This is a genomic window from Clostridium sp. HGF2, assembly GCF_964240115.1.
GTDB lineage: Bacteria > Bacillota_I > Bacilli_A > Erysipelotrichales > Erysipelotrichaceae > Clostridium_AQ > Clostridium_AQ innocuum.
Genome location: NZ_CAXSSO010000005.1, coordinates 173,015 through 230,685, shown reverse-complemented (window position 1 = coordinate 230,685; position 57,671 = coordinate 173,015). Strand labels below are relative to the sequence as shown.

The following is a 57,671-nucleotide window of genomic DNA, read 5'->3' as shown; positions in this document are numbered from 1 at the left end:
AGACGGTTTGCCATCCCCATGCTGCTGATAAAGGGTATTTTATGTTTCAGGCAGTATGTGATTAAGGAAAGCTTACTGCTCATGGTATCAATTGCGTCGATAACGAAATCCACCGGTTTATCAAAGAGGACTGCATTTTCCTCTTCCTTATAAAATATATCCTTGCAGATGATTGTACAGTCCCTGCGGTAGCTTTCCATTCGTTCCTTCATAACCTCTGTTTTTGATCGACCGATGGTAGCATAGACGGCATGTATCTGACGGTTCAGATTGCTGGGTGCAACGGTATCACCATCAACAAGAATCAGGGTTCCGACTCCACTTCTTGCCAGTGCCTCCGCAGCATAGGAGCCAACACCTCCGACACCTACAACCATGACGGTGGAACGCTTTAATATTTCCAGATTGTTTTCTCCAATCAGAAGCTCCATTCTCTGTAAAGGTGTTTCCATCTCAGTTCTCCATCCATGCTTTTACATCTTCTAAAATTTTTTCGCGATAGTTCTCATCTTCAACATCATACCAGTGCACCTGCATCTGATTGCGGAACCATGTATACTGGCGTTTCGCAAAATTACGTGAATTTTTCTTAATACGTTCCACACAGGTGGCAACTGATTCCCTGTCCTCTATGTAAGCTTTCCATTCCTTATAGCCGATTCCCTGAAAGCTTTGCAGACTCCAGACATCCTCCTGCAGGGTATGGAGCTGTTCAATTTCCTGCAGCAGTCCCTGCTCCATCATGGTATCGACTCTTGCATTGATTCTCTCATACAGCCGCGAACGATCCATTGTAAGACCTATGATATAGGCATCGTAAACAGGACGGTGTTCCTGTGACTCAACGATTTCACTTTTTTTCTCTCCGGTATGTGCCATCGCAAGAGCACGAACGATTCTCTGCCTGTTATGCGGATGCAGATTCTCACAGGCTTTTGGATCAATGACTGACAGCATTCCCCATATTTCATCCGTACTTCGCTCTGCCAGAAAATTCATAAACTCCTTATCCTGCGGCTGATCGACAAACTGATAATCATACAGACAGGACTTTATATATAGCCCTGTTCCTCCACATATGATGGGAAGATGCCCATGTTTGGTGATTTCCGCTATGTATTCTCTGGCCTTCTCCTGAAAAATTTTAACATTGTATTCCTCTGTAAAGGAACAGAAATCAATCAGATAATGCGGTACCTCCTGCATTTCCTCCTTTGTTATTTTTGCTGTTCCGATACTCATTTCTTTATAAACCTGCATGGAATCTCCGCTGATAACCTCTCCATGACAGGCTTTTGCCAGCTCCACACTAAGGCTTGTTTTTCCTACGCCTGTGGGACCTGCAATCACCAGTACTTTTTCCATAATTAACTCCGTTCTCTCACAAGATATCCTCAGTATTCACAGTATCCGTTCTCACTGTAGCCAGAGGTATGCCATTTCAAAAGGCAGCGACTACAAGCAGCTATATGCTTGCAGGCTGTTTCCTCCTGCTGCTTATCCACGTTCAAATTCATGGATCAATGCCTTATCCTCCATACAGATCATTGTCGGTCTTCCATGCGGGCAATGAAACGGCTGCTCACAATGTGCTAAATCCTCTATGACACGCTTCATTTCATCCAGTGTAAGACTGCGGTTAAAGCGTATGGAGCTGTGACATGCCATGGTAGCTATTGCATGCTTCCGCAGCTTATCCAGACTGATTTCCTTATCCTTTTCCCATATATCAATCATATCGCAGAGAAAAGCCTCTTCTTCAACATCCTTCATCCACAGCGGCAGCTGACGGCACACAAAGGTATGATCTCCAAAGACCTCAAGATGAATGCCGAGCTGTTCCAGCAAAGCGTTCAAATCATCTGCCTGCGAAACAGCAGAAATCGTAGATTCTATTGTTATAGGCAGCAGCAGCGGCTGGGTATCATTGTTTCCGTCAAGAATCTGCTTTCTGATTATTTCATAATGATAGCGCTCCTGTGCTGCATGCTGATCAATTATGTACAGACCCTTTTCACCCTCTGCCAAGATATAGCAGCTGTGGAACTGACCAATCACACGAAGCTGTGGGAGACTCGGATTCAAAGGCTGTGGCTGTTCCACCTCTGCCTTTTTCTCATAGACAAGCTCCTCGGACTGACTGATTTCCTTGTATGCAACAGCTGCATCCGAAGAAATGTCTGGTTCTATAGCTTGTGTGTGTGCCTCAGACCCGGTGTCGGCAGCGGGCAGCATTTCTGTTTTGTCAGTGTCCTCATGCTGAACCTTAACATCTGCTTCCTCTGTCACCGCCTTTACCGATGTTGAATCCTCAGACTCGTAGGATGCTGTTTCTTCCCGGATTTCAGGAAGAATTTCCTTAGTCTTAGGCTGTATCGAAGCAGCTGATTCTTTTCTCCGGTTTTTATCTGCTTCGATTTTTCTACGCAGCTCTTTCATATCCAGAGAGGGCTTTTCATTCTTTTCCGGATGTATAAAGCTGTCGTTTACTTCCTCATGCAGTCTTGAAATGCTATCATCACGTTCATACGTAAACTGCAGCTCCTGCTCTTCCACCTTCTCTTTTACGGTTTCCTTTGTAATATTAACTCGTGGAACCTCAAGCTGTTCCTGCAGTGCTTTGCGAATGGTCTCATAGAGGAGCTTTTCCAGCTGCTTTTCCTTGGACAGACGAATTTCCCATTTGGACGGATGTACATTGACATCCACCAGCTGTGCATCCATCAGTAAATCAATGACAACGATAGGATATCTGTCCTTCGGCATATAAGGTGAGTATGCATCCAGTATTGCCTTCTGCAAATGGTAATTACGTATCATACGGCCATTGATGTACAGCAGCATATAATATTTTGTTGCACGGTTAAACTGCGGCTGCATGATATAGCCTTTTATCTTATAATCCTGATCACTTCCATCCAGCGAAATCGCACTCTTCGCACTGTCTCTTCCATAAATCTGCATAAGTACTTCCAAAAGATTACCGCTGCCCTTGGTTTTAAAAACCGTTCTTCCATCATGAGACAGGCAGAATCCGATTTCCGGATGGGAAAGGGCAAACTTCTGAACTACATCCGAAATAAGAGAAAATTCATACTGCGGACTTTTCAGATGCTTGAAGCGTGCCGGTGTTTTCTGAAACAGATTCTGAATTTCTATCATGGTTCCCTTCGGAGTCCCACATGGTCTGGCACTGATCAGCTTGCCGTAGTTGATCTCCACCTCTGTAGAGCTTGTGCCGTCATTTGTTCGCAGCAGTACATGAGAAACAGATGCGATGGAAGGCAGTGCCTCCCCGCGAAATCCCATTGTATGTATATTCCAGAGATCATTAACCTCTTTCAGCTTGCTTGTGGCATGCCGCTCAAATGCCAGCGTGGCATCCTCAGGATCCATACCGTCACCATCATCTATAATCGTAATGGTCGCAATACCACCCTGTGATATTTGTATTTCTATATTTGATGCGTGTGCATCGATACAGTTTTCAACCAGTTCCTTTACAATACCCTGCGGACGTTCCACGACCTCTCCAGCCGCAATCATATTGCTGAGATGTTCGTCCAGTCGATTGATTCTACCCATAAGTACACCTTCTTTCTTATAAAACAGAAAACCTGTAATCCGGGATTACAGAGTTCTCTTCTATGACATTTTTTCCTTCAGCTCATACAGAAACTGCATGGCTTCCATCGGTGTCATTTTATTTACATCTACCTGTTTAACCTGATTGATGATTTGCATGTGCTGCGGATTCTCTTTTTCTATGACGAGTGGTGGCTTCACCTCTTTTACCATATTCGGCTGCAGCTCCAGATTGTCCAGAATCTGCTTGGCACGCTCCAGCACGGAGGAAGGAAGATGTGCAAGACGTGCAACATTGATTCCATAGGATTTATCTGCTTTGCCGTCAAGCACGCGGTATAAAAATGTAACCTTATCATCCTCTTCATGTACATCCACATGCACATTGCGGATACCTGCATTCTTTTCTGCCATTTCTGTCAGCTCATGGTAATGGGTAGAGAATAGCGTTTTCGCTTTGATATTTCGCATTATATATTCAATCATAGCCTGCGCCAGTGCCATACCGTCATATGTGGAGGTACCGCGCCCGATCTCATCAAATAAAATGAGTGAATTTGCTGTGGCATTCTGTAATGCATTGTTCGCTTCGATCATCTCCACCATAAAGGTTGACTGTCCCGACATGATATCATCACTTGCGCCGATCCGTGTGAATATCTGATCAAAGATTGGCATTTCCGCTTTCTTTGCAGGGACAAAGCAACCTATCTGGGCCATGATGACAAGAAGAACGGTCTGTCGCATATAGGTGGATTTACCACCCATGTTCGGTCCGGTAATCATCAGAATGTCATTGTCCTCACCCATCTCCAGATCATTGGAAACATAACGTGTTGTTTTCATCATTCGATCCAGAATTGGATGTCTTGCTTCCTTCATGTGAATGGAATGACCGGTATGAAACTGTGGCCGTGTATATCCGTTTTCACTGGAAATCTCTGCAAGGGCATATAATGCATCAATCGTGGCCAATGCATGTGAAAGATCATGCAGCTTAGGCAGATATACCTTGATTTGATTCAGAAGGTGATTGAATAGCTCTGCTTCCAGACGGATACTTCTTTCCTGCGCATGTACAATCGCGTCCTCTTTATCCTTCAGCTCCTGCGTGATAAAGCGTTCTGCGTTGGTCAGTGTCTGCTTTCTGACATAACCAAATTCATCCTTTATAGAATCAAGATTGGTTTTTGTAACCTCAATATAATATCCGAATACACGGTTGTATCCGATTTTCAAAGACTTTACACCGGTTCTTTCCCGCTCCTTGTTTTCAAGCTCAAGAATCCAGTTCTTCCCGTTTTTACCGATTTCGCGCACCTGATCGAGCTCTTCATTATAGCCCTCCACGAACACACCGCCATCCTTTAATGTCAAAGGAGGATTATCGATGATGGCACCCTCAATCATATCGTACAGCTCCCGGCATGGATCGATACTCTGAAATTCCTCATAGGCACTGCAGTCATGAAATAATTCAAAAATCTGCGGTGTATGCTCCAGCGTTTTGATCAGTCGCAGGATATCCCGCGGGTTTGCAGAACCATAGGCCACTCTGGCACTCAGTCTCTCCATATCATAGACAAAGCCCAGATGCTCACGCAGTTCATCCTTCGTAATGAAGTTATCATTCAAATATTCAACAGCATCCAGACGCCGGTTAATCATCGCTGTATCAACCAGCGGGTATTCAATCCATTTTTTTAATAACCGAGAGCCCATGGAGCTGCGACATTTATCAAGAAAGCTCCATAATGTCTGTGAGCGTGAATTGCTGCGCAGACTGGAGGTCAGCTCCAGATTCTGCTTTGTCGAAAAATCCATCTGAAGAAAATCATTTTCATACACCATTTCAACAGCATTCAGATGAGCCATATTTCGCTTCTGTGTTTCATCCAGATAATTGGTGAGAACGCCAAAGGCAGTTTCCACACGGTCATCTTCAATTCCATTCAGCAAATGACGGTATTCTTCCTTTAATGCGTTATCATTATGATAGGAAACGGTAATCGTCTGCATTTCTTCTATCATCTTCACGATTTTCTTATCAAACTTCTCCTGTATTACAATTTCTCGTACATTGTTACCCAGCAGAACCTTCTGTATCGCCATAACATGCTTATCAATCAGCTGGGCACGCAGCTCTCCAGTTGTCATTTCACAGAGTATGACGGCAAGACCGAATTGAAAGTCATGCAGAGAAGCAATATAGACAGTTGTTTTCTCATCACTTACTTCATCCATGATGGTTCCAGGTGTAACGATTTTGATGACATCCCGCTTCACCAGTCCCTTTGCCAGTGCCGGATCCTCCAACTGCTCAACAATTGCGACTTTATATCCTTTTTGAATCAGTCGCTGTATATATCCCTTTGCGGCATGATGTGGAATTCCACACATCGGTACCCGTTCTTCAACACCGGCATTTCTTCCTGTCAGAACCAGATCAAGCTCACTGGATGCCGTCTTTGCATCCTCGAAAAACATTTCATAAAAATCACCGAGACGATAGAATATGATTGCATCCTCATGCTGTTCTTTTAATTCCAGATAATGCTTCATCATCGGTGTATAGGTAGCTTTTTTAGTCATTTTATCAACTCCACTCACTGCTTATTATTATAACATGACCATTGGGTATAATCCTATATGCTTTTGTTTTTTCATACAATCATCCTAACCTGCAGTGTATGCTTATTCTCATTTCTTAATAGAAATTCAGAAAATAATTGACCATGCTGCAACATAAGAAATATAAACCGTGTTATAATAAGTACAACCTTGTTTCGAAAAGGTTTTTGTCTGGAGTGGTGCAAATGAAAATAGGATTATCCAGGGCAAAGAGTCCGGATAAGTTCGATTTTGTTTTAGTTACATATTTGATTTTAATGATTGGCATGAGTCTTCTATCCATCTATTCCGCTTTTGGTATTATCGGTCAGGCAGCCGGTATAGACTATATGATGAAGCAGGCAATGTGGTTTATTATCGGATCAATCGCGATCGGTGTGATTATGTATCTCGGTAATGATTCTATGCTGCAGTTCGCAAAAATAGGATACTGGTTTCTTATGGTTTGTCTTGTGGTGCTGCTGATTGGTAAGGTATACAATATGTTGACCGGAGGCAGTCTGCTGGGAATGATCATCACAACAAACGGTGCCACATCCTGGTTTAAGCTGGGGCCGTTCGGTTCTTTTCAGCCCAGTGAGTTTATGAAAATCGTTTTGATTTTAATAACTGCCGGTGTGATTGATGAGCATAACAATAACAAATTAACAGAGTCCTATGAAATGGATTTCTCTTTGTTTATGAATGTAGCGAAATGGGCAGTTCCCCCTATCCTTCTGATTCTTGCTCAGCCAGATACCGGAGTGGTATTGATTATCGCTATTTCACTGGTGGCGATGATCGTATGTTCCGGTATAAAAAAACAATGGTTTGTCATCATAGGTATCCTGATTGTCATTGTGCTGGTATTATTCTTCTATATGTATTACTATCATTTCAATGTTCTGAATGAGCTGATTGGTGGTGAAGGAGGATATCGTCTGAAACGAATAACAGCATGGCTGAATCCGGAAACAGATATCAATGGAGAGGGGCATCAGCTGTATATGGCCTTGCTTGCTCTTGGCTCGGCCGGCCTTACAGGTCATGGTATGGGAATCGAGCTGGTATCCATACCGGAAGCACAGACCGACTTTATCTTTGCTGTTATCGGACAAAGCTGGGGCTTGATCGGAACATTATTCATAGTGGTTCTGTGTCTTGGGCTTGATATTCATTTATGCCGTATTGCCAGCATGTCAAAGAATATGTTTGAAAAGTATTTCATTCTGGGTATTCTGGGGATGCTGCTGTATCAACAGATACAAAATATCGGGATGATAATCGGTTTATTGCCGATTACCGGAATCACGCTTCCTATGATATCGTATGGCGGTTCATCATTACTGTCATATCTGATTGCATTTGGAATCATTATGAATGCCAGTGCAAAAGCAAAAAAGCTCTCTGATTATGTATATGAATAAGCCAATCATAAGTTTTGTGATTGGTTTTATTTTGCTTGCTTTTTTTATAACGGATGAAATGCGCATGCTACTTCAATTTATTGATATTTGATACATTTCTCAAAAGTAAATAATGGTTGATACAGGAAAAAACGGATAAAAAAACAGATTCCACGCGTATCTGTTTTTTTACTTTTCATGATGCGATAATCTTCGTTCTCTCTGCAGCTGAATAGACTAATGAAGCAGCTTATGACTAAATCATATCCCTTCTTCAAAACTATCTGTCAGTATAAATTCTTTAATCTTCTCAAATAACTGTAATGACGATAACGTGCGAATCTAACCTTCCGATCAGACATCTCGCAATAGATTTCTTTGGTGGCTTCCAACGGCACATTCAAATGATCATAGCAGAGTATTGCTGTATCAAAGGTTTCACTTTTCATTGTTACATGACGGTTCTCCATCATGATATACGGATTTCCGAGGGAGCGGTGCTTGGAGTGCTGAATAGCTGTTATTTCCGCCAGCTGCATAAGAGATAATCCACAGTCTATAACTGCTCCTCCCAGAGATCGATTATATGCAGTGGATCCTGCCTGAGTGGATAGACAGATTCCGGAGCCTCTGCAGGTTTCAAAAAACTCACCGTCTACATATATATCCATGATTTGAGATTTCACAATATTCTCAACACGCATCTCATTTAATGCATAATAAGGGTTTGGATTATTATCCAGCTTTATTTTCAATAAACCGGATTCAAATATCACAGGCTCCTTTTCCAATACATCATGCAGGCATTCCTCCAGTTCCTCTTCCGTATAGTCCGTGAAAAAGCCAAGGGTTCCTGTATGAATGCCAAGGAAGTTTACTTCGCTGATTCGATGCAGATACTGATGCACGCCATACAGCAGTGTACCGTCTCCTCCCACACAGATAACAAGCTGTGGTTCTGCTTTGTCATAAATCCAGCCAGAAGACTGCAGACGCTCTTTGATTTTCTCCTCTACTGCATGTGATTTTGCATCTTTTTTCGCAACTACTGAATATTTCATCACAAATCACTTCCTTTTGTTATGGTACTATTGTATCATATCCTATAAGGTGATGAAAGATGAATAAACATGTTGAAAAAGAATATAAAATGCTTGTGAACAAGGAACAGTTTGATAAGCTGTGTGGTTTGTATGAAAATCTGAATTTTATAACCCAGACCAATACCTATTATGATACGGTAAACGGGGACATTCAGAAAAAGAAGGGTGCAATGCGTATACGGGAGCGAAATGGAAGGTTTCTGTTTACATTAAAGATGCGGCAGGAGAATCTTGATGGGCTGTGCGAGTGTGAGTGTGAAGTATCTGAAAACAGTGTTCATGCTCTGCAATCAGAGGAAATTGTTCAGCTATTGCATGAGTATCAAATTGAAGCTGCAATCATTCCGTTAACTACTCTGGTGACAAAAAGAGCTGTTGTAGAAACAGAGAATGCTGAACTATGCTTTGATATCAGCACCTATGGAAATCATACAGATTATGAAATTGAATATGAATATAAGCAGCCACATGACGGGCTCTCTGTTTTTCAGAAGCTTCTTTCTCATGTGCAGCTTGTTTATGAAAAAAACTGCACATCTAAGATTCAGCGTGCTTTGCAGGCAGTGGAGAAATGATCTACTTCGTCTTCTGGAACGTGATTTCATTTTGTATGATGGGAATTGATAAATGGAAAGCCATCCATAAGCGTTATCGAATACCTGAGCGATTTCTGTTACTGTATGCATTCCTTGGAGGAGCTTTTGGTATTGGTCTTGGAATGATTGCTTTCCGACACAAAATAAGGAAAACAAAATTCATTCTTATGGTCCCTTTCTTTTGTATTCTTCAGGTAATAGCTATAAGGCTAGTCCTCTTCGACTAGCCTTTCTTCATATTCTATCTTTAAATAGCTGAGAGCAAGTCTCCAATTACTGTGGATCTTTTGGTTAAACAATAGTTTGATGGAAATCTGATCAGCATATTCACTTTGATTTATATATACTTTAAATAGCTGATAATGACCAATGCTATACTGCATTTTACTTTCAGCATCTATAAAGTTTAAGAGGCATGGAAGTAGAATCATTATTTTTCCATCGCATTTTGTCCAATACTCTGTTTTACTGTTTCTAATTGACTGTATATTTGCATCCTGAAGTTTTTGTATATAATGACGTATTTTTGATTCTTCATATTCTGAATAGAAGCTAGTCTCTATACGTCTGCTCAGGTTCTCCAGTATTTGAAGTACAGCATCCTCCTGCATATTCTTTTCCTTTGTAATAACAGTACTGTTCACCCACATATCCGTACCAATAGAGGATGCCAGATGCAGTAGTCTTCCTGTATTTTGTATATCCTCTTTATCTATATAGAAAAAGCTTTCTATATTATTGGAAATTTTCATACCGATTTCACTTAGGTAAATCGGATATTGAAAATAGATAACATTTTCTAATTCCATGCAGGAAAGTAGCTCTGGTACTTCCTCCTGTTTTGTAATTTTGCAGATTGCCTGCTTTAATGATTCCTTATCCGGATAGCCACTCAGAGTTTTATATACATTCCACATTTGTGTAAACCCCATGTTTTGTTGCTTTCGAAGATGACCATATCCAAGTATTCCCTTTTCTCTTTTTTTCCCACGCTCTGTCCCCTTTGTCAAGAAAAACAGCATGTCTCCCTTTTTAAAATCAGTAATACTTTTGATACTTGGCTTCCAGAAATTGATAACAGAGTTACCATGAAGTCTATGGTACTCCATCATATTTTTATCAGTAATATAAGCAATTGAGCCCATATGATCACCTTCTTCCTATATATCCATTTTACCATGATAGCGCTTGCAGTAAAATGAAAATATTTCTTTTTTATATATAAGGTGATGGTGATTTAGGATTTATACAATTAGTTCATATAGAGATGATGCTTTTTCTGTGTATCGCCTATTTTGCTGTTGCTGTAGGAGGTTGTTCCCTTTTTCATATTCTTGATTTAAACGCTATTTAAACATCTATACATTTGAAAGCATGGTATTCCTGTCCTTCCTCATTTACTATATACTTCTTACATTTTATAATACAGTAAAGAAAAGAACCAACATTATGGTTCCATTTTCTTTCTTCCTTCAATTGCTTTAATCAAGGTTAATTCATCCGCATAGTCCAAATGTCCGCCCATTGGAAGACCATGTGCAATCCTTGTTACAGTAACCGGATATTTTTCCAGCAGCTTTGATAAGTACAATGCTGTAGTTTCACCTTCGACTGTCGGATTGGTTGCAATAATAATTTCCTCGGTTTCCTCACTGATTCTGTTTAATAGAGAATCTATGTTGATATCCTCAGGCAGTATACCTTTTGATGTTGAGATTACACCATTCAACACATGATATACTCCAGAGTATTCTTTTGTTTTCTCCATTGCAATAACATCCTTTGGACTTTGTACAACACATATAATCTGACTATTTCTACTTTGATTTCCACAAATATCACATGTGTCATCTTCCGATAAGTTGCCGCATACCGCACATTTTTTTAAGCCTTCTTTTGCGTTTTGAAATGCATGAATCCAAGAGTCCATAGTTTCATCATCCCATTCGAGCGTCTGAAATGCATAGCGTTCTGCAGTTTTTATTCCTACACCCGGTAGTCTCCGATAGCATTCAACAAGTGCTTCAAATTTCTTAGGATACATTAGAAGCCACCTGGCATTTTCACTCCGCCTGTAATTTGATTCATATTTTTTTCTTTATCCTCGACTGCTTTAGCGAATGCATCATTCAAGGCAGATTTCAGCATATCCTCTAAATCTTCTTTGTTATCTTTCTCCAGCAAGCTTTCATCGATTGAGATACTTTCTACAGACATGCTTCCTTTTACTTCTACCTTGATAACACCACCACCCATTGTTGTTTCATATACTTTTTCATTTAATTCATCTTCCAGCTTAGTAAGTTCCTTTTGCATTTTCTGTGCCTGTTTTAATAATCCCTGCATATTCATAATCTTATTCCTCCGTTATTATTATATTTTCCTGACCGAACAAATCCAATACAGCTTCTTCCTGTGTTAATTCTTTTACTTCTTTTCTTTCAATCGTCACAGCTTCAATTTGTATAGGATCTGGCAATGTACCTGCAATCATACGGTCTTTAAACTCTTTGATAACATATTTCTGCTGATCAGCAGAAATAGCAAATATTTTTTTATTCTTTTCCATCAATTCAGTAATGAAATCATGAAATTCATTTTTACTGTCCATCTCATTTATTTCATTTGCTACTGCCTGATTATCGACACATACAACTATATAGGTATTACCACTGCCTACAATACTTGCATTCTTTAAAAGACTTCCATATTTAGCATATTTAAAATCGAGCATGAATTCAGGTATTTTCTGAAAATGCTGACTATCCTTTGCTTTTTCAGGTTTATTTGCTCCGGCAAGAAGTCCAAGAACAAATTCATTCTCCAATGGCTTTAAAGCTTTTGTTGAAACAGCAGTAATTTCCTTGCTTACTATATTTTCCGGTATATGTGAAGACTTCGCACTCTTTGTTACTGGTGAATCTAATACTGGTGTATCATATGGTGTAAATGGTTCATCATCCATAGGAACCTCAAGTATAGGTTTCTTCTTAGATGTTTCACGTGAAACATTATTAACAGTGCTTACTGGTTTTTGTTCCTGCCTAGGAGTCTCCAATGGATGTGATGTCGTTGTCACCACAGTTGCCTTTACATCCAGCATTTGCAGTAAACAGACCTCAAAATAAGATCCTGCATTTGCTGCACTTCTATATTTATCATATGTTTCCATTAGAAGATGTATCATTTGAAACCTCTCTGCAATAGATTTTCCATCAATCAGAGTTAAAACCTCTTCACTATTTAGAATATGCAGCAGAGATGCATCCTTCGTATACTCGAAAATGATACTCTCCTTTAATATTTCAATTAAATCAACAGTCAGCCTTTTGATATCAATACCTTTTTCAATAAGCTGATCTATCGCATTTAACAGGGATACTGCATCTTTTCCATAGATATAACGATACAAATCTAATTTTTCCTGTATGGTTGTAATGCCATAAATTTCATTAATATGATGCACCTGGATATGATTCTGTGCATACGCAATACATTGATCAAGAATAGATAAAGCATCGCGCAATCCGCCATCAGAAAGCTGTGCAATAATCCGAATTACTTCCTCTTCACACGTAATCTGTTCTCTCTCTAGAATAGTATGTATCCTCTGAACGATTTCATCACGTGGAACTTTAGTAAAATCAAACCGCTGACAACGTGAAATAATCGTAGGCAGCACCTTATGCGGCTCTGTCGTAGCTAAAATAAAAATAACATGTTCCGGTGGTTCCTCAATCGTCTTTAACAGCGCATTAAATGCACCCGTTGACATCATATGGACCTCATCAATAATATAAATTTTATATTTACCCTTCAATGGCGCATACTTAACTTTTTCTATCAGTGTACGTACTTCTTCTACACCATTATTGCTGGCAGCATCTATCTCAATAATATCCGGATGGCTTCCATCCTGTACTGCCCTACAGTTATCACATTCCAAACATGGTTTATGATTTGGATTCTCACAATTTATTGTTTTCGCAAAGATTTTCGCAATTGATGTTTTTCCTGTACCACGGGGGCCGCAGAACAAATAAGCATGTGCAATCTTATGCTGTTCCACTGCATGCTGCAAGGTTTGTACAACGTGCTTTTGTCCTGCTACTTCATCAAAACTGTTTGGACGATAAGTACGATATAACGCTTTATATGCCATACTTCACCTGCTTTCTCCACTGTCAATTATATCATGCTGACAATGAATTTTACATAATAAAAGCAAATACTTTTCTTTCTTACAGTATTTGCTTTTATTTCCTTTTTAGTCTTTTTTCTTTAAAGAAATTCTTTAAGAGCTGTGAACATTCGTTTTGAAGAACACCGGATTCAACTTTCGGATAATGGTTATATCCCGGCTGTTCATACATATGCAAGGTACTTTCAATGCTTCCACCCTTTGGATCAGTAGTTCCATAGATAACAGTTCTGATACGTGATTGCAGAATAGCACCTGCACACATGCAACAGGGCTCCAGAGTAACATATAAATCACAATCCTCAAGACGCCAGCTTCCTACCTTTTTACAAGCTTTTTGAATTGCAATGATTTCAGCATGGTTTATTGACTGCTGTTTTGTTTCTCTGAGATTATGACCTCTTGCAATAATTTTATCATCCTTAACAATAACACAGCCAATGGGTACCTCATCTATTTTTTTAGCCTTCTCTGCCTCTCTTAAAGCAGCCCGCATATATTCTTCTTTCATAAAATTACCTCAGATATAAAAAAGGGCTACCACACATGATAGAGCTCCCTTAAGGCTGCTTTGTTCCCAATCTGACCTAATTCAGTAGATACCATTGTAGTAGCTTATATATTATAGCATATTCTCTGATTTTTTCAACAGTTAATTTGCTTTCACATATTTTATAATTACCATTTTGACTTTCACAAGTGATGAACAAGTCTATCCTGTATTTCATAAAGGAAACTCCTTTATCTATAAGACGAACACTATTTTTTTATCTGAGCTATTAACAAGATAGTAATATGAATTGTATTTCAGATACAATATATTGTAATGAAACGGAATACTTTTTTATCCTCTTTAAAAAAGTGAGCAGGCTAATTTTCTAAACAGTTCATAAATTCAGGTTGAACATAACTACATTGAGTACTTATCACCATTATATTCTTCAACAGAATTTGATTCTTCCTTTTCTCAAACACGATACAACTAGAGGAAGCTTTCTTATTTTATTATTAGAAAATCATTAGTGCATACATAAGAAAGTTTGAAATTGTCTTAACATTGGATTTGCGCCTACTTCGTATAAAAATAATTTTCATATATAAGGTTACCTTTTTATGTATAGCATCATTATATCTTATCTTCTATTTGCTTACACATTTTTTATTATCTCTTTTAAAACATTATGAAACAATCATAAGTAACAGCTGAAATTTCTTGATTTATCCTTAATTGTTTCACGTGAAACAAAAATGCCTAAAAAAAGCTGTGCAATCATTTGCAACGACATTACCAATCGTCCAATTATTAAAATACCGATGTAAATCAGAGAGTCACAATATCGTATTATTTATCCAAATAACACGATAAACAAAGGCTTTTCTGCTATTTTTAACCAACAAATAATAAGCTGTTTTAGATACTAAAAAAGGTGAAATTTATATAAAAATCACCTTTTCAATACTGCTTAATTTTTTGGCATCAATATTTTTGTGCCTCCCATATATGGCTGCAATTTTTCCGGAATATTCACACTGCCGTCCTTGTTCAGATTATTCTCTAAAAAAGCAATCAGCATTCGAGGTGGAGCTACCACCGTATTATTCAAAGTATGAGCAAAATATTTTCCATTCTCACCCTTTACGCGAATGCCAAGACGTCTTGCCTGTGCATCTGTCAAGTTAGAACAGCTTCCCACTTCAAAATATTTTTTCTGACGTGGACTCCATGCTTCGACATCAACAGACTTATTCTTCAAATCAGCAAGATCACCGGAACAGCACTCTAAGGTTCTCACTGGTATATCCAGACTTCTGAATAAATCAACAGTATTCGTATACAGCTTTACAAACCAGTCTTCACTTTCTTCCGGTTTGCAAACAACAATCATTTCCTGTTTCTCAAACTGGTGAATGCGGTAAACTCCTCTTTCTTCAATACCGTGTGCACCTTTTTCTTTACGGAAGCAAGGAGAATAGCTTGTATAAGTATAAGGAAGTTTTTTCTCATCAAGAATTGTATCAATGAATTTTCCAATCATAGAATGCTCACTGGTACCGATCAGATACAAATCCTCGCCCTCAATCTTATACATCATTCCTTCCATTTCCGCAAAGCTCATAACCCCGGTCACAACATTACTACGAATCATAAAAGGCGGTACAACATATGTAAATCCTCTATCAATCATAAAATCACGTGCATATGAAATGACAGCAGAATGAAGTCGTGCAATATCTCCCATCAGATAATAGAACCCGTTCCCTGCAACTTTTCTTGCACTATCCAGATCAATACCTTCAAACCGTTCCATAATATCTGTATGATATGGAATTTCAAAATCAGGAATCACAGGCTCGCCGTACTTCTGCAGTTCAACATTTTCTGAATCATCCTTACCAACCGGGACCGTAGGATGAATGATATTTGGAATCTGCATCATCATTTCCTTGATTTTCTCAGCAAGCTCAGTTTCCTTAACCTCTGTTTCCTTCATTTCATCTGCCATAGCCTGAACCTTGGCTTTAATAGCATTTGCCTCATCCTTTAAACCTTTGGCCATCAGACCGCCGATTTCCTTGCTCATAGCATTTCTCTTGCTTCGCAGCTCATCCCCTCGTTGTTTAAGAGAGCGATTCTCTTTATCCATAGCAATCACTTTATCTACAAGCTCAATCTTGTGATCCTGAAACTTCTTTTTTATGTTTTCTTTTACAATTTCAGGATTTTCGCGTAAAAATTTCATATCAAGCATAATCATAACCTCCTAGAATATAAAAAAGAGGTATGTCCATAAAGGGACGATACCTCGTGTTGCCACCCTTTTTGATATACCTATAAAGATATACCCTCTCATAGCTATAACGGTGCTACCGTAATCAACTACTAATAGTTCATTGATTCACTCAAAGGCGGATTTCATAAGCAGCTATTATAACTCACACCTACCGTTATATCTCTGAAAGTAGCCTGCTTTCTTACTTGACCTTTTCAACGTTTTATTATTTTATATCATTCTTCTACAGGATTGTCAATTATCTGTTCCGTAGTTTCTTCATTATTTTCCAAAGCTTCACCAGCTGCAGCTTCTTCCGGCTCCTCTTCTTCCTTTTCAACAATAGCCACCTTGGCAACAGATTCTTCATCTGCCACGTTGATCAGCTTAACACCCTGAGTATTACGGCTGTAAATACCAATATCATCAACAGATATTCGGATAATAATACCGGAGTTTGTAACAATCATGGCATCCTCATCACCATTTACAGCGCGAACGGAAACAAGCTCACCGGTTTTATTGGTAACATTGATTGTCTTTACACCCTTCGCTCCACGTGTTGTCAGACGGTATTCCTCAATAGCGGTACGCTTACCATAACCATTTTCACTAACAGCCAGCAGATGTGTTCCCTCTTTAGAAGTAGCAGCACCTACTACGATTGAGCCATCAACATTAAAGCCCTTCACACCGCTTGCCGTACGTCCCATAGCACGAATATCATCTTCATGGAATCGAACTGCCTTACCATTGGAGCCTGCGATAATAATTTCATCATCTCCGGTTGTTTCCTTCACACCAACCAGCTCATCAAATTCACGAAGTGTAATGGCGATTTTACCATTCTGACGTATAGAATCGAATTCACTCATCGGTGTTCGCTTAACCAGTCCGTTCTTTGTGACGAACAGCAGGAAGGAGGATTCACTATCCGGACGAACAGGAACAAGTGCACGCACCTTCTCCTCCTTGTCCAGATTTAACAGATTCACGACTGGAAGGCCCTTAGCCGTTCTACCAGAATTCGGCACCTTATACCCTTTGATACGGTAAACCTTGCCAAGATTGGTAAACAGCATCAGATAGTCGTGAGTGGACATTGTAATCAGCAGATCAACAATATCATCCTCATTTACAGACATACCCTTCACACCGCGGCCTCCACGGTTCTGTGTACGATAGGTATCTGTCGGCATACGCTTGATATAACCGTTTGTTGTCATTGTGATAACAACATCCTCAACAGGAATTAAATCTTCATCCTGCATATCGTAATCTGCCTCACTGATTTCTGTACGACGCTCATCGCCAAAGCGATTTTTAACCTCAGTCAGCTCATCACGGATAATCCCGAGAACACGATCATGGTTTGCAAGAATATCACGTAAATCTGCTATCGTATTCATCAGCTCTCGATATTCATTTTCAATCTTATCGCGTTCCAAGCCTGTTAAACGACGCAAACGCATCTCCAGGATTGCATTTGCCTGAATCTCCGTCAGTTTAAACTGCTCCATCAGACCAGTTCTTGCTTCCGCATCATTCTGACTGGAGCGAATCAGACGAATAATTTCATCAATGTGATCCAGTGCGATACGCAAACCTTCCAATATATGAGCACGATCCTCAGCTTTTTTCAATTCAAATTTTGTACGGCGTACCGTAACGTCAATCTGATGATTCACATAATGCTGAAGTGCCTCCCGGATTCCCATCTGCTTCGGTGTTTTCTCTACCAGTGCCAGCATGTTGACACCGAAAGAGGTCTGAAGCTGTGTCATACGATACAGCTGATTCAAAATAACATCCGGTTGAGCATCCTTACGCAGTTCGATCACGATTCGAATACCCTCACGGTTTGATTCATCATTCAGATAAGTGATACCTTCAATCTGCTTTTCTCTTACTAGGTCTGCGATTTTGGTAATCAGGTTCGCTTTATTCACCTGATACGGGATTTCAGTCACAACAATTCTTGTCTTACCGTTGCCCATATCCTCCAGATGATGCTTACTGCGTACCATGATGGAGCCGCGGCCTGTTTCAAATGCCTGTCGAATTCCGGCTCTTCCCAGAATGATACCGCCTGTTGGAAAATCAGGACCCTTGATATAATTGTCCATCAGCTCCACAACGGAAATCTCCGGATTATCCATAATGGCAAAGGTTGCGTCTATCGTTTCTGTAAGATTATGCGGCGGTATATTGGTCGCCATACCTACCGCAATACCGACAGAACCGTTTACCAGCAGATTCGGGAATCTGGCAGGCAGCACAGCCGGCTCAGTTTCCTCATTGTCATAGTTGGGTATGAAATCAACGGTATCCTTATTGATATCCTTCATCATTTCCATAGCGATTTTAGACATTCGGGCTTCGGTATAACGCATTGCCGCCGCACCGTCACCATCCATGGAACCGAAGTTACCATGTCCCTGTACCAGCATGTAGCGGTAGCTGAAGTCCTGTGCCATACGAACCATGGCGTCATATACGGCTGTATCACCGTGCGGATGATACTTACCGATTACTTCACCAACGATACGCGCTGACTTTTTAAACGGCTTGCTTGCCACAATTCCCAGCTCATTCATCGCATGCAGAATACGGCGATGAACAGGCTTCATTCCATCACGAACATCAGGCAGTGCACGATCTACGATTACAGACATTGAATAGTCCAGAAAGGAGGTTTTCATTTCTTTTGAAATATCTACCTGAATCAGTTTTTCCTTGTTTAAATCCATGTTCCCTTACACCTCCTTAGATATCCAGTGTTGCATAGATTGCATTTTCCTGAATGAAGTCACGTCTTGGTTCAACTTCTTCTCCCATCAGCATTTCAAAAATACTGTCAGCTTCCATAGCATCATCAATATTTACCTGCTTCAGCGTACGGAATGCTGGGTCCATGGTTGTCTCCCACAGCTGCTCCGGATTCATCTCTCCCAGACCTTTATATCGCTGTACGTTTACATTCTCACCCATAGAAGCACGTACCGTTTCCACTTCTTCCTCTTTATATACATATTCCACACGGTTTCCCTTGGCAACCTTGAACAGCGGAGGCATGGCGATATATACATAGCCACCCTCAATGATCGGACGCAGGTAACGGTAGAAGAATGTCAGCATCAGTGTACAGATATGCGCACCATCGACATCGGCATCGGTCATGATAATAATTTTATGATAACGCAGCTTACTGACATCCATTTCCTCTCCGATTCCACAGCCGAATGCTGTGATCATAGAGCGAATTTCATTATTTTCGAAGATTCTCTGCAAACGTGCCTTCTCGACGTTCAATATCTTACCACGCAGTGGCAGAATTGCCTGAAACTTGGAATTTCTTCCCTGCTTTGCACTTCCGCCGGCGGAATCACCCTCGACGATATAGATTTCACATTCTGAGGCATCCTTGCTGGAACAATCCGCAAGCTTACCGGGCAGTGATGTGATTTCCAGGGCTGATTTTCTTCTTGTCAGCTCTCTTGCCTTTTTTGCCGCAAGACGTGCCTTGCTCGCAAGAATCGCCTTATCTACAATAATCTTTGCTGTTTCCGGATTCTCCATGAAGAAACGGTTCAGCTGTTCACCCAGTATACTGGAAACAATTTTTCGTACCTCTGAGTTTCCCAGCTTCGTCTTTGTCTGTCCTTCATACTGCGGATCGGGGTGCTTTACCGAGATAATTGCCGTTAATCCCTCACGCACATCATCTCCAGCCAGTGTCTCGTCTTTTTTTATCATTCCCTGCTCTCTTGCATAGGCATTGATAATCCTTGTCAGAGCAAGTCGGAAGCCATCCTCATGCGTTCCGCCTTCCATCGTGTTGATGTTATTACAGAAGGAATAGATGCTTGGAATGTAGCCATCGTTATACTGCATGGCGATTTCCGCAAGAATCCCGTCCTCTATCCCTTCCACATACACAACCTCTTCATGCAGCGGTGTTTTGTTCTTGTTCAGATATTCCACATACTGGCGGATACCGCCATCGTATTTATATTCAATTCGTTTCGGCTCCGCTTCCCGTTCATCACAAAGCACCAGACGAATGCTTTTGTTCAGGAAAGCCAGCTGACGAATACGTGCATTCAAAGTATCAAAATCATATTCCTGTGTTTCCTGGAAGATTTCAGGATCTGCCTTGAAACGCACAATGGAACCATGCTTTTCGCTGTCATCGATGATTTTCAAAGGTCCTGTTGCCTTGCCTCCGTCTTCAAATCGAAGGAAAAACTCATGTCCGTTCTGATGTACGTTAACCTCCAGCCATTCACTCAATGCATTAACAACACTGGCACCGACACCATGCAGACCTCCGGAAACCTTATAAGCACCACCGCCGAATTTACCACCGGCATGCAGTACAGTAAAAATCGTTTCCACACCGGATATTCCAGTCTTTTCAACGATTCCCGTCGGCATACCTCGACCATTATCCTCAACACGGATGATGTTATTTTTTTCAATCGTTATTTCAATATCCGTAGCGAATCCGGCAAGAGCCTCATCGATCGAGTTATCAACGATTTCCCAGACAAGGTGATGAAGACCTCTCTCACTGGTAGAACCGATATACATACCAGGTCGTTTCCGTACAGCTTCCAGTCCTTCCAGGACCTGAATATCATCAGCCGTATAAGAATGATCAACCTTATCTTCCATTTCTTCGATTTCTTTCATCTGATTCTCATCCATAGTTCATCCTCCTAACATCTCTCGATTGTACCGTTGCTTACATTCCACAACGTGACTCTGCGATCACTTTTTATATCATCCATTTCCACAAAATCTGTTGTGGAGATGAAAATCTGCACCTCTTTGGGCAGAGATTTTAATAATTCCTGTTTCCGATAGCTGTCCAGCTCAGAAAATACATCATCCAGCAATAACACCGGATATTCCTGTATGATTTCATAAATCATATGAATCATACCGATTTTCAATGCCAGCAATACACTTCGCTTCTGTCCCTGGGAAGCAAAGCTGACAAGCTCGTGCCCGTTCATTTCAAAGATAAAATCCTCTTTATGAATACCGGCCGTCGTCTGTTTCAACAGCAGGTCGCGATCCTGATGCTTTTGATATTTCCTCAGCAGAGCTTCCTTCAGCGCTTCCTCACTGTCCGAGAAAGGAACACAGCTGAGATAGCGAACCGTAATATCCGTATCATCATTGGAAAGCTGGCGGTAAAATGTCCTGCATTTGTCCAGCAGCTCCTCCAGAAAGAAATGCCGCTGCTTCATGATGACAACAGATGCATCCACAAGCTGTGAGGTTAAGACCTCGAGATAGGAGCGGTCCACCCGTTCCTGCTTCAGATAAGCATTCCGCTCTTTTAAGAGCCGTGTAGCGACGTAAAGCGTCGATACATACTTCTTACTTATCTTACTCAGCTCCATGTCCACAAAGCGTCTTCTGACGCGGGGAGAGGCCTGAAACAGATTCATATCATCCGGACAGAACATAACGGAGTTAAATTCACCTATGAAGTCACTGACGCGATTCACGGGATTCTGATAAATAAAAAGATTTTTCCCCTTTTCATTTACCGTCACACGGATTTCCTCCGTTTTCTGTTCCTTTGCAATCAAGGCTTTAATAAAGAAGGCCTGCTCACCTTCTTTGATTAGATCTTTATCTTCACTGGTTCGATGGGATCTGGTCGTTGATAAATAAAGGATAGATTCCAGCAGGTTGGTCTTTCCCTGTGCATTCTTTCCTGTCAGAATATGAATGCCGTCGGTAAAACTGACATTTACATCTGCATAATTGCGAAAATTATGCAGACGAAGTGATTCCAGTCTCATGACAAAGAAAATACGCTGCCCTCAATGTCAATGACATCACCTGCATACAGCTTGCGTCCTCTGCGGTTTTCCTGTTCCCCGTTCACGTTGATTTTCAGGGATTTTACCGCAAATTTTGCTTCACCGCCGCTCTGGATAAAATCCGTCATTTTAAGCAGCTGACCTAATGTTATGTATTCACCGGTTATCTTTATATCCATTATAAAACCTCTTTCACATTCCTATATATTATATCATATTTAAAGGTTTTTTGTTAGTTTTTCCTATGGTTTTCAAACTTTTCTGCATCATTTTTCACATGTAAATTTATTCGCTTTTCAAACGCTGCGTTCCATTCCTGAAAAAGGTCTACTTTTGTTAAAATACATAGAAAAAGGCAGCAGGATGTTCCCCTTACTGCCTGTTGTTTATGCATAGGTTCTGACTGGAAGTACCAGCTGTAAAACATTATCATCATCCACAGATTTAATGATAAACGGCTTCATTTCTCCACAGAGGCGGAAGGTTACCAGACTGCCGCTCAATGCCTTGATTGCATCAAAGACATATCGTCCGTTACAGCTGATTTCCAGAGAGCTTCCTGTGAAGCTGGCACTGCTTAAAACCTCAGTGGAGGATCCTACTTCCACGGATTTGCTGGAAAGCACGCATTCCTGCTCACTCAGACTGAATTTAATAACGGAAACCCCGTCATTTTTAATAAAGCTTGCACGGTCAATAGCATTGAGAAGATCACGGGAATCAATTGTCAGCTCATAGTCAAACTGTAAAGGAATCAGTCGGCTTGTTTCCGGATATACACCGTCAATCAGTCGCGTCTGTACGATTGTGTCATGAATGATAAACTGCGCTTTTTTATCATTGACTGCAATTTCCACCTCTCCTTCACCTTCCAGTGTTTTAACAACCTCGGACAGGGATTTGGCAGGTATGGTGATATTGAAGTTCAGGGATTCGCTGATATCAATCGTTTTCTTTGCAAGACGATAGGAATCGGTAGCGACACAGTGCAGCGTATTGCCTTCACAGTGGAAATTCACACCGGTCAGTACCGGACGTGTTTCTTTATCACTTGTCGCAAAGCTGGTCTGCAAAATCACTTTCTTCAGTGTTTCCTCTTTTAATGCAAAGCATTCCTTCGGTTTGGAGAAGTCGATAGCCGGATACTCATTTGCACGCATTCCATTGATTCTGAACTCTGCAGTGTTTCCACTGATTTTAGTCAGGGAACCGTCAATCATTTCAAACTCGATTTCATCAGCATCAATCTTACGAACGATTTCCAGAATATACTTAGCTTCAATAACGATTGATCCCATATCACGAATCTCAAGAACACATTCTTCCGATTTTGTCAGTTTCGTCTGAATGGATACATCCGAATCACTTCCGGTCAGAATCAGACAATCTTCTTTTGCGTCAATCTTAATACCGGAGAACGCAGGAAGTGGTGAAAATGTAGAGATGGCACGGGATGCCACAGATAATGCATTGTAGAATTCTTTTTTAGACACCTTAAAGTACATGGGTGATGCTCCCTTCTTTTATGTTTTATAAGTAAATAAACAATAATAAGTATGTGGAAAGTGTGGAAAAGCTATAAAAACACTTTGAACATAGGCTTATTTTAACAAATTTTGCTGTGGATGAAAAGTTTAAACATGTGGATATCTTAGCTATTTTATCCCCAAATTACTTTCAATCTGCATGACTGCCTGTTGAAATGTTTCCTTTTCCTTTAACAGCTTCATCATTTTTTCATACGAGGACATGATCGTGGAATGATCACGGTTTCCAAATTCAAAACCGATTTTGGCAAACGGCATTTCCAGATGCGTCCTGCACAGGTATATTGCGATATGACGCGCATTGGCGATATTTTTGGTTCTTGATTTTGATTCGATCTGGGTTCTGGTCAGACCATAGTATTCGCATACCGCATTCTTTATCCTCTTCGGCGTTAGTTCATCCTCCTGCTTTACAACAATCGGATTTTCTTTGAATATTTCTTTCGCGAAGGTGATATCAATCCGCTCGGGATTATATAATATTGCTTTAAAGAACAGCTCGTTGAGCGTTCCCTCCAGTTTTCTGACATCACTTGCAAAGCGGGTTGCCAGATAATCGAGAACCTCGTCATCAATCATGATTTCATCGCTGCGGCCTTCCATCTTTTTCTGCAGAATAGCTTTCGCAGTTTCAAATTCCGGAGACCCTACCGATACGGACAGACCGCTGGAAAAGCGGGATATCAGACGGTTTTCAATTCCCTTCAGCTCTGTAGGATGAATATCACTGGTAATGACAATCTGTTTGTTGTCGGAAATGAGCTTGTTATACATATTGAAGAAGATTTCCTGTGAGGTGCTCTGCTTCAGACGCTGGATATCATCAATCAGCAGATAGTCCACCGAACAGATCATTTCCTTTACGTCCTCAACCGTCTTGTTTTTCATCGCCTCAATCAGCAAGGTGACGAAGTCCTCACTGTAAATGTATAAAACCTTTTCATCCGCCTTGTTTGCCTTGACGTAATTGCCGATGGCATGCAGCAGATGGGTTTTCCCCAGGCCTGAATTTCCGAATATAAACAACGGATTGTTGAATTTACCGGGATAATAGCATACGGACAATGCCGCAGCGTGAGCCTCCCGGTTGTTTTTCCCTACGACAAAGCTGTCGAAGGTGTACTCTTTTTTTACTTTGTCTTCAAATAAAATTTCATTTCTTCTTTTAATGACAGATGATGGCTGAAGCATATCCACTTCGCTCTTGAGCAGGATTTGACAGGAGACCTTCATATCCAGAACATCAGACAGCTTTTGCTGAATCAGATCGATGGAATCCATCATGATCTGCTTGTTGATCTTATAAGGAACAACAATGGTCGCAAAATCATCCTCTATATCAAAGAGATGAGAATCTTCTTTATACCATGCGTTGAATACGGCATCATCGAAATGTGCACTTTCATTTATGAGCTGAAGTGTCTTCTGCCAGATCTGCTCAAGCTGTACCTTGGCAAAATTAGACATAAACGACTCCTTTTTCATGCACCTTATATTTTACTATAGATTGTGGAAAAATACCACGGCTATTCTGATTAAGATAAAGGGAATCACAGCATATGTAAAAAAGTGCTGCTGTCATGTAGAAAAAATGGAAATAATTTGTTTATGGAAAGTGAAGGAGAATACTGATTCAGTTTTCCACCGGACAGGACACGTTTTCTGAAGGATTTCCGGTGGATTCCGTTTACACACATAGGTTATCCACAGGAAAACATGCTTTAAACAGGATAAATAAAGGAGTTTCTCCACTTTCCACAGCTTTCCATATGGAAAAAATGGGGAAACAGGAAGTGTGGAATCCTGTATTTTGTGGAAAAGTGGAAAACAATGGATATCAACAGATGCTTTTCCATCATTGTATACACATGAAAAGTATGATAAATAAAGGTTATGAGAAGCTTTTCTACAGTTTCCACATATGGTGGAAAACTATGATATGTATTCTTGTGGAAGAATCGTGGAAAATCTCTTGCATCGGGATAAACAGCTGATATCCTCTGCTTCATATTATGAATTGGAGTTGAAAGCCAAGTTTTCCACCGTAAACGGAGTGTTTTGTTGAAAACCCTCTGAATGATAATATACAGGACAATTTGCGAAGTGAATTGTGTTCTTTTCCAACTTCCTATATAATAGATGAGATGATTATATAGGATGTGATGATATGAACTGGTTTGAAAAAAGTACAAAACGCATGATTCAGCACCGTCTTGCCTCTACCTATCAGATGAGTCTGCTGCTGGAGCTGTTTCTGGCACTGCTTTCGTTTGTTTTGATTGCGGATAAGCTTTCCTCCCTATCCGTCTTCTTCGGAATTCTCGCTGTGGTTGTAGCGGCAAGAATTATCTTCCTGTACGCAGTCATGAGTCTGCGTGTGGAAACCAGAATTGTTTACGGCATCATGCTGCTGCTTCAGGCACTGATCTCCACCGTTTTATTTTTTTATGCAAGTATCTTTATATTTATAGTGGTTTCTGCTTTTATCGTGCTGCTGTTCCCTATTTTTACACATGCCTTCTGTCGAAAAATGGCATGGATTGACAAATAAACGTATTTTCAAATATTTTTAATGAATTATTGACTTTGACAGAGTTTTTATGTATAATTTTAAAGCAATGCTCAATTTGTATAAAATGATAAAGAAGAAGTGGAGGTGGCTCTTGTGAAAAGAACATATCAACCGAGCAAAAGAAAACACCAGAAAACTCATGGATTCAGAGCCCGTATGGCTACAGTAGGAGGACGTAAAGTATTAGCGCGTCGTCGTGCCAAAGGTAGAAAAGTGTTATCAGCATAAAAAATCACCCTGTGGTGATTTTTTTTCGCCTTGTCAAAGTGAAGGATTCCTCTGTTTCAGGTGCTTTCCTGCCGTACGTTATTGCTTTTTCCCCTGATTTAGGCTATGATTAAGCGTATGATGCTGTGAAAGCGTATAGCAGGCAGAAAACGGCATCAGGGAAGCGGAAGACAGAAAGGAAGAACTGCATGAAAAAGGAATATCGTGTGAAAAAAAGCCAGGAATTCGCCGAGATTATGAATTACAAAAAATTTTACACCTGTCCTTCCTTTGCTATTTATGTGAAGCCGCGAAAAGAAGATCATGCAAGAGTAGGAATTTCCGTTGGTAAGAAAATGGGAAAAGCAGTTGTACGTAATAAAATCAAGCGTCAGGTACGCATGATGGTACAGGATATTTACAGTTTTGAAGAGAAATTTGATACGATTATACTCGTTCGCGTAAAATATCATGAAGAAAATTATATAAACAACAAAAAACTCTTGGAAAGATTGGTTAAAAAAGTTAAAATATAAAGGTAGGCAAACTTAGCGAGGAGACAAAAAGATGAAAGATTTTTTTAGAAACAAAAAGAAGTTTCTTCTGGTCGTTATGCTGATGGTCGTGACACTGACCGGATGTAGTGTTCCGCGTGGGCAGAATGGTAAGACATATGTCAATTCCATTTACACGAACAATGACGTTCAGGTGAAACGCGGAGATGTTGACATTCCAGACGACAAAGAACTTCAAAAGAAGTATAAGGATTATAAAGCAGATGATTTGATTACAATCGAAAAAACAACATTCTCGGATGCAATGGACGAGGGATGGTTCAACGGGCTGATCGTATGGCCGATTGCATTCCTGATTAACTTTGTAGCAGATTTCAGTGATGCAGGTATCGGTATCATTGCAGCGACCTTCCTGATTCAGCTGCTGATCTTCCTGTTCTCAATCAAATCACAGGTAGCATCACAGCGTATGCAGTCCATTCAGCCGGAAATGAATAAGATTCAGGCGAAATATGCAGGCAAAACCGATGACCGCTCCAAGATGCAGCAGGCGCAGGAAATGCAGGCGCTCTACAGCAAATACAAAATCAATCCGTTTGGAACACTGCTGGTAACGTTTATACAGTTCCCGGTAATTCTGGGTATGTATCAGGCGACGATGCGCGCGTACAGCGTGGTAACCGGTTCCTTCCAGGGAATCGACCTGGCTAAGACGCCGATCGAAGGGTTTAACTTAGGTAATTACTGGTATGTTGTCATCTTTGTTCTGATGGTAGCCTTCCAGCTGTTGTCCTTCAAAATGCCGCAGTGGCTGCAGGAACACAGAAAGAAAAAGATGCATGTCAAAGAGAAAAAATATGCAGAGCCTAAGAAAAAGGGCGGAAATGGTATGATGGGCTCCATGAACATGATGATGTACATGAGTACCGGTATGATTGCCATCTTTGCAATCAACTGGCCGCTGGGTATGTCCTTCTACTGGCTGGTAAACTCTCTTGCAAGAGTTATCCAAAATATTGTAATCCACAAATTCTTTATCAAAGATTAGGAGGATAACAGGATGAAATCGTATACTGGCAAAAATCTGGAAGATGTATTGAAGCAGGCTGCCGAGGATAAGGGAGTAAGCGTAGAAGAGCTCACTTATAATGTTACAGAAGAAACCTCAGGCTTTCTGGGTCTTGGCAGCAAAACAACCATAACGGCTTACTGTAGAAATGATATTCGTGAATTCATGAAAGCATATCTGCAGACCTATTTCGAAGGTATTCATATGGAAGTGTCCATTGATGTGGTGGATGACGGTGAATATTTCCGTGTTAATCTGGACGCTGAGAACAACGCTATTCTGATTGGAAAGAACGGACAGACATTACAGGCAGTCAATACTGTTCTGAAATCTGCTTCTTCCAGTGAGTTTAAGCGCCGGATTGGTGTACTGATTGATATCAACGGATATAAGGAAGAGAAATATCAGAAAGTTTGTTCATTGGCTCTTCGAGTTGCGAAAAGCGTACAGAGGACAAAAACTGATGCAACACTGGATCCTATGCCGGCCGATGAAAGAAAGGCTATTCACAACTATTTAGCCAATATGAAGCATATTGCTACCGTCAGTGAAGGTGAAGGTAATCAGCGGCGTCTGAAAATCGTTTACAGCGAAGATAATGCATAAAAAACAGGGAGTCATGCAAGACAGCATGGCTCCCTTTCCATATGCGAAATTTGTCGAATGTGAGTTTTTTTAATTATAGAAAAGAGGATGAGCATGGAAGTTTATAAAAAAGAAGCTACAGAGCTTGAAGAACAGCTTCTTATACTGCGCAAACAGGGGAGACCGGAGGAGATTCTTCAAAAGGCTTCCCGATTACTGGAAATTGCGCAGCTTCATCAGGATCCCTACTACATTGCAGCTGCATTGTATTTTCAGGCATATTATGAATTTTCAAGAGGAAATTACAAAGAATGTCTTCAGCACTGCTTTCAAAGTGAGGAATACTGTGAAAAAAATGAATATCTGAAAATTCTTGCATACATACATAATCTACAGGGAATCGTTTATTCTGATCTGGGGGATTTTCTCACCTCCCTGCATTTTCTTCTAAAGGCTTATTATCTCACAATGGATCATCCGGAATTCGAATATCATTATGCGATTATTAACAATCTGGGAACTTTGTTTCATGATATCGATTGTGAACAAAGAGGAATTGAATACTTCATACGGGCATTTCAGGAACGAAGAAAAATGCATCTTGAATTTTCACTGAATGACGGTATTATATTAACGAATATTCTGATGGTATATATGAAAATGAACCGCGCAGCAGAGGCAGCTCCCTGGTATGAAACATTCTTACGCTATTTCAAAGACAATGACCATGTGGTACTGACAGAGAATAGAATCATGATCAGCATATTCGAATTGTGGCACAGAAAGGATATAGCGAAATTAAAGCAAAGATTATATGATTTTCTGGAGGCTGCTCCCCATACATCTGATTATAAAAATACAGTGAGAAACTATATGGATTGTATTCACATCTGCATTTCATTAAAATTAAAGGATCAGGCATATCTGCTATATCGCAATCTTGAAAAAATGGAATCTCATCATCCAAACTCTATCAATTCCGCAAGACTAGCAGATATCAAGGTGGAGCTGGCAATGCAATTTTGCTCCAAAGAGGAACTATTTCTCCATCTGCTGGAAGCCTATCGTCTCAATCGAAAGGCAAGAGAGCAGGAAAAACGCAATAATCTGCAAAGTATGATGAATAAAATGGATTTGGAAAACGCACTCTACGAACAGCATATTATCCTGCAGCGAAATGAAGAGCTTCTTCGCAGCAACAAACTGGATCCCTTTACCGAGGTATTGAATAAAACTGCCTTTCGCAACCATGTGCTGGAGGCGATTCGTGGTAAAAGAGCAGACGAAAAGGGTGCTTTCTTTATACTGGATATTGATAATTTCAAAATTATCAATGATACCTGTGGACATCTTGTGGGTGATCAGGTAATCATGAAGGTCGCAGCTAATCTTCAGAATAATCTAAGAGAGGAAGATCTAGTCGGCAGAATCGGCGGTGATGAATTTTGTATGTATCTGAATCATATCTCATGTATTGAGGATATTGAAAAGAATGCTTTACGTATTATAGATAATATACGCAATCTGAATATCAGTAAGCTGCAGAAGCAGCTTACTGTCAGTATGGGAATTTGTATTGTGGATACAGAAAAGGATTTTGAAGATATCTTTATGAAAGCGGATCATGCTCTTTATGAAGCTAAGGCAAATGGGCGTGACCAGTTTGTTGTCTATAAAAATGACTATTTCAGTCAGATCATGCAGAAAAAAGAAAAGCGCAAGGACCGCCATGAGGTCACCGTCAATGATATTCTACCAAAGGTATTTGAAATGCTGAATGTATTCGATAAACGGGATGAGCTGCTGGCACAGACGATGGAATTTATCTGCCGTTCCATGAATGTGAAAAATATATTTCTGCTTCGCTTTGAAAATGAAGCATATTCCATGGGCAGAGTTTATATATATGACCTGGAAAGGAATAAGGCATCCAAGCATGTTCATATTCAGACGGATCCAGCATACCTAAAGGCTTTTGATGACAGACACCTTTACTATCAGAATCAGATTAACGTAAATGATATCCGTTATATAAATGCGTATGAACAATATCAAATTCAGGCAACACTGCAGCATCAGATTTTGTATGATCATAGAATGATAGGTGTACTTGGTATGAATGATCGAAGAATTCATGAATGGAATGAAGATGATCTATCGCTGATTCGTAATCTTTCCTATGCATTTGCGACCTACCTGATTGCAATTGAAAAATAGGGATAAGATAAATCTGAGAAATATAATAAAAACATGGAGTCTAAAAAATTTGCAGTTCTGATTGAACGAAAAACAGACGCATTTCATCCAATGTAAGAATAGGAAGAGGAAGTACGCAGCAATGTCTTCTTCTTTTCTTTATGTATTGGAATTATTTTAGTTTTTTAAGTACATAGTACTATATTGCTTGTGAACAAATAAACAAGGTGTTATAATCAAGATGTTGAAGTGAGCGGAAAGTGGTACTGACCGTAAACATCAAACATCGATCGCTGACGATCTGCTTCTAAAGGAACAGCCTGAGGAAAAAGACGGGAATGCAAATAGTTTTTACTGTATTCTTGTTTTTTTATAGGACAAGAATTTTTTTAATGGAGGAGGATGTTATGGAAACTAGAGTTGCTGTTATCGGTATCATTGTCGAAAATACGGAGTCTGCTGAAAAAATCAATTCCATACTTCATGAATATGCACAATATATTCTTGGTCGTATGGGAGTGCCGTATCAGAAAAGAGGGATTTCTGTTATCAGTATTATCATAGATGCACCTCAGCCTGTCATTTCTGCATTATCCGGTAAACTGGGGAAATTAGAGGGTGTCAGTACAAAGGCACTGTATTCCAATGTGATGGAGAATATAGATGGATAATGTTTCTTTTCTGATCGAAAAGCTATATATGGAAGGCTGGCTAAGAGATGAAGAATTTCTTGAGGTACTTATACATCATGGTGAGAATGAAATAAGAAATCTGCTTGCGGAGTATGCAAGAAAAACAGCGCACAGATACTATGGAAATAAGGTGTATACCCGTGGATTGATAGAGTTTAGCAACTACTGTCGCAATGACTGCTATTACTGCGGTATCCGCCGCAGCAATTCCCATGCGCAAAGATACCGTCTGAAAAAAGAGGATATCCTTACCTGCTGTGATGAAGGCTATAATCTTGGATTTCGTACCTTTGTCCTGCAGTCCGGGGAGGATGGATATTATACGGATGAGCTTCTGATTGAAATCATAACTGATATAAAACGGCGGTATCCGGATTGTGCTATCACCTTATCACTTGGAGAAAAAGAGAAGGAGAGCTATCAGCGCTATTATGATGCAGGTGCAGATCGTTACCTGCTGCGTCATGAAACAAGCAATGCACAGCATTATCGTTGTCTGCATCCAAAAGAGCTTACCAGTGAGCATCGCAAGCAGTGCTTAAGAGATTTGAAGGCGATCGGTTTTCAGACCGGCTGCGGAATCATGGTCGGCTCTCCCTCACAGACGCTGAGGCATATTGTAGAGGATTTGCATTTCATGAAGGAGCTTCAGCCGGAAATGGTGGGAATCGGGCCTTTTCTTCCGCATCATGATACACCGTTTTACAATGAACCGGCCGGCAGCTTCACGCTGACACTGACACTGCTTTCCATTATCCGTCTGATCCTGCCGGATGTACTTCTTCCGGCGACTACAGCTCTGGGTACGATTGATCCACAGGGAAGAGAACAGGGGATTTTAGCAGGTGCCAACGTTGTGATGCCCAATCTCAGTCCGGTAGCTGTGAGAAAGAAATACATGCTGTATGATGATAAAATCTGTACCGGTGATGAAGCAGCCGAATGCAGAGTATGTCTTTCCAATCGTATGAAGCGTATTGGATATGAACTCGTAACAGATCGCGGCGACAGTATAAGAAAGTTAGAGGAAAAACGTATATGTACAATAAACATTCACTGAAAGCAACGGAATTCATTGACGATGAGGAAATCAAAGAAACACTGCGCTTTGCACAGGAAAACAAACACAATAAGGAATTGATCAGCTCCCTGATTGAGCGAGCCGCAGATTGTAAGGGGCTTACACACAGAGAGGCTGCGGTGTTATTGGAATGTGATCTTCCTGAGGAAAATGAAAAGATGTTTACGCTGGCAAAACAGATCAAGCAGAAGCTGTATGGCAATCGCATTGTTATGTTTGCTCCGCTGTATCTTTCCAACTACTGTGTTAACGGCTGTGTATACTGTCCCTATCATTATAAGAACAAGCATATTCGAAGGAAAAAGCTGACGCAGGAAGAAATAAGGCAGGAGGTTATTGCCTTGCAGGATATGGGACACAAGCGACTTGCTCTGGAAACAGGAGAGGATCCTGTTCACTCACCGATTGAATATGTACTTGAGAGTATTAAAACGATTTACGGCATCAAGCATAAGAATGGAGCTATTCGCCGAGTGAATGTAAATATCGCGGCAACAACTGTGGATAATTACCGAAAGCTGAAGGAAGCAGGAATCGGTACGTATATCCTGTTTCAGGAAACCTACAATAAACAATCATATGAACAGCTGCATCCGAACGGACCGAAATCAAACTATGCCTACCACACGGAGGCAATGGATCGTGCCATGGAGGGCGGTATTGATGATGTCGGCTGTGGGGTATTGTTTGGATTGAATATGTATCGTTATGACTTTGTAGGACTTTTAATGCATGCTGAGCATCTGGAGGCGGTTCACGGCGTTGGTCCGCATACAATCAGTGTTCCACGTATCTGTCCTGCTGACGATATAAATCCGAATGAATTTTCAAATGCCATCAGTGATGAGATATTTACAAAAATTGTTGCTGTATTGCGAATTGCTGTACCATATACCGGTATGATTATCTCTACAAGAGAATCACAGAAAACAAGAGAAAAGGTTCTTGATCTCGGTATTTCTCAGATATCCGGAGCTTCTTCCACCAGTGTCGGCGGCTATGCAGTACCGGAAAAGGAAGAGGAAAACAGTGCGCAGTTTGATGTGAGTGATAACCGTACCCTGGATGAGGTGGTTAACTGGTTGTTGAAGCTGGGCTATATACCGAGCTTCTGTACGGCATGCTATCGGGAAGGAAGAACAGGGGACCGCTTTATGAGTCTGGTAAAATCCGGACAGATTGCGAACTGCTGTCATCCAAACGCATTATTGACACTGCGGGAGTATCTGGATGATTATGCAAAAGAGGATACAAAAAAGCTTGGCAGTGCCATAATAGATCGGGAGCTGTTACATATTCCAAATGAGAAAGCAAGAGAAACCTGTGCCTCCTATCTGCATTCCATTGATAATGGAAAACGGGATTTCCGGTTTTAATATGAGTCTTCAGGACACACCCAATGCAGTACGTCTGCATATTGGCATATTTGGAAAACGAAACAGCGGGAAGTCCACACTGTTAAATGCCATTACGAAGCAGAAGGTCTCTACCGTTTCTCCTGTGGCGGGGACAACCACGGATCCTGTAGTAAAAGCGATGGAGCTTCATGGTCTTGGACCGGTGGTATTTTATGACACTGCAGGCTTTGATGATGAAGGGGAACTGGGGAATCTGCGTGTTGAAAAAACAGTGGAAGTCACTCAGAAAACAGATATGGCAATTCTGGTATTCCGTGACATGGATATTTCCTGGGAAATGACATGGTATAAGAAGTTAAAAGAAAAACAGATTCCTGTTCTTTGCATATGGAATCAGGATGCTGAAGATGAGAAAGCATATGCGGATGTGGTTACACAGATTGAGAAGAAAACAGGTAGTGACGTACTTATTGCAAATGTGAAGGAGCTGGTGACGGATGATGTTCGTCAGGCTTTGATTCGTCTGCTTCCCTCTGATTTTACGGAAGAAACGATCACCGGACATCTGGTACAGGAAAATGATCTTGTTCTGCTTGTTATGCCGCAGGATATACAGGCTCCAAAGGGAAGATTGATCCTGCCGCAGGTACAGACAATTCGCGATCTGCTGGATCACAAATGTATTATTCAAAGCTGTACAAGCGATACGATAGATGCGGCTCTTTCAGCTTTGTCAAAGCCGCCGAAGCTGATAATCACAGACTCACAGGTGTTTCCGCTTGTATATGAAAAAAAACCGGAGGAAAGTCTGTTGACCTCATTCTCCGTACTATTCGCAAAATACAAAGGGGATATCCAATATTTCATAAAAAGTGCAAAGGCTATTGATCAGCTGACTGTAAACAGCAGAGTTCTGATTGCCGAAGCCTGTACACATGCCCCACTTGCGGAGGATATCGGCAGGGTTAAGATTCCTGCTATGCTGAAGAAAAAATATGGAGACGGCTTGCAGGTGAATATTGTCAGCGGTACGGACTTTCCGAAAGAACTGCAGGACTATGATTTCATCATTCATTGCGGTGCCTGCATGTTTAATAAAAAATATGTTCAATTCAGAGTGGAACAGGCAAAAAAGGAAGGAATACCGATGACGAATTACGGAATTGCTATCGCATATATGAAAGGGATACTGGAGCATATTATATATTGATAAGCAAAATAAAAAGTGAATGCTCAACTCATTTACTTGATTCATTACAATGAAAGAGTAACACAGCTGTTTCATAAGTACAGACTTATGGAGCAGCCTTTTGTTATATGTTCCTTTTTAAAAACATCATATGGCGCATGCCTTCCTTTTTATAATTGAAACCGAATTTGCAGGACTTAGAAAATAACAAATATTATAGAGTTTTCATAGATGAAAGATACCACATAGGAGAAGATAAATACAGCAGTATGCAAAGGCTCTTTTTCGGTTATAGAAAAAGCTAAAAAAAGCAAAGAGGAAAGAAAGTCTGAATCGTGGAATTGATGGGGTGATTACAAAAAAGAGAATTCAAATTATTGATCTATACAATCGTGCTGAATTCTCTATACCTTGTATTTACCTGCAATTGGAATTTTTTCATTTCTTTGTGTATTCCGATATGAGTTAGAACCTATACAGAACCCCTGATGTTTTCCTGTTTCGAAATATCAATGAAATAATCACAGATTCTTCGTACAGCTGCTCTCTGCTTCTTCATATCGGTACCGGTGGCTTCATTAAACCATAAAATTTTGAATTTTTCGTTTCCGAAGCTCAGAATAACACTGCTTTTCAATACACCCTTTCTCACAGTGGCTCCTTGTATATCCTGTAATGGAATACGGAAATATCCGGTAGCCCTTGTCACATCCAGAGAATGCAGTGTAACAATATGAAGACTCGTTTTCGTTAAACCCACATAGCAGTATATATTACGGAATCCGATATTCGGACGTTTATCTGCATCAACAGCATATGATAACAGCCTCGGTGTTGTGGATACGATATTTCCCCAAGTTGTTGCCCTGTACTTCTCCTGCTCACAAAGCAGCTTTTTTAATTCCGTATTTTTGCTTTCCTCATTCATAGTCAATGCCATTTGAATTTCCTCCTGCAACGATGGCCTGTTCGAGAAGCACGATGCTTTCATCAATGGAATGCTTATGATTACATAAGCCGGAGGTTCCTCCTGTAAACATCGTTGCCCCCGCCTTTGCACATTTCTGTATGGTCCCTGTATGAATATTTCCATCAACTTCGATCACCCTGTCAAGCTCTGCTGTCATAAGCAGCTGATGCATTTTTTCTATATGGCGAACTGCCTCCTCTTGAAAGGTCTGTCCTGAAAAACCGGGTTGGACACTTAGTTTCAAAATCCACTCCGCATGCTCAGAGACTTTAATGAAATCTTCTGGTACCGGTGTATCACAGCGAAAGGCAAGGACAGGCTTTGCTCCAAAATCACGTACTGTTTGAAAAGCTTTTTCTATATCGATATCCGCCTCATAATGAATTGCAATATAATCTGCTCCGTTTGCTATACAGGGCTTAATATATGGAATCGGGTTTCTACAGGCCAGATGCACCGTAATCGGCAATTTAGTATAGCTGCGAAATACCTTCAGCATGAGATCGCCGAAAATGAAGCATTCATTAAACTGGCCATCCACCATGTCATAGTGAAGACTTTTAATACGAGATTGATTGATTTCCTCCATACTCTCAGCAATATGTCCAAGATCAATACAGGACAAGGATGCATTAAAACTGAATTCTGTTGTCGTCAGCTTCATGATCATGCCTTTAACAGCTTTTTAATCTCATACTCATAGGGTGTATTCCGGCAGTTTTTCAGTGCGGAGGTCAAATAGGTTTTGCTTAATTTTTTATTACAGAGATACGTATACTGCAGACCAAGCAGATATTCAAAAATACCGATACGTACACGCTTTGCATCATTGGTAAAGGCGTCCGGCATTTTCTTCATCGGTTCCAGCCGCTCTCTGATTTCCTCTATATACTCACTCTTTTTCAGTGCGAGAATACTGTACATCATTTCCATCGTATGAAGCTCTGCGGTATTTTTATCAGCCTTTTGACAGATATGCAGCATGCTTTCTGCTTTCTTAAACTTCTGATTTTCCATATAGAAATAAAATCCCTGTCTGGCAGCGGCTGCCTTTTGCTGATCTCTCATTTTCATTTTACTGAAAATAGTATCGAGCTGTGCCTCAATTTTCCTTTTATCACCCTGCATGAAATAGGAATTTAACCGCATGTACTCCCGATTGTAGGGCTTGAAGGAAAATGTACAGGCGAATCCGTCCAGCAGCTTTTCAAATCGTTCATAATCTCTTTCTGACAGATATCCTGTCAATTTTTTATATACGACTCGTTTCATTATCTGCGGAATAATCAGCAGTATGATAAGAACAGCAGCGGTAATCAGAAATGTAAATGTCATATGATGCTCCTCCTATAATATATGCGATTTCAGATTTTCTTCACATATCCGTTTGAAATCATCGTAATCCTCAACAGACAGAATTTCCTGTTTGAATTCATTATTGAACAGTAAGGGAGAAAGATAATCCCAGGCACGAAAGGCTTCCAGATTATTTTTCTGAATACATACCAGAAAAATCAGATTCACATGATTCCCTTCAGTATCCCAGACTGCCGGCTTTTTGAGGATGATTTCGCCGATAAAGGAATCATCCGTCAGCAGATGCATGGGATGAAGGATTGCGATTCCATTGCCGAAGTAGGTGGAACCAAATTCCTCCCGCAGTTCGATTTCCTCAGCGAGATTGTCCAGCTTATACAAGTCAGATGCCGCATGGACAAGACACGTTTGAATTTCTTCCTTTTCTGTGAAATCTTTTACAAAAAACAGTTTTGGATCAAACAGCTTCATGATATCCTCAACATTTTTAAAGCCTTCTATACGTACCTTGATTTTCTCCAGCTCATTGGAATCGGGAAAGAATGCAATTTTTGTCGCCAGTCCGGATTCAGTCGCCCTGTTATCCTCGGTTGAGAAGAACAAATCGTATGCATCCAAATCGAGATCATCCAATTCATTCGAGGAAACGAAGGTGATGGATACGATATATTTCTGAAATTTATCATACAGAAACTGTTCCAGAAGGAAATATTCAGAACGCTTCAGGTTCGTTATGATACATACTCGTTTGTTGCCCTTTAAGACAGAATACTCATTGATGCTTTTATTGAAATAGATGGCAAGAAAGGCGGTTTCGCTTTCTTTGATTTTACATGTATAGCGCTCTGATAACAGGTAGGAGAAATATGTGGCAATATCAAATGCATAGGGAAAGCTCTGCTTGATATAATCCAGCATTTCATTCTTGATCTGTACATTGTTGCGTGCTCTGGATATCAGGGGAACACAATGCAAAGCCAGTGAAATACGCAGGTTTACATCATGTGTGAAATCCGTCGGATAGGATTCATGTATTCTCTGCAGCGCATGCAGAATAAATGTATTCAGATCCTCTGATATATAATCAGTATTGCTGAAATTACTGTGATTGTTAATATACATTGCCAGAAAATTGATTTCTGTCTGTGGTACACGGATCAGATATTTTGTTTCAATCCGCTCAAAGATATTCCCTGCGATTTTAATTTCCGTGTCATAGGTACCCTCACCGTTAATATCCTCATCATTCAGATAAAAGAAGTTGGTGATTCTCCGTATGGATATATTCAGCCAGATAATAATATTCTGAAACTCAACATCGGAAATCGGATACTGTTTCTCCAGCAGCTCCTTCATCAAAGTCTTTCTTATGAATTCCACATGAACAGCCTCCGTATCGGATATCAGCTTGCTTGGTATCATGGGATGGTATGCATAGCTGACATCCATCAGACAGATGCGCTTATCCCGTTCCAGCCCGTCTATCCATATATAACCCTTTGTCTGAATCAGACGTAAGGAGAATTTGGACAATGTTTTTTCCAGCTCTTTTAAATCACTGGTCAGTGTGGATTTTGACACATAGATATAATCTGCACATTTTGTCAGGGAAATGCTTTTTCTCTGGCTCAGCAGAAAGTTTAACAGCTTATAAATACGATCATCTCTGTAATTGATATTGTATTCATCCGACTGCATTTTCAGATCATTGAGATAGTGAGCAAAACGCTCTCGGTCCAGAATCTTAATTCTGGTACCGAAGGGTACTCTGGAATCAATTATGAATATATCAGATAAAGAAGCAGTGTCCTCTTTTATTGCCTTGATATCATTTTGGATGGTACGCAGACTGATGTTAAATTTATCCGAAAAATAGTTTGCTTTATAGTATTCACCAACTTTTTCGCAAAGCTCTAAAAAAATACTGGATTGTCTTTTTGTTAGCATTCTTATCACTATGAAACCCAAACTGTCTAAAGGATTTCACTTCTCCTTTCCTTGTGTATTCAAAACAAATTGAAACATAGTCCCCACCCTATGCAAGCAAGTACATCATACCGTATTATCAATTACGAAAAAAATTGTCTTTTGCGTAATTGATACGCAAGAATACCCTGTGGATGACTTCATAATTACTCCGCAATTATCCGAAACCTACGCATTTGAATTTATTTATAATGGAATTGTAAGACAGACGGTAAGGCTTTTTGAATTATAAAAAATGCCTGCCGAGAAAAAGGAGGAAATATGAAAGCTTGTGTGTTAGAGAAACCGTATGATGTTCGTATCAAAGAACTTCCCATTCCTGAACCAAAAGACGATGAAGTGTTACTGAGAGTTACTGTCGCTGGAATTTGTACAAATGATGTCCGGGATTACAAAGGCTCCAGATATACGTATCCGCGTATCGGCGGGCATGAATATGCCGGGGTGATTGAAAAGCTTGGAAAAGATGTTGATAACGGAATATTCCATATTGGTCAAAAAGTGGTGAATTACATTATAGACGAATGCGGTGTCTGCTACAACTGTAAGCATGAACATGAAAATATCTGTGATTCAGCGGAAAGCGGAAAAACCTTTTATAACGAAGGAGGTATTTCCGGATACTTCGGGTTTGCCGAATACATTGCGGTAAAAGCACGTCATCTGCATATGGTACCAAATGATACGCCGGATGAACTGGCAGCATTTACAGAACCGCTTGCCTGTGTGATCAACAGCATCAATAAAACCGGAATACGCATGGGGGATGATGTTGTGATTATCGGTGGCGGAGTCATGGGACTGCTTCATGTTCTGTGTGCAAAGCGGCAGGGCGCAAGCGTCATTGTCAGCGAGACAAGTGCAGATCGCCGAAAGCTTGCACTTGAACTTGGGGCAGATGCAGTGATTGACCCTGTGGAAAGTGATCCTGTGGAGAAGATAAAGCAGCTGACAAACGGACGCGGTGCAAATGTTGTATACAATACTACGGCGATACCCGCAGTAGCCAAACAGGCAATCGATATGTGTGCCAAGAGCGGTCTTGTTAACATGTTCAGCTCGATTCATCCCAATGAACCGATTCTTGTGGATGCGGGGCGTCTGCATTCTCAGGAAATCCGGATTACCGGTACGGTCAGTCCGACGGTACGCTCCTTTGCACAGGCGGTAGACTGCATTGCCAAAGGAATCATAGATGTAAAACCGCTGATTGAAAAGGTGTATGACTATACTGACATTAAGGAAGCGCTGGAAGCTGCCATGCGTCCGGAAACCTTTAAGGTATTAGTGAAATTTTCAGAATAAGGGAGGAACGAATATGAAAATTGTAAATGGTTTTGATCTGCTAGCATACGCAAAGGAAAAAAAGCTTCTTCTGCCGGCATTCAACACGACGAATCTGGAAATGACAAAGGCGATTATAAAGGGATTGAATGCTGTTCACCTCCCGGGTATGGTACAGATATCCTCCAACAACCTGCATTTATCAAATCCGGAAGTGATTGCTTATATGATGAGAGAGTTTTTAAAGGGGACAGATACACCAGTCGGGCTGCATCTGGATCATGGAAAAAGCTTTGATGATGTTAAGGCATGTGTGGATGCGGGCTTTACCTCCATCATGGTGGATGCTTCCCATCTGAATTTCGAAGAAAATATAAAAGAGGTACAGAAAACAGTGGAATACTGTCATTTCTATCATGTTCCGGTGGAAGCAGAGCTGGGAGCTATCATGGGAAAAGAGGATGATGATGTAAATGAGGCAGACTGTAAAACGGATCCTGCACTGGTAAAAGAATTTGTGGAGCGCTCCGGGTGTGATATTCTGGCCGTTTCCATCGGAAATGTACATGGTCTTGATGCTGTGGCGAAGATTGATCTTGCACTGCTGAAAAGGATTGCGGAAGTTTCACCTGTTCCGCTTGTGCTGCATGGCGGCTCCGGTATTCCGTTTGATCAGGTAAAACAGATGCGGGACTATAACATGATCAAGGTGAATTACGGTTCGGATCTGCGCAGGGCATTCATTCAGACATTTGGAGAGGCTTATGAAAAGAATCATAACGAAGCTAATCTGTATGGTCTCAGTGCAAAGGCAGTGGAGAATGTCAGCAAAACAGCTGCTGATCTCGTTTTGATCATCAACGGGCTGAAGGAATCATAGGAAGGGATTGATTCTGTGTATTATATAGGACTTGATATAGGTACATCCGCATTAAAAACTACACTGATGGATACCCGTCGGTCAATCGTATACGAAAACAGCTATGGTTATACAATCCTGCAGCCGCAGGAGGGCTGGCGGGAAATTGATCCAGACGTATGGATGCAGGCTGTAATGAAGGGACTGCATGATATCTTTGCCAGATGTAATCCGCAGGAGGTTTCCGTAATCGGTGTTACGGGACAGATGCATACGACTGTATTTCTGGATAAAAACGGAGAAGCTGTGCGCAATGCCATCATGTGGACAGATTTACGAACGGCCGGTATGGTTGAGGAACTGCGTACGGAATGCACACAAAGGGAGGAAACACGCCATATCGCTGAAATATTGTCACCGGGAAGTCCGGCAGTGAATACACTCTGGATCAAAGAGCATGAGCCACAAAGCTTTGCGCGTATTCATAAAATCATGACACCGTATGCATATATCGTATATAAATTAACGGGGCAGTACAGTATGGATTACTGTGAAGCATCCACAAGCTCATTATATGATATTGCCACAAAGAAATGGTCAGTGTATATGCTGGATAGGCTTGGTATTGAAGAAAGCTGTCTGGGACCGCTGTATGCTAGCTGCGATGTGGTCGGAACACTTCAACAGACACTCTGTGAACAGCTGAAGGTGAATCATGACATCCGTGTCATTGCCGGAACGGGAGATAATCCGGCAAATGCAGTGGCTATGGGGATACTGAACCGGAAGGAACCGGTTATTTCGCTGGGAACATCCGGAGTTGTAATTATGCCGAAAAGGGATATGGACTTCGAAGGAAAAGGTAAGAATGTTCTATTCAATGCGGATCATACACAGTTTGTCAATATCGTACAGGGAACGGTTCGTTCAGCAGGGGGAACTCATAAATGGTGGGTGGAAAATATCGTGAAGACAGATGATATGGCTGTGGATCAGCAGCTTATTTCATCTGATCGCTTCGGAAAAAACAGTGTATTGTTTTTCCCGCACATCACAGGGGATAAACTTATGTATCATGATCTTTGCGTAAGGGGAGCATTTGTCGGGCTGAGTTTTGAAACAAGACGGGAGGATATGACACAGGCTGTTTTCGAGGGGGTAAGCTACGCTATCCGCGAGGTTCTTGAAAGTATGAAGCTTGCACAATGGCCTTCCCGCATACAAATCAATGGCGGGGGTACAAGAAGTCCTGTCTGGATGCAGATTATGGCGAATATTCTCCATACAGAGCTAAAGGTCGTTACCGAAAGTGCAACCCCGGGATATGGAGCGGCACTTCTGGCTGCGCTGGCAGACGGTGTATCGGAAAAGGAAGCCTGTATCGGACAGGGGAAGGTGTATGCTGCGGAAAAAGTACTCACTGACGCATACGATCGGCAATATAAAAAATATAAGCGTATGTACAGTGCACTGAAGAATATTATGCAGGAGTGAATTAAAAAATTATAAAATTGCATAATCAATATGAACTCCGTAAAAAAATCGGTTACGTAATGATTACGCATAACATAATAAAAAACGTTGCAGGAAATCGTATAGAATATAACCAGATGGTGGAACCGCTTCCAGAGCAGTGCTTTCACCTGTTGGAAATGAATAGAGAAAGGAGGGTATTATGAAGGTTATCTTAGTATCTCATGGTTCTTTTTCCAAGGGATTATTTGAGACAATGGAAATGGTATTAGGCGAACAGCAGAATCTGTCATATGTCGGTCTGTATCCTCATCAGGGAGTGGATATCCTGAAAGAAAATATTGAGAAGGAATTTACAAAAGCAGATGAGGGAGAAGAAATTCTGGTTCTTACCGATTTGTTCTACGGAAGTCCGTTCAATGCGGTTGTACAGCTGATGAACACATATGATGTATACCATTTAACAGGAATCAATGTTCCCCTGCTGATGGAAATCCTACTGATGAGAGGAAACGGAAAAAGCGCTGCGGAAATATGTGACGAGGCTATGAAGCTGGCAGGCAGTACCGTACAGGATGTAAAAAAATACTTAGCAGACATGCTTGATAATGAGGAGGATGAAAAATGCGAAACATCGTTTTAGCACGTGTGGATGATCGTTTGATTCATGGTGAGGTCGTAACAGCCTGGACACCGAGTCTGAGTGCAAACAGAATTGTCATTGTAGACGATACTGTTGCTGCGGATAAATTCAACAAACGGGTACTGATGGCTCTGGCACCACAGGGGACCAAGGTTGCCGTATTATCTGTTGAAGGCGCAACTAAGGCACTTCAGAAGCCGGATCCGGGAAATGAACGCGTTATCGTTCTGACAAAAACACCGATCGTTTTTGAACAGCTGCTGGATGGCGGCGTGGAAATCAAAGAGGTATGCCTTGGCGGTATGGGTATCCGTGGAGACCGCAAGCCGTTCATCAACAATGTTTCTGCGAGTCCGGATGAGGTGGATTCCATTCGCCGCATGAAAAACGAGAAGGGTGTAAATGTATATTATCAGTTAGTACCTGAGCAGAAGGTAGTCGATATATCAAACCTGTTATGAGACAGATTCTGCTGGACATAAAAACTAACAGAGAGGAGAGAAATTTATGTCAATAGTACAAGCGATTCTATTGGGGGTCCTGTATTGGATTGGTGAAGCAAACCTGCCGTTTGTCGGATTATGGACGGTACAAAGACCGCTGGTCTGCGGATGGATTGCGGGCATCATCCTTGGGGACGCATTAACGGGAGCTATGGTTGGAGCATCCATCAACCTCGTTTATTTAGGATTCATTTCAGCCGGAGGGTCCATGCCTGCCGATATGGCACTGGCAGGAACACTGGGGGCTGCATTTGCCATAACCGGTAATCTGGATGCCGATACAGCTCTTGCACTGGCTGTTCCAATCGGTCTTCTGGGTACACTGGTATGGTATTGCCGTATGACCTTTGACTCCATCTTCGTTCACATCGGTGACAGATTTGTTGAAAAAGAACAATACAATAAAATCTGGATTGCCAACGTACTGCTGCCGCAGATCATGGCTGCGGTTATCTGTATCGTTCCTTGCTCTCTGGCTGCATATTTCGGAGCCACCTATATTCAGGGCTTCATCACGATGCTTGCCGGAACCCCTTTGAAAATTTTCCAGATCATCGGCGGTCTGATGCCTGCCTTGGGTATCGCAATCACACTGCAGTATATCTTTAAAGGGGAAAGCCGTGTATTTCTGTTCATCGGATTTGTTGTCGCTGTTTATTCCGGACTTGCACTGCTGCCGCTTGGTGTATTGTCCTTATTATGCGCATTGGTTTATGTACAGGTTCGTTACAGAGAGGGCAGCGGAAAAGGTAACATCGCTGAAGAATCTGAGTTAGAGGAGGATTTCTAAAATGGCAGAACAAAAAGCAAGACACGTTATCCCGAAGAAACACTTATACCGTGCAGCCTTTAACTGGGAAACCTGGGTTCAGTGCTGCTATAACTATGAACGAATGATGGGTATGGCCTGCGGGCACACCTTTGTACCTGTGATTGATGATTTATATAAGGATGATCCGGACGGAGCCGCAAAACGGAAAGAGGTCATGGAGCGTGAAATGGAATTCTTCAATGTCCATATCGAATTCGGTTCCTGTATTCTGGGTATGGCAATCGCACTGGAGGAACAGAAATCACTGGGAGAACCGATTCCGGGTGAATTTATCACATCCTTAAAAACATCCCTGATGGGACCTCTGGCAGGTATTGGAGATACGATTTATCAGGGGGTACTGATTCCGATCCTTTTGGCAATCTGTATTGATATCACGCTGACCGGTACCGTCTGGGGGGCAATCGTATATCTGATTCTGATGCTTGCCATCAGTTATATCTTCAGCTTCGCAAACTTCTTCTTCGGTTACCAGCAGGGCTCCGAGGCTATCATGGATTTTCTGGAAAAGGGTCTGCTCGACAAGCTGCTGCTGGGAGCACAGGTCATGGGCTGTATGGTTATGGGTGGCCTGATTGCCAATTATGTAAAAGTTTCCTGTGGTCTGGAGCTTGTCACATCGGGGTCAAAATTCAATGTGCAGACGCAGCTGTTTGATGCTGTCATGCCAGGCATTCTGCCATTTGGATTCACGATGTTAGTTTACTGGCTGATGAAGAAAAGATGGACTTCCATCAAGATTATTATTCTGATTGTAATCATCGGTATCATTGGCGGATTAACTGGAATCTTAGCTTAGCAACCAACATGAAAGGGACCAGTTCTTGATTACTGGTCCCTGCTTTTATAAAAAGCAGACGGGAATTGTTTCTGTGTGCGATATGTAACTTTATAATCGGTAAGCGAAAATAGGAGGACTGACAATTATGAAAGCCTGTGTACTAGAAGGACCTAAAAATTATCAAATCAAGGACATACCGGTACCGGAAATGAAAGAGGATGAGGTACTGGTTCGTATTTTGACATCCGGAATCTGCGTAAATGATGTCAGAGATTATCAGGGCTGTAAATGGTCATATCCGCGTATTGGCGGACATGAATACAGTGCGGTAATAGAACATATAGGAACAGGTGTGGATCCCAGTCTGTTTCATATAGGTGATAAGGTTATCAACTATATTATTGATGATTGCGGGGTCTGTCCGGACTGTAAGCATCATCATGAAAATATATGCAGTAATTTCACAAAGGGAACTGCTTATTTCAATGAAAACGGCTTTTCGGGCTTTTATGGCTTTTCAGAATATGCAGTGGTAAAGGCACGCCATCTGTATGTGTATCCTAAGGAAACACCGGATGATGAAGCCGCATTCACAGAACCGCTGGCATGTGTTATTAACAGTATCAATCGTTCCCATATCAACATGGGAGATGATGTTGTCGTCATCGGAGGCGGTGTTATGGGACTGCTGCATGTACTGTGTGCGAAGCGACAGGGGGCACGCGTTATCCTGAGTGAAACGGATGCAAAGCGGCGCGCATTTGGATTGAAGCTGGGTGCTGATATTGTAATTGATCCGCTGGAATCCGATCCTGTTGAGCAGGTTAAAAAGCTGACAAACGGCCGAGGGGCAAATGTTGTTGAGAATACGACAGCAATTCCTTCTGTAGCAGCACAGGCAATTCAGATGACTGCAAAAAGCGGGTTGTGCAATATGTTCAGCTCCATTCATCCCAACGAGCCGATTCTTGTGGATGCGGGACGTCTTCACTCTCAGGAGATTGTGGTAACCGGTACCCAGAATGGAACCATTGAGACCTTTGCACAGGCAATTGACTGTATTTCCAAAGGAATCATTGATGTGAAGCCGTTGATTGAGGCTGTGTACGATTATGAGGATGTTGTGGAAGCAATGGAATGTGCAAGCCGTCCGGATACCTATAAAGTTATGCTGCGATTCTCAGAATAATAGCGTCAAACACCCTGAGAATATCTCTTTTACAGACCGTAAGGATGCGTATTGTATAAGCTTGATGAAAAAGCAGCTGAATCATAAAGGAGGAGAAAATTTATGTTAGCAAATCTGAATGAGGTATGGAAGCTTGCCGATGAGAAGAAAATCGCCATCGGTGCTTTCAATATCGTGAATTTTGAAAATATACTGGCTGTACTGGATACAGCAGAGAAACTGAATATGCCGGTAATTCTTGCGTTTGCACAGACGCATGAGGAGAATAATGTCATGAATCTGGATACGATCGGACCTGTTATGGTACTGATGGCACAGCGCGCAAAGGTGCCTGTGGTCGTTCATCTGGATCATGGTGTAAATCTGGATTACATTAAAAAATCTCTGAAAATGGGATTCACCTCTGTCATGTTTGACGGTTCCGCACTGACCTATGAAGAGAATATCAGGCAGACAAAGGAAGCTGTTGCCTTAGCTCGTAAATATGGAGTGTCCATAGAGGCTGAAATCGGTAAAATGGCAGGGATTACCTTAAATAATGAAGGTGTTACAGAAAACCGTGCATCAGATCGCAGGAATTACACAGATCCTGCAGAGGCGAAGGATTTTGTCGAGAAGACGGGAGTGGACTGTCTGGCATGCTCATTCGGAGCGGTGCACGGCGAATATTTTTCAGAGCCGAAGCTTGACTTTGAACTGGTAAAGGAATTAAAGGAGGCAGCTGGTGTGCCCATTGTCATGCATGGAGGAAGCGGTGTAAGTCATGCGGATTACAAGAAGGTTATCGCAAACGGTGTTCGTAAAATCAATTACTTTACGTATATGGACAAAGCAGGAGGAGAAGGCGTAAATGCTGCATCTCCCGTGAAATATTTTCATGATGCCGCCAAAGCAGGACAGGATGCTATGCAGAAGGATATAGAGTCTGCAATGCGCTGTTTTGTGAATATGGATTAGGGTGATCTTATGAAAATGAAGGTAGCAACATTTGAAATCAATGATTACCTTGGTCATGCGTTTAATTGTGATTGCGGAAAGCAGCATACCACCCGTCTGGAGCATGTCCGTGTTTGTGATCATGTGAAGGAGGATATCCTGAAGTATTTGCAGGAGCATGCATATCATACAGTCTATATGATTGAGGACGAAAATACCTGCCGTGTATATGGGGAAGAGCTTGAGGCTTATTTAAACGCTAATGGAATCGCCAGCGATCGTGTCATCCTTGAAGCGGATGTTGTTCCGAATGAAGCCTCTGTATTTCGTATTCTGGTGAATATGAAGCGTCAATATGATTACATTTTAGGCGTCGGGTCCGGAACTTTAAACGACTTGTGCAAATTCATTTCCTATAAGCTTTCACTGAACTATGGAATTGCGGCAACCGCTCCGAGTATGGACGGCTTTGCTTCTGTTGGCGCCGCACTGATTACTGATAATCTTAAAACAACCTATGACTGTCATGTGCCGACTGCAATTTTTGGTGATCTGGACGTACTGGCAAATGCACCGCTGGATATGATTAAGGCAGGTCTTGGCGATATTGTAGGAAAGTATAACTGTCTGGTTGACTGGAAAATTGCACATATGATCAACGGGGAATATTACTGTCAGACAATTGTTGATATGGTTTATAAATCTATCAAGGAGGTTGTAGCGCACGCAGATGGAGTAATGACACGCGATAAAGCGGCGGTAAAGGCAATTACAGAGGCATTGATTGAAACCGGTATGGCTATGGGATTCGTCGGCAATTCACGTCCGGCATCCGGCAGTGAGCATCATGTTTCGCATTATTGGGAAATGAAATTTTTATTTGCTCATCATGCACCGGTATTCCATGGAACTAAGGTGGGGCTGGCAACACCGGGAGTAATCGCCATGTGGAAGAAGCTTGCCCGGGACGGTATCGATTTTGCGGCATGTAGGAAGCGTGTAAAGGCATTTGATAAAGCTGCCTGGGAAGCAATGGTGCTTGACCGCTTTGAAGCAGCCGCACCCGGAGTTCTTGCTTTGGAGGAAAAAGCCGGTAAGAATGATATAGAAGCAGCTTTGAAACGTATTGATATCATGGAAGAAAAATGGCCGGATATTCAGGCAGTCATTGAACAGGAGCTGCCGCAGCCGGAAGAGGTGACAGCGATTCTGAAATCGGTAGAGGCAGCATATCGTCCAATGCAGGTTGGTATTGATGAAACAATGACTAGGGATGGTGTGATACTGGCAAAGGAAGTACGTGTGCGTTACGGTCTTTTACAGCTGCTGTGGGACCTTGGGCTGCTGGAAGATTATAGTACCGCATTTGTAGCGTATTATCGGAATTATTAGAGGTAAGGGGAGTTATATGATAACAGATAAAAAAATGATTCAGAAGAAGATGGAAGCAATCCGCGTCTTTATTCTGGATATGGATGGAACGATCTATCTGGGGAAGAATTTATTTCCATACACACATGATTTTCTCAATACGGTGAAGGCTACCGAAAGAGAGTATTATTTCTTTACCAACAATTCCTCCAGAGATTTAGCTGCGTATATAGATAAGCTGCATGGTATGGGAATTGATATCGATAAAAAACAGATGATGGTATCAACCCATGTAATTCTTCGCTGGTTAAAAAAACATCATGACGGCAGGCGTGTGTATGTGGTAGGGACACCTGCATTGCGCAAAGAGTTTGAAGCTCACGGCTGGATACTGGATGAAGAAAAACCGGATATCGTGATTCTGGGCTTTGATACAACACTGACCTATGAAAAACTCTCCAAGGCATGCACTTTTATCAGAGAAGGCGCATTGTATTACGGAATCAATCCGGATTTAAACTGTCCAATGGAGCATGATACCTTTATACCTGATTGCGGAAGTATGGCAAAGCTGATAGAAGCAAGTACCGGAAAATATCCTGAGTTCTTCGGAAAACCAAGTGGGAAGACACTGGACTATATCGTCGAGGAAACCGGATGTTCACCCGATCAGATTGCTATTATCGGTGATCGTCTGTATACGGATATCAAGGTAGCGGATGGCAGCGAGGTTACCAGTATTCTTGTATTGAGTGGAGAAACAAAGGCTGAGGACATTGATACAAGTGATGTAAAGCCGGATATCGTTATTGAACATATCGGAGAGCTGGCAAAGCTGCTGTAGGAATATCTTAAAAAGTAATAAAGAGTAAAGCACAGAAATGTAAAATGAAAAAGGCTTTGCTCTTTTTTTATGGTTCTTTCTCACTTTAGGGTGTATGCAAAAGGGAGAATTCGACTTTTATTGATAAATATATCAGTGTTGAATTCTCCCTGTTTTAAGTCCCCCGTAATCGAGATAGAACCTTTTTTATAAATATCTGTTTCTTTGATTGATTATCTTTGATATAGAAGTATAATAAAGTCGTGAGTAAAGTCGTGAGTAAAGTCGTGAGAAGCTAACAAAACATCAATACCTTATGAGATAAGTTAGATTTTTTTCAATAAGCACAGGCATAATCCTGAACTATGTCCGGATGAGGTTGAAACACTGTTTGTGACAGAATAAGATAGAAAGAAGATGCCAGTATGATACGATACCAAGGGAACAAAGTAAAAAAGTATTTTTATTTTATGTTAGTAATTCTTTTTACAGCTAATGTTATCGGTTGTACAAAACAGATAGGCAATGGCTCCGTAACGGACAGGAAAATACAGGAAGATGGCAAGGAATCGATTTATAAACGGCTTTATCATATAGGTGAAGCGCTATGTAAATATGTACCAAAGGAATACAGCTATTTTTATAACGGGGAAGGCACAGTTCGCATGCAGACCTTTCAAATGCACAAAAAAATACTGACGGGATTTGATGATTCTGGTTCTGCACATCCAACATATGCGAATGAAACATATGCGTGGGAGTATACAACGAATAGTCTGAAAACAGCTGCTCTATTTGCAAATTACGACTATGTAACATGTGATGCCAATCAGCTGGTAAAAACGGATGCAAATGGTAAAAGAACTGTGATATATCAGGGAAACGGCTATGGTAACATCTGGATTGTGAATGAGCGTATGTATCTGTATCGAAATAACAGCAAAGAGAATAAGGAACGGGAACTGTTTTCATTAAATATGCAGGGAAAAGACGAGCACGCCTATGGTGACTACGAAGTACATGCAGTGTATGATAAATATCTTGTTTTCACCAACAGTGAAGAAACTGAAATTCATGTTATGGATACAGAAACTGAGGATATACAGTTGCTGGAGGCGGACGCACAATATTTATATACAGATGATGATACCGTTTATTTCACAGAGCATCCGAAGGATACAGACGAGCATATAGTGCTTGCAAGCGTAAAACTTGATGCTACAGAGCGTTGCAGACTGGCAGATGTAAGGAAAGAAGATGTAAACCAGATAATACAGACAAGTGCAAATTTATATATTAACTGTGTACAGGCTGTACAGGATACGGTTTATTTCTCCTGCGGGACATATGGAGGTTCAGCGTCTGTATACCAGGGCGGCGTGCTTGCCAAGGTAAAAAAAGATGGTTCAAATTTCAAGGTCTTGGGGGAAGCTCCCATTAACTTTACGGTATATGAATCCGGGGAAATCATGAAGTATGGAAGAATAAATCAGCCCTTTCAGGATGATAACGGGAATATCTGGATTTATAGAAACAATGCCAGAGAGAAGCTAATCGTCCATGGTGAGGACTATTACAGGCGTTCTACTGTAGATGAACATGTTGATATCCGCAATGTAGATGTGCAAAAAGATGTCGTTTATTTCAGTGTGAATTACAGTGTACCCGATGAATCTGTATCCATAGGGTGGAGAACAGGATACAGGCTGCAGTCCTCTGTTTACTACAGAAAGAATTTAAAAACAGGGATATCAGAAAAGCTGTATGAGCTTCAAATTTAAGGGTGGATTTTGTTAAAGTAGTAAGAGAAAGGAGATTTTCATGGCAGATAAAAAATTAAAGCGGCCGGATTTTATATTACAAAAGGATTTTTTTGTAAAGAATGATGCGAACGAGCAGGAAACAGGTCCAAAAAAACAAAAGCAGAAGAGCTCAAAAAGAAATCAAGAGACGGAAGCAGGCTGTAAGGAAAATAATAAAATATAAAGCAGAACATCACAGCGCATATATACTGCATTTTGACTGATCTTTTCAAGCAGGTATATAAAAAAACAGCATCCATACAGACGCACATATCCGAATGAATACAAGCAAAAAGCAAGCCTGTACGAAAACAGGCTTTTTAGGATGTAATTCTCTGCTTTTTTGGTATAATATAGAAAGCGAAACTGAGGTGATTGCATGAAACTGATTGTAGGACTGGGAAATCCCGGTAAGGAATATGAAATGACGCGTCATAACTCCGGCTTCTGCGTATTGGATGCCATTGCAGAGGAATGCCGTGTTGATATTACACAGAAAAAGTTTAAGGCACTGATTGCAAATACGAGAATCAGTGGTGAGGCGGTTGTTTTAATGAAGCCGCAGACCTTTATGAATCTATCGGGGGAAGCGGTTCGTGCAGCTATGGATTTTTATAAGCTGTCAGCACAGGATTTGCTTGTGATCTATGATGATCTTGATTTGCCCGTAGGAAAAATACGTCTGCGAGCACAGGGAAGTGCCGGCGGACAAAATGGAATGAAAAATATCATCCGCCATATCGGAACACAGGAATTTGACAGAATTCGTGTCGGTATAGGCAAGGACGCACGTATTTCGGTAATTGACTGGGTGCTCGGCAGAATACGCAGGGAAGAACTGGAAGATTACAGACAGGCAGTTGAACTGGCCAGAGATGCAGCTATTTACAGCTGTTCTCATTCCTTTATGGATACCATGAGCCACTTCAACAGGAAATAGGGAAATACATATGGATATTCTATTGAAGGAGCTTCAGCAGAATGAAGCGGTTTTGAGTATTCAGAAAAAAGAGAGTGTTCTGGGTAATCTGTCGTATATGGAGGAGGCTCTTCTACTTGCGGCAGATTACCGCCAAAAACCGCAGAAGCTGTTGATTATCAAGAATAACGCCTATACAGCACAGAAGCTTTACGAGCGCCTGCAGGCCCTCCTTGGGGATGAAGTGCTGCTTTTCTCATTGGAGGAATCACTACGCGTAGAAGCAATCGCAGCTTCACCGGAAAACAAAGCGATACAGATGGAGGCAATGGCAAAGCTGCAGCAGCAGGATGCTTTTGTGGCGGTTTTAAATACAGCTGCAGCCATTCGCTTTCTACCCTCTCCTGAGGTATTCAAAAATCACTGTATTACGTTAAAGCAGGATCAGGAAATTGAATATGAGGATTTGAAGCAGCTTCTCTTTGAAGCAGGCTATACGCATGTCAGCCGTGTTGATCAGCCACTGTGCTATGCGGCACGCGGTGGAATCATTGATGTGTATTCCATGAATTATGACCATCCGCTGCGTATAGAGTTTTTCGATAATATCGTGGAAAGCATCCGCTTCTTTGATATTGCGACACAGCGGACAATTGAAATCGTACAGGAAGCCATGATTATCCCGGCCAGTGATCTGCTGTTTACAGATGCACAGGTTGCCGAACTGGTGGAGCAGGCGAATAAGGCGCTGAAAAATCAGCTGTCCCAGCACGATACCGCTATGCAGAAGCTGCTGCAGGAGCATGTGAATGAAGATCTGGATCTCATCAGCAATCACATGATGGAAAGCCGGTTCTATAAATATTATGCCTTTTTGAAAAACAGAAGCACGGTCTTTGAATATGCCCCGGACGCACAGATCATTCTGTCCAGCACAGAGGAAGTGCAGGACAGCGTCAAGCATATGCACGAGGAAATGGTTTCCTATCTTCAGGAACTTTTTCAGGAGGGAATCAGTCTGCACAGCTTTGATGTGTTCACAGATTTGTACAGCTCCATCAAACAGCACAGCTATATGGAATTTCATCAGTTTGTCGATTATAAAAAACCGATAACCTCACAGATCATGACCATGTCACTGGGAGATATCAACCTGGAGCGTACCATGCAGGAGGTACAGCATCAGGCAAGAGAACGAAGGGTTCTGCTCTGCTTGAACCACAAGGAGCAGGAACAGGTGAAAGGGCTGCTGGAGGAAGCAAATATATCCTGGCGCAATGTAACATCCACGGATACACTGGAACCGGGAATCCAGTTTCTGAATGCCAGTCTTCCCGAAGGCTTTACCTGCCTGAAGGAACAAATCTGTGTCTATACCGGAAAGGAACTGTTTCACAGTGTCAAAAAAGCAGCCCGCTACAGCAATAAATTCAAAGAGGCGGAGGTTCTGCATGATTATCAGGAGCTGAATGTCGGAGATTATGTAGTACACAACCAGCATGGTATCGGTAAATATCTGGGAATTGTGAATAAGAAAATAGATGGTGTACATAAGGATTTTCTGCATATCGCCTATAAGGGAGATGATGTTCTGCTTGTACCGCTTGAACAGTTTAAGCTTATCCGGAAATTTGTATCCAAGGAAGGTGCAAGTCCAAAGCTGAATAAGCTGGGCAGCGGAGAATGGGAGAAGACAAAGAAAAAGGTCAGCGCAAAGATTGCAGAGCTGGCGGATCGTCTGGTGAAGCTGTATGCATCCAGAGATGAGAATATCGGACATGCATTCGCAAAGGACACCCCTTTGCAGAAGCAGTTTGAAGAGGATTTTGAATATGAGCTGACCCCGGATCAGGCAAGAGCGGTACAGGAAATCAAGCAGGACATGGAATCTGCGAAGCCGATGGATCGTCTGCTATGCGGAGATGTAGGCTTTGGTAAGACAGAGGTTGCGGCCCGTGCGGCATTTAAGGCAGTTGCGGATGGCCGGCAGGTGGCATTCCTGTGTCCGACGACGATCTTATCCCTTCAGCATTATAAAACCTTTATGAAGAGGTTCCGCAATTTTCCTGTGAATATTGCCGTTGTAAATCGGTTTATCAAGCCCTCGGATCAAAAGCATATCATCCATGATCTGAAGGAAGGAAACGTGGATATCCTGATAGGAACACACCGTCTGCTTTCCAAGGATATCGTATTTAAGGATTTGGGACTGCTTGTCATTGACGAGGAACAGCGCTTTGGTGTGGAGCATAAGGAAAAAATCAAGGAGCTGAAAAACAGTGTGGATGTCTTATCGTTAAGTGCAACACCGATTCCGCGTACCCTGCAGATGTCGCTGATTGGTATCCGTTCCCTGTCGCAGCTGGAAACCCCGCCGATGAACCGTATGCCGGTACAGACCTATGTCATTGAAAAGAACTTTCAGATGGTGAAGGAAATCATACAGCGTGAGCTTGCCAGAAACGGACAGGTGTTCTATCTGTACAATAATGTAAAGGAAATTTATAATGTGGCCAGAAAGCTTCGGGATGCCATGCCGGAGGTGGAAATCGGTGTTGCGCACGGACAGATGACACGGGAGGATATCGAGGATGTCATGCTGCAGTTTACAGATAATAAATATCAGGTGCTTGTCTGTACGACCATCATTGAAACCGGTATTGATATTCCCAATGCCAACACGATTTTGATTGAAGATGCTGACCACTTCGGATTGAGTCAGCTGTATCAGATTAAGGGAAGAGTCGGCAGAAGCGATCGTCTTGCCTATGCGTATCTGATGTATTCCCCGCAAAAGCAATTAAGTGAGATTGCCATGAAGCGCTTAAAATCCATCAAGGAATTCACGCAGCTGGGCAGCGGTTATAAAATTGCCATGCGCGATCTGACCATACGTGGTGCCGGAGATATGCTGGGGCCGCAGCAGGCCGGCTTTATTGATACGGTCGGTATTGATATGTATATCGAAATGCTAAACAGTGCCATCATGGAGAAAAAAGGCATCAAGCCGGAGGTGAAACCGGAAATGACGAAGGCGAATGTCAAGGTTGACGCATACATTCCAAGCAGCTTTGCGACCGAGGATTATGAAAAAATCACATTGTACCAGCGTATGGAGGATATTCATACTAAAAAGGAACTGCTTGCCATGATGGATGAAATCAAGGATAATTACGGAAAACTGCCGAAGGCTGTACAGCTGTTATTTGAAAAGAAGCGGCTGGATATCTGTATCAATGAGCCGCATGTGGATGCCTTCCGTGAACTGCCAAAGGCGGTTGAGCTGACGTTTACTAGTGCATGGTCAAACAGCATTGACGGTGTTGCATTATTCGAAATGATGACAACCATATCAAAAAATATAACGATACGCTATATGAACGGCAAGATTACCATGAAGCTGCCAAAGCTTAAGGATTGGCTCTATACCGTGATTGAGGTGCTGGAACGCACAGAGCCAATGGGGGAGGAACAAACAGCTTCCTGAAAATAAGGTAGGATATGAACTGTAGAGGTATAGGAATTTTACTATGTGCTGCCGCTGTCCTTTGCGGCTGCAGTATGCAGAAGGATCATGCAAAGGAAGAAAATATACGATTGGAAATTCTTGCGAAAATTGATATGCTGAAAGATACAAACGGTTTACATATCGAAGATAGCCAAAGTATAAGCAGTACACAGCAATACTTTAAAGATGAAATAATAATGGATGAAAAACGCAATCATGATACAGATACCATACAGATGAATATTGCATTTCATAATAAAGAGCTGAAGCAGTATCAGGTGCGCATCCACCCGGATACCGGTGAATCTGGCAGGATAGATACTGTTTTGCAGTTGAAGAATGACGTGCTGCATGTATATATTGTGAACGTTGACAATACCTATGAGAAAATGTAGGAAACACCTGTGACATCCAAGGATGAAGAAAATTTTCTATCCTCTCTGCTTTTTCAGAAATATAGAAAAGAGGCGAAGGATTACTTCCGCTATCAGAAGCAGGAGCAGGATGCAACCACGGTATATACAGTAGAGCTGACGAATAATGAGAAATTCAGTGAGTATATAAATAAAACAGATAACAAGCGGGAGGATATCCATTTTGAAGAGCTGAAGCTGTCTTATACAATAGATGGAAAAACAATTTTGAAAACAGACATGAAACAGCGCTATCGTACATCTCAGGATATTCAGGAGCAGGAATATAACCGGTTATCGACAGAGACAACACTGCATAAAACACAGCGTATAGCTGCATCAAAGCAATCACCTGAATTTCTAAAGCTGAAGTAAATTGCTGAAAGGCTATAAGAAGATATAGAAGGATACCTGCTTCCATATCCATGCAGACTCTTTCGTGCTACACCTTTAAAAGGGCTGTCGTATCAGGCATTGTACAAATGCGAAAAGTAACTTCCCCATGTTATGCTTGTTTAGCAATAGGGAAAGATGTAAAATAAGAATGATGGTAATTAGTGAAAAGAAAGGAAACGATTATGTTAAATAAACAGTTTTTTACTTCCGAATCTGTGACGGAAGGACATCCTGATAAAATCTGTGATCAAATCAGTGATGCTGTTCTGGATGCGATTCTGGCACAGGATCCGGATGCGAGAGTTGCCTGTGAAACCTGCTGTACAACCGGTATGGTCATGATCATGGGAGAAATTTCTACCAGCTGTTATGTCGATATCCCAAGCATTGCACGAAATGTAGTTCTGGAAATCGGATATGACAGAGCAAAATACGGCTTTGACGGAACCACCTGTTCGGTTCTGACCTCCATTGATGAGCAGTCCAAGGATATTGCACTTGGTGTTGATCACTCGCTGGAAACCAAAGAGGGTGGGGAGG

The 57,671-nt window shown here is 41.4% G+C and carries 52 protein-coding genes, 1 other RNA gene and 1 other annotated feature (2 of these 54 running past the window's edge); of the genes, 31 read left to right on the top strand and 22 right to left on the bottom strand.

What is annotated here, in order from left to right; translation table 11 throughout:
- From ACESPQ_RS10840 to mutS, 4 genes are all read right to left on the bottom strand, one after another.
- Nucleotides 1–452, bottom strand: the 5' portion of a protein-coding gene (locus ACESPQ_RS10840) for a tRNA threonylcarbamoyladenosine dehydratase (RefSeq protein WP_002606697.1). Its footprint begins 289 nt before the window's first position; the window shows 452 of its 741 coding nt (coding positions 1–452); its start codon is at nucleotides 450–452; its stop codon lies beyond the left edge, outside the window.
- Between the two features lies 1 nt (nucleotide 453).
- Nucleotides 454–1,365 (bottom strand): tRNA (adenosine(37)-N6)-dimethylallyltransferase MiaA, encoded by a 912-nt coding sequence (gene miaA, locus ACESPQ_RS10835; protein WP_109770794.1) that lies wholly within the window; start codon nucleotides 1,363–1,365, stop codon nucleotides 454–456.
- Between the two features lie 132 nt (nucleotides 1,366–1,497).
- Nucleotides 1,498–3,585: a DNA mismatch repair endonuclease MutL gene (mutL, locus tag ACESPQ_RS10830; RefSeq protein ID WP_373144345.1), complete on the bottom strand. Its 2,088-nt coding sequence runs from the start codon at nucleotides 3,583–3,585 to the stop codon at nucleotides 1,498–1,500.
- 60 nt (nucleotides 3,586–3,645) lie between these two features.
- Complete coding sequence (gene mutS, locus ACESPQ_RS10825) at nucleotides 3,646–6,177, bottom strand: DNA mismatch repair protein MutS (protein ID WP_009270085.1); 2,532 nt, start codon at nucleotides 6,175–6,177, stop codon at nucleotides 3,646–3,648.
- Between the two features lie 224 nt (nucleotides 6,178–6,401).
- On the opposite strand from mutS, the gene ACESPQ_RS10820 reads away from it, so the two are divergent.
- Nucleotides 6,402–7,622, top strand: coding sequence for an FtsW/RodA/SpoVE family cell cycle protein (locus tag ACESPQ_RS10820; RefSeq protein ID WP_002606693.1), 1,221 nt, complete (start codon nucleotides 6,402–6,404; stop codon nucleotides 7,620–7,622).
- Between the two features lie 266 nt (nucleotides 7,623–7,888).
- Here the strand turns inward: ACESPQ_RS10820 and ACESPQ_RS10815 are convergent, their stop codons facing one another.
- Nucleotides 7,889–8,662, bottom strand: coding sequence for an NAD kinase (locus ACESPQ_RS10815; protein WP_008816032.1), 774 nt, complete (start codon nucleotides 8,660–8,662; stop codon nucleotides 7,889–7,891).
- A gap of 59 nt (nucleotides 8,663–8,721) precedes the next feature.
- On the opposite strand from ACESPQ_RS10815, the gene ACESPQ_RS10810 reads away from it, so the two are divergent.
- Nucleotides 8,722–9,279 carry a CYTH domain-containing protein gene (locus ACESPQ_RS10810; RefSeq protein ID WP_002606691.1) on the top strand — a complete coding sequence of 186 codons (558 nt, stop codon included), beginning with the start codon at nucleotides 8,722–8,724 and terminating at the stop codon, nucleotides 9,277–9,279.
- Complete coding sequence (locus ACESPQ_RS10805) at nucleotides 9,276–9,527, top strand: DUF1294 domain-containing protein (protein WP_038274119.1); 252 nt, start codon at nucleotides 9,276–9,278, stop codon at nucleotides 9,525–9,527. Before ACESPQ_RS10810 ends, ACESPQ_RS10805 begins: the two co-directional genes overlap by 4 nt.
- Here the strand turns inward: ACESPQ_RS10805 and ACESPQ_RS10800 are convergent.
- The 13 genes from ACESPQ_RS10800 to dnaA form a co-directional block, all read right to left on the bottom strand.
- Nucleotides 9,510–10,445, bottom strand: a complete 936-nt coding sequence (locus tag ACESPQ_RS10800) for a hypothetical protein (RefSeq protein WP_002606690.1) — start codon at nucleotides 10,443–10,445, stop codon at nucleotides 9,510–9,512. The two genes, ACESPQ_RS10805 and ACESPQ_RS10800, sit on opposite strands and share 18 nt — an antisense overlap.
- 302 nt (nucleotides 10,446–10,747) lie before the next feature.
- Nucleotides 10,748–11,344: a recombination mediator RecR gene (gene recR, locus ACESPQ_RS10795; protein WP_002606689.1), complete on the bottom strand. Its 597-nt coding sequence runs from the start codon at nucleotides 11,342–11,344 to the stop codon at nucleotides 10,748–10,750.
- Entirely contained in the window at nucleotides 11,344–11,652 is a 309-nt protein-coding gene (locus tag ACESPQ_RS10790; RefSeq protein WP_002606688.1) for a YbaB/EbfC family nucleoid-associated protein, read from the bottom strand. Before ACESPQ_RS10790 ends, recR begins: the two co-directional genes overlap by 1 nt.
- A 4-nt stretch (nucleotides 11,653–11,656) precedes the next feature.
- The gene (gene dnaX, locus ACESPQ_RS10785) at nucleotides 11,657–13,462 is read right to left on the bottom strand and encodes a DNA polymerase III subunit gamma/tau (protein WP_373144344.1); all 1,806 of its coding nucleotides are present in this window, start codon (nucleotides 13,460–13,462) and stop codon (nucleotides 11,657–11,659) included.
- Nucleotides 13,463–13,556: 94 nt separating this feature from the next.
- On the bottom strand, nucleotides 13,557–14,012 hold the full coding sequence (gene tadA / locus ACESPQ_RS10780; protein WP_002606686.1) for a tRNA adenosine(34) deaminase TadA: 456 nt from the start codon (nucleotides 14,010–14,012) through the stop codon (nucleotides 13,557–13,559).
- Nucleotides 14,013–14,025: 13 nt separating this feature from the next.
- Nucleotides 14,026–14,123, bottom strand: an RNA gene (gene ffs / locus ACESPQ_RS10775) — signal recognition particle sRNA small type.
- An 841-nt stretch (nucleotides 14,124–14,964) separates the two neighbouring features.
- Nucleotides 14,965–16,251, bottom strand: a complete 1,287-nt coding sequence (serS, locus tag ACESPQ_RS10770; protein WP_002606684.1) for a serine--tRNA ligase — start codon at nucleotides 16,249–16,251, stop codon at nucleotides 14,965–14,967.
- 39 nt (nucleotides 16,252–16,290) lie between these two features.
- Nucleotides 16,291–16,500: a binding site (T-box leader), on the bottom strand.
- Nucleotides 16,501–16,508: 8 nt separating this feature from the next.
- Entirely contained in the window at nucleotides 16,509–19,022 is a 2,514-nt protein-coding gene (gene gyrA, locus ACESPQ_RS10765) for a DNA gyrase subunit A (RefSeq protein WP_002606683.1), read from the bottom strand.
- Between the two features lie 16 nt (nucleotides 19,023–19,038).
- Nucleotides 19,039–20,982, bottom strand: coding sequence for a DNA topoisomerase (ATP-hydrolyzing) subunit B (gene gyrB / locus ACESPQ_RS10760; protein WP_373144343.1), 1,944 nt, complete (start codon nucleotides 20,980–20,982; stop codon nucleotides 19,039–19,041).
- An 11-nt stretch (nucleotides 20,983–20,993) separates the two neighbouring features.
- Nucleotides 20,994–22,094 (bottom strand): DNA replication/repair protein RecF, encoded by a 1,101-nt coding sequence (gene recF, locus ACESPQ_RS10755; protein WP_373144342.1) that lies wholly within the window; start codon nucleotides 22,092–22,094, stop codon nucleotides 20,994–20,996.
- Nucleotides 22,091–22,294, bottom strand: coding sequence for a S4 domain-containing protein YaaA (gene yaaA / locus ACESPQ_RS10750; protein ID WP_002606680.1), 204 nt, complete (start codon nucleotides 22,292–22,294; stop codon nucleotides 22,091–22,093). Before yaaA ends, recF begins: the two co-directional genes overlap by 4 nt.
- A gap of 207 nt (nucleotides 22,295–22,501) precedes the next feature.
- Nucleotides 22,502–23,620, bottom strand: coding sequence for a DNA polymerase III subunit beta (gene dnaN / locus ACESPQ_RS10745; RefSeq protein WP_008816042.1), 1,119 nt, complete (start codon nucleotides 23,618–23,620; stop codon nucleotides 22,502–22,504).
- 150 nt (nucleotides 23,621–23,770) lie between these two features.
- Nucleotides 23,771–25,129 carry a chromosomal replication initiator protein DnaA gene (dnaA, locus tag ACESPQ_RS10740; protein ID WP_002606678.1) on the bottom strand — a complete coding sequence of 453 codons (1,359 nt, stop codon included), beginning with the start codon at nucleotides 25,127–25,129 and terminating at the stop codon, nucleotides 23,771–23,773.
- Between the two features lie 700 nt (nucleotides 25,130–25,829).
- Between dnaA and ACESPQ_RS10735 the strand changes: the two genes are divergently transcribed.
- The 10 genes from ACESPQ_RS10735 (at nucleotide 25,830) to hydF (ending at nucleotide 35,147) form a co-directional block, all read left to right on the top strand.
- Nucleotides 25,830–26,213, top strand: coding sequence for a hypothetical protein (locus ACESPQ_RS10735; RefSeq protein WP_002606677.1), 384 nt, complete (start codon nucleotides 25,830–25,832; stop codon nucleotides 26,211–26,213).
- A gap of 114 nt (nucleotides 26,214–26,327) precedes the next feature.
- Nucleotides 26,328–26,462 (top strand): 50S ribosomal protein L34, encoded by a 135-nt coding sequence (rpmH, locus tag ACESPQ_RS10730; RefSeq protein ID WP_009274359.1) that lies wholly within the window; start codon nucleotides 26,328–26,330, stop codon nucleotides 26,460–26,462.
- A gap of 188 nt (nucleotides 26,463–26,650) precedes the next feature.
- Nucleotides 26,651–26,977 carry a ribonuclease P protein component gene (gene rnpA, locus ACESPQ_RS10725; protein WP_002606676.1) on the top strand — a complete coding sequence of 109 codons (327 nt, stop codon included), beginning with the start codon at nucleotides 26,651–26,653 and terminating at the stop codon, nucleotides 26,975–26,977.
- A 31-nt stretch (nucleotides 26,978–27,008) separates the two neighbouring features.
- Nucleotides 27,009–28,004 (top strand): YidC/Oxa1 family membrane protein insertase, encoded by a 996-nt coding sequence (locus tag ACESPQ_RS10720; RefSeq protein ID WP_373144341.1) that lies wholly within the window; start codon nucleotides 27,009–27,011, stop codon nucleotides 28,002–28,004.
- Between the two features lie 12 nt (nucleotides 28,005–28,016).
- Nucleotides 28,017–28,631 (top strand): protein jag, encoded by a 615-nt coding sequence (locus ACESPQ_RS10715; RefSeq protein ID WP_002606674.1) that lies wholly within the window; start codon nucleotides 28,017–28,019, stop codon nucleotides 28,629–28,631.
- 93 nt (nucleotides 28,632–28,724) lie between these two features.
- Complete coding sequence (locus tag ACESPQ_RS10710) at nucleotides 28,725–30,827, top strand: diguanylate cyclase domain-containing protein (RefSeq protein ID WP_002606673.1); 2,103 nt, start codon at nucleotides 28,725–28,727, stop codon at nucleotides 30,825–30,827.
- Nucleotides 30,828–31,213: 386 nt separating this feature from the next.
- A complete protein-coding gene (locus tag ACESPQ_RS10705) occupies nucleotides 31,214–31,477 on the top strand; it encodes a TM1266 family iron-only hydrogenase system putative regulator (protein ID WP_002606672.1) in 264 nt (87 codons plus the stop codon).
- Nucleotides 31,470–32,558, top strand: a complete 1,089-nt coding sequence (gene hydE / locus ACESPQ_RS10700; RefSeq protein ID WP_021421040.1) for a [FeFe] hydrogenase H-cluster radical SAM maturase HydE — start codon at nucleotides 31,470–31,472, stop codon at nucleotides 32,556–32,558. Before ACESPQ_RS10705 ends, hydE begins: the two co-directional genes overlap by 8 nt.
- Complete coding sequence (gene hydG / locus ACESPQ_RS10695) at nucleotides 32,537–33,955, top strand: [FeFe] hydrogenase H-cluster radical SAM maturase HydG (RefSeq protein WP_002606670.1); 1,419 nt, start codon at nucleotides 32,537–32,539, stop codon at nucleotides 33,953–33,955. The genes hydE and hydG overlap by 22 nt, the downstream gene beginning before the upstream one ends.
- A gap of 1 nt (nucleotide 33,956) precedes the next feature.
- Complete coding sequence (hydF, locus tag ACESPQ_RS10690) at nucleotides 33,957–35,147, top strand: [FeFe] hydrogenase H-cluster maturation GTPase HydF (RefSeq protein ID WP_002606669.1); 1,191 nt, start codon at nucleotides 33,957–33,959, stop codon at nucleotides 35,145–35,147.
- 451 nt (nucleotides 35,148–35,598) lie between these two features.
- Here hydF and ACESPQ_RS10685 read toward each other — a convergent pair whose 3' ends face one another.
- Genes ACESPQ_RS10685 through ACESPQ_RS10670 form a run of 4 tightly spaced genes read right to left on the bottom strand, consistent with a single transcriptional unit; the run spans nucleotide 35,599 to nucleotide 39,360 of the window.
- A complete protein-coding gene (locus ACESPQ_RS10685; protein ID WP_373144340.1) occupies nucleotides 35,599–36,066 on the bottom strand; it encodes a hypothetical protein in 468 nt (155 codons plus the stop codon).
- A complete protein-coding gene (locus ACESPQ_RS10680; protein WP_373144339.1) occupies nucleotides 36,047–36,766 on the bottom strand; it encodes a ribulose-phosphate 3-epimerase in 720 nt (239 codons plus the stop codon). The genes ACESPQ_RS10685 and ACESPQ_RS10680 overlap by 20 nt, the downstream gene beginning before the upstream one ends.
- Complete coding sequence (locus tag ACESPQ_RS10675) at nucleotides 36,763–37,431, bottom strand: hypothetical protein (RefSeq protein ID WP_257379172.1); 669 nt, start codon at nucleotides 37,429–37,431, stop codon at nucleotides 36,763–36,765. The genes ACESPQ_RS10680 and ACESPQ_RS10675 overlap by 4 nt, the downstream gene beginning before the upstream one ends.
- Nucleotides 37,432–37,443: 12 nt before the next feature.
- The gene (locus ACESPQ_RS10670; protein ID WP_373144338.1) at nucleotides 37,444–39,360 is read right to left on the bottom strand and encodes a BglG family transcription antiterminator; all 1,917 of its coding nucleotides are present in this window, start codon (nucleotides 39,358–39,360) and stop codon (nucleotides 37,444–37,446) included.
- Nucleotides 39,361–39,660: 300 nt separating this feature from the next.
- Here ACESPQ_RS10670 and ACESPQ_RS10665 point away from each other — a divergent pair, with 300 nt between their 5' ends.
- From ACESPQ_RS10665 to metK, 18 genes are all read left to right on the top strand, one after another.
- Nucleotides 39,661–40,704 carry a zinc-dependent alcohol dehydrogenase gene (locus ACESPQ_RS10665; protein WP_044904298.1) on the top strand — a complete coding sequence of 348 codons (1,044 nt, stop codon included), beginning with the start codon at nucleotides 39,661–39,663 and terminating at the stop codon, nucleotides 40,702–40,704.
- Nucleotides 40,705–40,717: 13 nt separating this feature from the next.
- On the top strand, nucleotides 40,718–41,563 hold the full coding sequence (locus ACESPQ_RS10660; protein WP_002606663.1) for a class II aldolase: 846 nt from the start codon (nucleotides 40,718–40,720) through the stop codon (nucleotides 41,561–41,563).
- Between the two features lie 15 nt (nucleotides 41,564–41,578).
- Nucleotides 41,579–43,036: an FGGY family carbohydrate kinase gene (locus ACESPQ_RS10655; RefSeq protein ID WP_257270828.1), complete on the top strand. Its 1,458-nt coding sequence runs from the start codon at nucleotides 41,579–41,581 to the stop codon at nucleotides 43,034–43,036.
- A 181-nt stretch (nucleotides 43,037–43,217) separates the two neighbouring features.
- Nucleotides 43,218–43,658: a PTS sugar transporter subunit IIA gene (locus ACESPQ_RS10650; RefSeq protein WP_002606661.1), complete on the top strand. Its 441-nt coding sequence runs from the start codon at nucleotides 43,218–43,220 to the stop codon at nucleotides 43,656–43,658.
- On the top strand, nucleotides 43,640–44,119 hold the full coding sequence (locus tag ACESPQ_RS10645; RefSeq protein ID WP_002606660.1) for a PTS system mannose/fructose/N-acetylgalactosamine-transporter subunit IIB: 480 nt from the start codon (nucleotides 43,640–43,642) through the stop codon (nucleotides 44,117–44,119). Before ACESPQ_RS10650 ends, ACESPQ_RS10645 begins: the two co-directional genes overlap by 19 nt.
- Nucleotides 44,120–44,165: 46 nt before the next feature.
- Nucleotides 44,166–44,951: a PTS mannose/fructose/sorbose/N-acetylgalactosamine transporter subunit IIC gene (locus ACESPQ_RS10640; RefSeq protein WP_002606659.1), complete on the top strand. Its 786-nt coding sequence runs from the start codon at nucleotides 44,166–44,168 to the stop codon at nucleotides 44,949–44,951.
- A gap of 1 nt (nucleotide 44,952) precedes the next feature.
- A complete protein-coding gene (locus ACESPQ_RS10635) occupies nucleotides 44,953–45,792 on the top strand; it encodes a PTS system mannose/fructose/sorbose family transporter subunit IID (protein WP_002606658.1) in 840 nt (279 codons plus the stop codon).
- Nucleotides 45,793–45,919: 127 nt separating this feature from the next.
- Nucleotides 45,920–46,963, top strand: coding sequence for a zinc-binding dehydrogenase (locus ACESPQ_RS10630; protein WP_002606657.1), 1,044 nt, complete (start codon nucleotides 45,920–45,922; stop codon nucleotides 46,961–46,963).
- 102 nt (nucleotides 46,964–47,065) lie between these two features.
- Nucleotides 47,066–47,920, top strand: coding sequence for a class II fructose-bisphosphate aldolase (locus tag ACESPQ_RS10625; protein WP_257334524.1), 855 nt, complete (start codon nucleotides 47,066–47,068; stop codon nucleotides 47,918–47,920).
- Nucleotides 47,921–47,929: 9 nt separating this feature from the next.
- Nucleotides 47,930–49,291, top strand: coding sequence for a sn-glycerol-1-phosphate dehydrogenase (locus tag ACESPQ_RS10620; RefSeq protein WP_257334523.1), 1,362 nt, complete (start codon nucleotides 47,930–47,932; stop codon nucleotides 49,289–49,291).
- Nucleotides 49,292–49,307: 16 nt separating this feature from the next.
- A complete protein-coding gene (locus tag ACESPQ_RS10615) occupies nucleotides 49,308–50,114 on the top strand; it encodes an HAD-IIA family hydrolase (RefSeq protein WP_002606654.1) in 807 nt (268 codons plus the stop codon).
- A 449-nt stretch (nucleotides 50,115–50,563) separates the two neighbouring features.
- Complete coding sequence (locus ACESPQ_RS10610; protein ID WP_240272730.1) at nucleotides 50,564–51,874, top strand: hypothetical protein; 1,311 nt, start codon at nucleotides 50,564–50,566, stop codon at nucleotides 51,872–51,874.
- 40 nt (nucleotides 51,875–51,914) lie between these two features.
- Nucleotides 51,915–52,079, top strand: coding sequence for a hypothetical protein (locus tag ACESPQ_RS10605; RefSeq protein WP_002606652.1), 165 nt, complete (start codon nucleotides 51,915–51,917; stop codon nucleotides 52,077–52,079).
- A gap of 195 nt (nucleotides 52,080–52,274) precedes the next feature.
- Complete coding sequence (gene pth, locus ACESPQ_RS10600; protein WP_002606651.1) at nucleotides 52,275–52,835, top strand: aminoacyl-tRNA hydrolase; 561 nt, start codon at nucleotides 52,275–52,277, stop codon at nucleotides 52,833–52,835.
- 10 nt (nucleotides 52,836–52,845) lie between these two features.
- The gene (gene mfd / locus ACESPQ_RS10595; protein WP_002606650.1) at nucleotides 52,846–56,301 is read left to right on the top strand and encodes a transcription-repair coupling factor; all 3,456 of its coding nucleotides are present in this window, start codon (nucleotides 52,846–52,848) and stop codon (nucleotides 56,299–56,301) included.
- 14 nt (nucleotides 56,302–56,315) lie between these two features.
- Nucleotides 56,316–56,717: a hypothetical protein gene (locus ACESPQ_RS10590; protein ID WP_002606649.1), complete on the top strand. Its 402-nt coding sequence runs from the start codon at nucleotides 56,316–56,318 to the stop codon at nucleotides 56,715–56,717.
- 9 nt (nucleotides 56,718–56,726) lie between these two features.
- Nucleotides 56,727–57,110, top strand: a complete 384-nt coding sequence (locus ACESPQ_RS10585; protein WP_008727889.1) for a hypothetical protein — start codon at nucleotides 56,727–56,729, stop codon at nucleotides 57,108–57,110.
- Between the two features lie 203 nt (nucleotides 57,111–57,313).
- Nucleotides 57,314–57,671, top strand: partial view of a methionine adenosyltransferase gene (gene metK, locus ACESPQ_RS10580; protein ID WP_002606648.1) — the start only. The gene runs 818 nt beyond the window's last position; 358 of the gene's 1,176 nt are visible here — the first part of the coding sequence; the start codon lies at nucleotides 57,314–57,316; the stop codon falls past the right edge of the window.

Excerpts from the sequence above, each read along its gene's own strand:
- hydF (WP_002606669.1), top strand. The coding sequence starts at position 33,957 with ATGAGTCTTCAGGACACACCCAATGCAGTACGTCTGCATATTGGCATA.
- dnaN (WP_008816042.1), bottom strand. The coding sequence starts at position 23,620 with ATGTACTTTAAGGTGTCTAAAAAAGAATTCTACAATGCATTATCTGTG.
- ACESPQ_RS10710 (WP_002606673.1), top strand. The coding sequence starts at position 28,725 with ATGGAAGTTTATAAAAAAGAAGCTACAGAGCTTGAAGAACAGCTTCTT.
- ACESPQ_RS10665 (WP_044904298.1), top strand. The coding sequence starts at position 39,661 with ATGAAAGCTTGTGTGTTAGAGAAACCGTATGATGTTCGTATCAAAGAA.
- mfd (WP_002606650.1), top strand. The coding sequence starts at position 52,846 with ATGGATATTCTATTGAAGGAGCTTCAGCAGAATGAAGCGGTTTTGAGT.
- ACESPQ_RS10790 (WP_002606688.1), bottom strand. The coding sequence starts at position 11,652 with ATGAATATGCAGGGATTATTAAAACAGGCACAGAAAATGCAAAAGGAA.
- ACESPQ_RS10800 (WP_002606690.1), bottom strand. The coding sequence starts at position 10,445 with ATGGGCTCAATTGCTTATATTACTGATAAAAATATGATGGAGTACCAT.
- recF (WP_373144342.1), bottom strand. The coding sequence starts at position 22,094 with ATGAGACTGGAATCACTTCGTCTGCATAATTTTCGCAATTATGCAGAT.
- mutL (WP_373144345.1), bottom strand. The coding sequence starts at position 3,585 with ATGGGTAGAATCAATCGACTGGACGAACATCTCAGCAATATGATTGCG.
- ACESPQ_RS10640 (WP_002606659.1), top strand. The coding sequence starts at position 44,166 with ATGTCAATAGTACAAGCGATTCTATTGGGGGTCCTGTATTGGATTGGT.
- gyrA (WP_002606683.1), bottom strand. The coding sequence starts at position 19,022 with ATGGATTTAAACAAGGAAAAACTGATTCAGGTAGATATTTCAAAAGAA.
- gyrB (WP_373144343.1), bottom strand. The coding sequence starts at position 20,982 with ATGGATGAGAATCAGATGAAAGAAATCGAAGAAATGGAAGATAAGGTT.
- ACESPQ_RS10605 (WP_002606652.1), top strand. The coding sequence starts at position 51,915 with ATGGCAGATAAAAAATTAAAGCGGCCGGATTTTATATTACAAAAGGAT.
- tadA (WP_002606686.1), bottom strand. The coding sequence starts at position 14,012 with ATGAAAGAAGAATATATGCGGGCTGCTTTAAGAGAGGCAGAGAAGGCT.
- ACESPQ_RS10615 (WP_002606654.1), top strand. The coding sequence starts at position 49,308 with ATGATAACAGATAAAAAAATGATTCAGAAGAAGATGGAAGCAATCCGC.
- ACESPQ_RS10685 (WP_373144340.1), bottom strand. The coding sequence starts at position 36,066 with ATGGCATTGACTATGAATGAGGAAAGCAAAAATACGGAATTAAAAAAG.
- ACESPQ_RS10645 (WP_002606660.1), top strand. The coding sequence starts at position 43,640 with ATGCGAAACATCGTTTTAGCACGTGTGGATGATCGTTTGATTCATGGT.
- ACESPQ_RS10820 (WP_002606693.1), top strand. The coding sequence starts at position 6,402 with ATGAAAATAGGATTATCCAGGGCAAAGAGTCCGGATAAGTTCGATTTT.
- pth (WP_002606651.1), top strand. The coding sequence starts at position 52,275 with ATGAAACTGATTGTAGGACTGGGAAATCCCGGTAAGGAATATGAAATG.
- ACESPQ_RS10610 (WP_240272730.1), top strand. The coding sequence starts at position 50,564 with ATGTTAGTAATTCTTTTTACAGCTAATGTTATCGGTTGTACAAAACAG.
- ACESPQ_RS10625 (WP_257334524.1), top strand. The coding sequence starts at position 47,066 with ATGTTAGCAAATCTGAATGAGGTATGGAAGCTTGCCGATGAGAAGAAA.
- ACESPQ_RS10590 (WP_002606649.1), top strand. The coding sequence starts at position 56,316 with ATGAACTGTAGAGGTATAGGAATTTTACTATGTGCTGCCGCTGTCCTT.
- ACESPQ_RS10620 (WP_257334523.1), top strand. The coding sequence starts at position 47,930 with ATGAAAATGAAGGTAGCAACATTTGAAATCAATGATTACCTTGGTCAT.
- recR (WP_002606689.1), bottom strand. The coding sequence starts at position 11,344 with ATGTATCCTAAGAAATTTGAAGCACTTGTTGAATGCTATCGGAGACTA.
- ACESPQ_RS10705 (WP_002606672.1), top strand. The coding sequence starts at position 31,214 with ATGGAAACTAGAGTTGCTGTTATCGGTATCATTGTCGAAAATACGGAG.
- ACESPQ_RS10650 (WP_002606661.1), top strand. The coding sequence starts at position 43,218 with ATGAAGGTTATCTTAGTATCTCATGGTTCTTTTTCCAAGGGATTATTT.
- dnaX (WP_373144344.1), bottom strand. The coding sequence starts at position 13,462 with ATGGCATATAAAGCGTTATATCGTACTTATCGTCCAAACAGTTTTGAT.
- ACESPQ_RS10805 (WP_038274119.1), top strand. The coding sequence starts at position 9,276 with ATGATCTACTTCGTCTTCTGGAACGTGATTTCATTTTGTATGATGGGA.
- ACESPQ_RS10670 (WP_373144338.1), bottom strand. The coding sequence starts at position 39,360 with ATGCTAACAAAAAGACAATCCAGTATTTTTTTAGAGCTTTGCGAAAAA.
- ACESPQ_RS10675 (WP_257379172.1), bottom strand. The coding sequence starts at position 37,431 with ATGACATTTACATTTCTGATTACCGCTGCTGTTCTTATCATACTGCTG.
- ACESPQ_RS10735 (WP_002606677.1), top strand. The coding sequence starts at position 25,830 with ATGAACTGGTTTGAAAAAAGTACAAAACGCATGATTCAGCACCGTCTT.
- hydG (WP_002606670.1), top strand. The coding sequence starts at position 32,537 with ATGTACAATAAACATTCACTGAAAGCAACGGAATTCATTGACGATGAG.
- hydE (WP_021421040.1), top strand. The coding sequence starts at position 31,470 with ATGGATAATGTTTCTTTTCTGATCGAAAAGCTATATATGGAAGGCTGG.
- ACESPQ_RS10715 (WP_002606674.1), top strand. The coding sequence starts at position 28,017 with ATGAAATCGTATACTGGCAAAAATCTGGAAGATGTATTGAAGCAGGCT.
- miaA (WP_109770794.1), bottom strand. The coding sequence starts at position 1,365 with ATGGAAAAAGTACTGGTGATTGCAGGTCCCACAGGCGTAGGAAAAACA.
- ACESPQ_RS10720 (WP_373144341.1), top strand. The coding sequence starts at position 27,009 with ATGAAAGATTTTTTTAGAAACAAAAAGAAGTTTCTTCTGGTCGTTATG.
- ACESPQ_RS10810 (WP_002606691.1), top strand. The coding sequence starts at position 8,722 with ATGAATAAACATGTTGAAAAAGAATATAAAATGCTTGTGAACAAGGAA.
- ACESPQ_RS10635 (WP_002606658.1), top strand. The coding sequence starts at position 44,953 with ATGGCAGAACAAAAAGCAAGACACGTTATCCCGAAGAAACACTTATAC.
- rnpA (WP_002606676.1), top strand. The coding sequence starts at position 26,651 with ATGAAAAAGGAATATCGTGTGAAAAAAAGCCAGGAATTCGCCGAGATT.
- ACESPQ_RS10660 (WP_002606663.1), top strand. The coding sequence starts at position 40,718 with ATGAAAATTGTAAATGGTTTTGATCTGCTAGCATACGCAAAGGAAAAA.
- serS (WP_002606684.1), bottom strand. The coding sequence starts at position 16,251 with ATGCTTGATATGAAATTTTTACGCGAAAATCCTGAAATTGTAAAAGAA.
- mutS (WP_009270085.1), bottom strand. The coding sequence starts at position 6,177 with ATGACTAAAAAAGCTACCTATACACCGATGATGAAGCATTATCTGGAA.
- dnaA (WP_002606678.1), bottom strand. The coding sequence starts at position 25,129 with ATGTCTAATTTTGCCAAGGTACAGCTTGAGCAGATCTGGCAGAAGACA.
- yaaA (WP_002606680.1), bottom strand. The coding sequence starts at position 22,294 with ATGGATATAAAGATAACCGGTGAATACATAACATTAGGTCAGCTGCTT.
- ACESPQ_RS10630 (WP_002606657.1), top strand. The coding sequence starts at position 45,920 with ATGAAAGCCTGTGTACTAGAAGGACCTAAAAATTATCAAATCAAGGAC.
- ACESPQ_RS10680 (WP_373144339.1), bottom strand. The coding sequence starts at position 36,766 with ATGATCATGAAGCTGACGACAACAGAATTCAGTTTTAATGCATCCTTG.
- ACESPQ_RS10815 (WP_008816032.1), bottom strand. The coding sequence starts at position 8,662 with ATGAAATATTCAGTAGTTGCGAAAAAAGATGCAAAATCACATGCAGTA.